This window comes from Streptomyces sp. NPDC006283 (genome assembly GCF_040613325.1).
Taxonomy (GTDB): Bacteria; Actinomycetota; Actinomycetes; order Streptomycetales; family Streptomycetaceae; genus Streptomyces.
Genome location: NZ_JBEXRZ010000048.1, coordinates 1 through 41,196 on the forward strand (window position 1 = coordinate 1; position 41,196 = coordinate 41,196).

Genomic DNA, 41,196 nt, shown 5'->3' on the forward strand with positions numbered 1-41,196 from the left:
GGCTGACAAAGTCAGCCCCGCCGGGGGACACCGCGCGGAGCGCGGTACGGGCCCCGGGGCTTGCCCCGGTATCGGGAAGGGGCGGGGAGGGGGAGCAGCCCCGCAGGGCCACCGCCCCGCCCCCGCCCCCGTCGCGCGTCAGGTGCGGGGCTCGGCGCCCCGCTTGTGCAGCAGGTCGACCATCAGCTCCACCTCCGAAGCCTGCGCGTCGACCATGCCCTGGGCGAGGTCGCGCTCCACACCGACCGCGCACTGCTCGACGCAGCCCTTGGCCATGGCGATGCCGCCGTTGTGGTGGATGATCATCAGCTGCAGATAGAGGATCTCGGCCTGCTTGCCGCTCAGCCTGCCCAGCCGCTCCAGGTCGGGCTTGGTTGCCATGCCGGGCATCAGCGCCCCGCCGTCGGTGCCGTCGCCCGCCCCGGGCCCGGCGGAATGCCCGCCGTGCCCGGACGCACCGGCCTCGGGCCCCGCGGTCATCCACTCCATTGGCTCGGCGTCCGCGGAGATCTTCGGCAGACCCCACAGGTCCAGCCACCCCAGCATCATGCCGCGCTGGTTGGCCTGGGTGTTGGCGATGTCGTACGCGAGCCTGCGCACCTCTTCGTCCTGCGTGCGGTCGCGGACGATGAACGACATCTCCACCGCCTGCTGGTGATGGACCGACATGTCACGGGCGAAGCCGGCGTCCGCGGACGCCGTCGTCGGCGTACCGCCGCCGGACCCGGACCCGGACCCCGGCCCGTTCCCCGCGGAGGCCACCGTGGCGGCCCCCGCGAACAGCAGCGCGAGCACGACCGCCGTGACGGCGGCCCAGTGCGTTCGCGTCATACCCCTCACTTGCCGCTCAGTCCGCCCGTGCACGCCGCACCCGGCTCGGGCGTCTGCGCGCCCTGCACGTACTTGGTGAAGAACTGGCTGACCCGCGGGTCGTCGGCCGAGTCGACGGTGACCTGCTTGCCCCAGGCGCTCAGCATGATCGCGCCCTGCTGGTCCTTGTAGGGGCTCATCAGCGAGTAGGGCGTCTTCTTGACCATCTTCGTGAGCTCGTCCACGTCGGCCTTGGCGGCCTTGTCGGTGTACGTCACCCACACCGCGCCGTGCTCCAGGGAATGGACGGCGTTGACGTCCGGGATCGGCTCCTTGTAGACGTCGCCGTTGCAGTTCATCCACACCTGGTGGTGGTCGCCGCCCACCGGCGGCTTCATCTCGTAGGTGACGGCCGTCTCGACGTGGTTGCGGCCCAGCTTCTTCGCGTCCCAGGACTTCTCTTCCTTGACCGGGGCCTTGGCCTCGGCGACGCGCTGCTCCTTCTCCTCGGACTCCTTGTTGAGCACGAAGACTCCGAAGCCGACGAGGCCGGCGACGACGACGCCGCTGATGCCGATGGTGAGGATGCGGTTGCGGCGCTCGCGGGACTGCTCGGCGCGGCGCATCTGCTCTATCCGGGCCCGGCGGTCGTTGGTGGTGTTACGGGAAGCCATGGTGGCGTCGTCCTTCGTGAGGTCTGCGGAATGGGTTCAGCGATGCGTGCAAGGCGTGCGGCTGTGTCACGTCCGCAGCACTTGAAGGACGTGCAGGTCCGGGGCGCGTGCGAGCACTCCGGAACGGTCCGGCCCGCCGGCGCTCGCCGGCAGGTCCGGATACGGGGGCCGGGTGCCCGCCGCCACCGGGGCGTCCAGCGGCGGCGCGGTGAGCACCGCCGGGCTCAGCACCGGCAGCATTCCGCAGCCGCCGTCGTCGTACGGGCAGCTGTAGACGGAAGGCGACCCGGGCTGGTGCGCCTGGAATGCCGTCTCGCCGCTGTGGTGCGGACCCGCCGGGCCGAGGCAGATGAAGAGCGCGCCGAGGAGCGTCGCCACGGCGCTCAGCAGAGCCGTGGGACGCGCGGTGCGCGAGAGGCGGTCGGTCCGCGAACCCCCCATGGCCGCAGATCGTAGTAGGCGCGCGCCTCCGTTGCCCCGAACGGGCGGCAAACAGCGACAGCGCAGGGCCCCGCCGCGACGCGACGGGGCCCTGCGGGATCTGTTTCCTCAGACGTGCTCGGGCGCGCGGCCGGCCGGCGACGGAGGGTTCACCACGTCCGCGGCAAGACCTTTCGGGCCTGCCCGGAACAGCCGCCCCGGCCACCAGAACCAGCGGCCCAGGTCGAGGGCGAGCGCCGGCACCAGCACCGTGCGGACCAGGAAGGTGTCGAGCAGGACGCCGATGCCGACGATGACGCCCATCTGCGCCATGGTCACCAGCGGCAGCCCCGCGAAGACCGCGAACGTCGCGGCGAGCACGACGCCCGCACTGGTGATGACGCCGCCGGTGGTCGTCAGCCCCTCCAGCACACCGCGGAGGTGGCCGAACCGCTCCGACTCCTCCCGGACCCGGTGCATCAGGAAGATGTTGTAGTCGATGCCGAGGGCGACCAGGAAGACGAAGCCCATGAGCGGGATCGACCAGTCGACGCCGGCGAAGCCGAGGACGTGCTCGAAGAGGAGGTTCGAGGCGCCGAGCGCCGCGAAGTACGAGAGGACGACCGTGGCGAGCAGCAGGACCGGCGCGACGATCGCCCGCAGCAGCCACACGAGGACGAGCAGCACCACCAGCAGCACGACCGGCACGACGGTCCGCAGATCGCGGTCGGCGGCCCGCTGGGTGTCCAGCGTCTGCGCGGTCGTACCGCCGACCAGGGCGTCGGCCCCCTCGACCCGGTCCACCGCGGAGCGCAGCGCGTCGACGGTGTCCTTCGCGGCGTCGCTGTCCGGGGCGTCCTCCAGAACGACGGACAGGGTCGCCAGCCGGCCGTCGGGGGTGCGCTCGCCGTCGTCGACCCGGGCGACCCCGTCCACGCGGGAGACGGCGGCCTCGACGGCGTCGGTGTGCCCGGCGTTCACGACGACCGTCGCGGGGTCGGAGGCGCCCGACGGGTAGTGCGCGGAGATCCGCTCCTGGGCGACGACCGACTCGGGTTTGTCCTGGAACATCTCGGACTGGGTGAGGCCCATGCTGATGCCGAAGGCACTGATCGCGAGCACGCCCGTGACGGCGACGGACATCAGCCACGACCAGCGCGGCCGGCGAGCGACCATGGCACCGATACGCGACCAGACGGTGACGGATTTGCGTGCGGGAGTGCCGTGCCGGGGCACGAACGGCCAGAACACCCAGCGGCCCGCGATCACCAGCAGCGCCGGCAGCACCGTGACCATCGCCAGGAAGCCGCACACCACGCCGACCGCGCCGACCAGCCCCAGGGACCGCGAGGAGTTGATGTCGGCGAGGGACAGACAGGCGAGGCCGACCGCGATGGTGCCCGCGGAGGCGAGGATCGCCGGGCCCGAGCGGTGCAGCGCGAGCTTCATCGCCGTGTGCCGGTCCTCTTGGCGGTGCAGCTCCTCGCGGTAGCGGGCGATGAGCAGCAGGGCGTAGTCGGTGCCCACACCGAAGACGAGCACCATCAGGATGCCGGCGCTCTGCGGGTCGACCGGCAGGCCCGCGTACTTGGCCAGCAGATAGGTGCTGACCTGGGTGAGGACGGCGGCGAAGCCGACGGACAGCAGCGGGAACAGCCACAGGACCGGGCTGCGGTAGGTGACCAGCAGCAGAAACGCCACCACCAGACCGGTGGCGATCATCAATGTGGCGTCGAGGGTGTCGAAGACCGCGACCTGGTCCATCAGCGAACCGGCCGGCCCGCCGACCTCCACATCGAGGCCGGGTGGCGCGTTGGCGCCGGCGATCTTGCGGATCTCCTCGACCTTGTCGCCGAGTCCGTCCTCCGACGAGAGCGGTACGACGACCATCAGGGCCCTGCCGTCCTCGGACGGCAGCACGGGCGGGACCCGCTCGCCCTTGGCGGCGAACGCGGAGAAGGCGGCCCGGTCCGCCTCCGCCTTGGCGCGGGCCGGCACGCCGACCGTCCGCTCACTGCTGTAGACGGTGACGACGGGCATCAGCGCGTCTGTCCGGAACTTCTCCAACTCCGTGTTGACCTGCGCGGATTCGGCGCCGTGGGGGAGGAAGGCGTTCGGTCCCGACTCCTCGACCTCGCCGAGCTTGCCGGCGAGCGGGCCGAGTGCGACGGCGAGGATCACCCAGCCGACGAGGACGAGCCACTTGGTGCGACTGCCGCCCGGCGCACCGGCCAGGCGCTTCAGCAGCGCTCTCATGAGTAATCTCCTGTGTGTGGAGTTCTGGGCGCACGGGACCCGCACCGCGGCGTGAGGCTTCGCAGACCTGTCGCGGAGTGGGTGGAAGTGCGTGGGTTGTGTGCTCCATGGATACGGCCGGGAGTTGCAGCTCCCGGCCGTATCAACCGGCCGGTACGGCCCTGTTCGGCCGGTCCGTTCAACGGGCCGGGACGCCTATTCGATCTCGCGCATCATCTTCTCCATCGAGGCGAGCGAGATGCGGGTCTGCGTCAGCTCCTCGAGGTTGCGCCGGTGCAGCTCCGTGCTGTCCTCCAGCAACTGCGCGTATTTGACGGCCAGTTCGCGGTACGCCGCGTCACGGGCGGCCAGTGAGCGGGCCCGCCATGTCACGGCGATCTGCCAGACGATGACGATGCAGAGGAGGAAGAAGCCGGCGGATCCGACCGCTCCGACCATGTTCGCGTTCACTTCGCCGTCTCCTTCGTCTTCATCGGGTCCTTCTCCTCCTTCTGTGGGTCCTTCTCCGCGTCCTGCTCCTCGTCGGGCAGAGTCCTCGCCGCCGCGGCCACGACGTCGGGCGTCAGCGTCAGACAGAAGGGCGTCAGCTCGAAGTACTTCATCGCCTTGCCGCCGTCGGACAGCTCCAGCTCGCCCACGACCAGCCCGGCGGCCTCCAGACGCTGCAGGTGCATGTGCAGCAGAGGTCGTCCGATGCCGAGCTCCCGCGCCAGCCGGCTCACGTAGTCCCGCCCGTCGAGGAGGGCTGCCACGATCCGCATCCGATGCGGGTTGCCGAGGGCGGAGAGGATCTTGAGCAGTTGGTCGCCGGTGGGCCCGGGGCCTTCACGCGGGGCCGGGTTCTCGCTCATCGCCGTCCCCCTCGTCCGTACCTGTCAGTTCAGACTGACGCACCCGGGAGGGGGTGTCAAAGAAACCTGACACATGTCCGGGGGGAGTGAGGGGGGCCTCAGGGTCGTCTCGGGGTGGGCCCTGACCCACAATGGGCACAGCCGCGTGCGCAACGTCCCCGAAACCCGCGGATGGGATGCTCGACACAGCAGGTACGCGCCGTGACCGGCAAGGATGGGTGGAAATGGACAAGCAGCAGGAATTCGTGCTCCGTACGCTCGAGGAGCGCGACATTCGCTTCGTACGCCTGTGGTTCACCGATGTGCTCGGCTTCCTCAAGTCGGTCGCCGTGGCACCCGCCGAGCTGGAACAGGCCTTCGACGAGGGCATCGGCTTCGACGGGTCCGCCATCGAGGGCTTCGCCCGCGTCTACGAGTCCGACATGATCGCCAAGCCGGACCCGGGCACCTTCCAGATCCTGCCCTGGCGCGCGGAAGCCCCCGGCACGGCCCGGATGTTCTGCGACATCCTCATGCCGGACGGATCCCCGTCCTTCGCGGACCCGCGCTTCGTGCTGAAGCGCATCCTCGCCAAGACCTCGGACCTGGGCTTCACCTTCTACACCCACCCCGAGATCGAGTTCTTCCTGCTCAAGGACAAGCCCGTCGACGGCAGCCGGCCCACTCCCGCGGACAGCTCCGGCTACTTCGACCACACCCCGCAGAACGTGGGTATGGACTTCCGCCGGCAGGCCATCACGATGCTCGAGTCCATGGGCATCTCGGTCGAGTTCAGCCACCACGAGGGGGCGCCCGGCCAGCAGGAGATCGACCTGCGGTACGCGGACGCGCTCTCCACCGCCGACAACATCATGACGTTCCGCCTGGTCATGAAGCAGGTCGCGCTGGAGCAGGGGGTGCAGGCCACCTTCATGCCGAAGCCGTTCTCGGAGTACCCCGGCTCCGGCATGCACACCCACCTCTCCCTCTTCGAAGGCGACCGCAACGCCTTCTACGAGTCCGGCGCCGAGTACCAGCTCTCCAAGGTGGGCCGCTCCTTCATCGCCGGCCTGCTGGTGCACGCCGCCGAGATCTCGGCCGTCACCAACCAGTGGGTCAACTCCTACAAGCGGATCTGGGGCGGCTCGGCCCGCAGCGCCGGAGCGGGCGGCGAGGCCCCCTCGTACATCTGCTGGGGCCACAACAACCGGTCGGCCCTGATCCGCGTCCCGATGTACAAGCCCGGCAAGACCGGCTCCGCCCGCATCGAGGTCCGCTCCCTGGACTCCGGATGCAACCCGTACCTGGCCTACGCGGTCCTGCTGGCGGCCGGCCTGAAGGGTATCGAGGAGGGCTACGAGCTCCCCGCGGGCGCGGACGACGACGTCTGGGCGCTCTCCGACGCGGAACGCCGCGCGATGGGCATCGCCCCGCTGCCGCAGAACCTGGGCGAGGCGATCGACCTCATGGAGCGCAGCGAGCTGGTCGCCGAGACACTGGGCGAGCACGTCTTCGACTTCTTCCTGCGCAACAAGAAGCAGGAGTGGGAGGAGTACCGCTCCGAGGTCACCGCCTTCGAGCTGCGCAAGTCCCTGCCGGTGCTGTAGGCGCAGGTCAGCGGCGTTCCGGCAGCGGACGTGTGCTCAGGGCCGACGGTCGGAAACCGTCGGCCCTGAGCTGTCTCACCGGCCCTGGGCCGTCTCTGGGCCGTCCGGAGTCGAACCCGCGGCCTCGTACATGGCGTCCACGGCCAGGCGGGTCCGTCCCTCGCTGCTCGGCATCAGGTGGGTGTACACCCGGAGCGTGAACCCCGGGTCGCTGTGACCGAGGTATGTGCTGAGCGCCTTGATGTTCTCGCCGGCATCCAGGAGGACGGAGGCGTAAAAGTGCCGCAGCGCATGCATCCCGTGCTCACGGGCGGTCTGGTGCCGCTCGCCATCCCTGGGCTGCGGGATGATGCCGGCCTGAGCGAGGGCGACCTTCCACACTCGAGTGTTGAAGTCGGTACGCCGGACGGCGCCGCCACCTTTGAGCGAGAAGAACAAGCGCTTCGTGACGAGCGGTCCTTCGGGCTTCAACCAGGGCAGAGCGACGTCGACAGCCGGGAATTCCTCTGCGTGCTCCTGGAGGACTTGCCCGACGTGCCGGGGGAGCGGTACATCGCGCTCCTTACCGCGCTTCGGGGGGCCGAACACGAGGTGACCGTTGACCACCTTCACTTGGTTGGCGACGTGCAGCCACCCGGTGTCGAATCTGACGTGTTCCACTGCCAGACCGAAGATCTCACCCTGCCGAAGCCCGCACCCGCCGCCGATGTCGGCCATCGCCTGGTACCGCGCGGGCAGTGCGGCGCGCACGGCGAGCAGCTGCCCCGGAGTCCACGGTCTTACCCTGGGCGGTACCGGCGCCGGCGGACGGACCGACCGAGACCTGCAGGGGTTCTTGGCGAGCAGCCCGTCATCGACGGCCGCGGCGAGCACGGACGACACACTGGCGAAGATGACGCGCCGATACGAGGACACGGGCAGCACGGGCTCCAGCTCCTTGAGCCAGTCGCGGATGTGCTCCGGCCGGAACGAATCGAGTGGTCGCGTCCCGAGGTAGGGGAATGCGTGGCGCCGGAGTTGCACGGCCACGGATGTGCGCGTCGTCGGATCCGTCGACTGGGACTCCAGCCACCTGTCTCCGTACTGGCGGAACGTGGTTCGGCCTGCGGTGGGGTCGATGTACTGGCCGCGGGACATGTCGCTTTCGGTGTGGGCGAGCCACTTTTCGGCGAGGCGCTTTTGCTTGTCGGGGAAGCTCTTGGACTTCTCGGTGCCGTCGGGGCCGATGTAGCGGGCGCGGTAGCGGAGCCCGAGGCCGTAGCGGTCGGTCCGGACTCGGACGGGTTTGCCGTCGGGGCCGGTGTCGGCTTTGAACCAGCGGTCTTGGATGTGGCCGGCCATGCGGCTGTGGTCCTCTCGGTGCATGGGAAAGCCCGGGACGCTCTGGTGGGAGCGTCCCGGGCTGAAGGGGCAGGCGTTGTCAGGCGGCGGCGTTGGCGTCGCTCTGTTGGGCCACCCAGTCGCGGACGGCGGCGGGGTCGTAGCGGACGTGGCGGCCGACGCGGAAGCCGGGCGGGCCGGTGCGCTGCTTGCGCCAGTGGTAGACGGTTTCGATCGGGACGGAGAACTTCGCGGCGATGTCCTCGGGGGTGAGGTAGCGGTCGGGGAGGTTGGCCCGGAGCGTGGCTCGAGGGTCGGAGTCGGTCACTGGATGTCCTCCGGAAGAGCTTTGCGAGGCTGGGGGCGGCGCCTTTCAGGCGGTCGCGTGTGTCCGAGGTGCCGATTTCTGCGTCATTGCGTCACCTGCGTCACGGCGCGCGTCTGACCTGTGGTTTCTTGTGACGTGGCGCATCGTGGGTGCGTCATCGGTGACGCAGGGCCTGTGTCACCGATGACGCAGATGACGCGGAATGACGCAGCCGCCGCCTTCTGCGTCACTCCCGTTGTGGCAGGTCGGGGGCCGTTTTGTGCCCCTAGGTGACGCAGGTGACGCAGCGTCTCTTCCCTTAAGACAAAGGGAGGGGTGTCTGTTGTGGTGTGGCGCGGCTTAAGGGCGTGATTGGGAACCGCTTCGCGGCGCGACCATCAAGCGGCGGCGAGCCGCCGAACTACAAGAGGAGCACGCCTCGGCGCGGGGCCGGGTGCTCTTCTTGCTTGTCCGCACCAGGCACCGTCGTGCTGCTGCAGGTCAATGCAGCGCATGCTGCTGGTGTGCGGCCGGCTCGGGCGGGCGGGTCATCTCGATGTAGCGAGCGGTGCCGGTGCGGCCCCAGTCGATGAGCATGCCCCGGGCTGCGAGGGTCGGTTGAAGGCGCTTGAGGCGGTCGGAGAGGACTTTGCCGGTCGCGGGCCAGCCTTTGGGCAGGGGACGGCACTCCTCGCCGCTGTAGAGGCCGGTGAGGGCGTGCAGCAACTCCGAGGACGTCATCCGCGTCTCCTCGCCGGGCACCATGCCGGCCGCGTGCTTGAGTACGGTCTGCGCCAGGAGGTCGCCTTCGATGACGTCGTCGTTGAGGTCGTCCAAGCTGGCCCGGTAGGCGTTGAGCGAGCCGAAGCCGGTCGCCGCGTCGAGCTGCGCGCACAGGTGCGCGAAGTCGGCCATCCGCAGGTCGGTCGGGATGTCCGCCTCGGCGGCCCGCACCTTCACGGTCAGGTCCAGGAGCGAGCCGAGAATGACGGGCAGAACCTCCGCGTACTCCGCCCACAGTTCCGCCTCGGTGCGCCGCACGCGCGGACGTTCCAGACGCAGCGGCAGGAGGCGTTCGGCGAGGTCGGGCCGGATGACGCCGACGTCGATGCCGGTCAGCAGCATCGGGCGGCGGTAGCGGGCGCGGAAGACGTCCCCGTCGGTGAACAGGGCGCGCTTGACGTTTTCGGCCCCGGTGACGATGCAGCACATGGCGTCGGACAGGTCCGGGGTCATGTGGGAGAGGTTGTCCAGGGCGGTGACCCACCCGGCGGCGACGGCCGCCGTCAGGTTCTCCTCGTCCTTCGGCGCGCGGCGCAGGTCGCCGCTCATGCCCTCGATGATGCGCACGAGCATCCGCCCGGCGGTGGACTTGCCCGCGCCTTGGGGGCCGGTGAGGAACGGGGCCGGGACGGGGACGGAGGGTTCAAGGCAGCCGATGAGCCAAGCGATGGCCAGGCACTCGGTCTCCGCGTTGGCGAAGTTGCACAGCCGTAGGAGGAGGTCGATTCCCTTGCCGTCGGTGTCCTTGGCCGGCAGGGGCAGTTCCCCGGTGAGCTGGGTGCGCCGCCAGCACACTTCGCGCGGGTCCGGGATAGCGATGTCCCAGCCGGTGGGGTGGATACGGACCGACTGCCCGTCGGCGCGGCCGAGGTCGAGCCATGTGGCGCCGTCGAACCCTGGCGCCACGCGGATATGGACGGGCTGGGTGTCCTCGGTCAGCGCCAGTGCCTCAATGAGGTCCAGTGCTTCCTTGAGGGCGGTGCCGTTGAACACGCCGATGCCGTCCTTGAACAGGCCGACCATGAGTTCCTGCCGGTGGCTGCCCGTCGTGCCCTGCGAGCGGATCGGCCGCGCCACAGGGTGGCCGTTCTTCTGCGCGTAGACGGTCCCGTCTGCGGTGCGGAAGTACCGGAAGTGGGCCTGCGCGTAGTCGGTGATGACCTCGCGGGCCGGGGTCTTCTCTTCGTCGGACATGGCTCACATCCCCAGTGCGGTGCGGGCATTGGCCCACGCGTCGGTGCAGTGCCGGGCACTTTCGCCCTTGGCCTGCGCGGCGGTGAACAGCCGCCCGATGTGGATGTCGGTCAGGCAGCCGCACCGGCCGTGCACGGACAGCACGGCGAGAAACGTGCGGTACACGGTGGCGTGAACTGCGGTGCGGGCCTCGGTGATGCGCTGCTCCGCCATCGCGATGCCACGCTCGAGGTAGACCGGCGTGAGGTGACGGCACTCCCCACCCCCGGCGAGCGCGGGCATGGTGCCAGCCGTGTGTGTGGGCCGGGCCGGGCCGGACTTCTTCACGGCCAGGGCGCGGACAGCGTCAGGCAGGCTGGCCATGGTGCCCGTACCAGGGCCGAGCCATCGGGCGTAGGCCATCGTGGACTTGATGTCCACGCCCGCCCGGACGGCGTTCACCGACCGCATCGTGCCGAGATAGATCCAGTGCTCGCCGCGCGTGGTGGCGACGATGCGCGTCGGCGGGAGCGTGGTGCGGGCCCAGGCGACGGCAGGCGCGTCGTCAAGGTCTACGACGGTGAGCCCGGCCCCGGCGGGGTGGTAGGCGATGGCGGCGGCCGTGCGCCACATCGGCGCCCACGCGGGTGATGTGATGACGGTGGGGTCGGTGGCGGCGGCGGCCCAGCCGTGGCACGCGCGTGGGCACCGGCAGCGCCCGGCGGTCTTCATGTTCGGCCGCCCGCCGCACGCGCCGCCCGTGCAGTCGGGGCAGTTCCCGAACGGGACCTTGCCCGCCCGCAGGGGCAACACCGGAATGCCGACCTGGGCGAGCGTGAGCGCAGTGGTCAGAGCGCGCGGCCTGCGGTCGGGTGCTCGCCGGATGGCAGTGGGTTGGGTCATGCTGGATGTCTCCAGTTCCGTAGAGAGTGCTGGCAGACGAGAGCGGCCCCGGTTCATTGGCGTGAGTGGGGCCGCTCTCGGCGTGTCAGAAGGGCGGTTGGTTGCTGTAGCCGTCGGGTCCCCTGGGGCGGGTACTCGCGGCGGGGCTGGCGCGGAGCGGCAGCAGTCAGCTACCGGGCCAGGGTGAGCTGGCCGGGTTCGGACGCAGTCGTAACCGTCGGCCTGCGTCGTGGGTTGGTCGGGCATGGATCTCGACGAGCAGCTCTACGCACCTGGCCACCGGGAATTGCTGCTCACGATCGGGAGGGGCATGCGGTGCTTCGCTTGCTCCAGCCCGTCGCCGACAAGGACGGCGGCGGGGCGGCTGCGGCCGACGAGCTGATCATGAGACTCGCACGGCGCCTGCCGGAGCCCCCGGCATAGAATCGAATATGTGTCCGATTCTGTTCCGCGTCTTGAGCTGCTGCGCTTCCTGCGTCGTGTCCAGCAGCAGCAGCTCCAGCAGACCGACCGATGGATCGCGCAGGAGGAGCAGCGCGCCGCCACGGCCGGCCGCGCCGAACGGACACGCCCGCCCAAGGATCCGGGGTTCGTCGTCTCTCACGGCATCGGAGAGGACCGCCGCCCGTTCGAGGTCCATGTGGGCGACTGCCGTATGGCGAAGCGGACGAAGCCCGTGCCGCCGATCGAGGCGCGCCGGCTGCTCACGGAGAACGTGGAGGCGTGCCAGTTCTGCCGCCCCGACAGCGAGCTCGGGATGCTGGAATGAACGACTGTTATTCCGTCTGAGGGTTGTCGTCGTGGTGCGCGGGGGTTCTACAGGGCGGGGATGGCGTTGATGACGGCGTTGGCGAGTTGGTTGATGGGCGTCGCGGCGCCGGTGGAGGCGAGGAAGAAGCCGAACCCGGCGGCGGTGAATGCGGCTCCGGCGCTGAGGCTGTGGGAGCGGAGCAGGAAGAACAGGACGAGTCCGAAGAGCAGGACGAGCGAGACGGTCACGGCCATGCCGGTGGTCTCCCTTCCGGGTCAGGGGCGGATGGTGGGTCGGTGGGGTCGGGTGCCGACGCGCTGGATGCTGCGGCCGGTGTTGAGCAGGCGGCGGCCGATGCGCAGCCGCAGGCGTTGTCCTCGGCAGCGGCGGCAGACCTTGACGGCCCGGCGGACCTGTCGAATGCCGGTTCCTCGGCACTTGCGGCAGGGCCCGAACGGGCTGACCGCGCACAACGCTGCGTAACTGGCGAGGATCAGTAGGACGGCGAGGCTAGCGAGAGCCACGGGGGCTCACATCCCTTCACGGGGCGGGGTTCGGGGGTTTTCGCAGGTGGGCCGCTAGACGCTAGTGCGCTGATCAGCGGCCCTACCGGTTGCTAGCGGGGCTGCTAGACCTAGCAGGCGCGGGTGCTAGGTCTAGCAGCGCTGCTTGAGCTAGGCGGCGGACCGATCGGCGTTACGGCGAGTGATGGCGGCGGCGACGTCGGCGCGCTTGATGCCGCGCCGGTTGGCCCCCTCGCCGGTGTCGGTCTGGCCCCAGATTTGGCCGGGCTTGATGCCCCAGGGCTTGAGCGCGGCGGTGACGTTCTCGCCCTCCCACCCCGCATAGGTCTCGGGGGTGTGGGCGGTTAGCCGGGCGGCGATGCGCTCGCACCAGACGGCCTTTTCGCCGTCCGCGATCACGTCGAGGACGTCGGCGAGGATGTCCGACCCATTGCTCTTCTCCGGGCCGTTGCCGATGGCGTGGCCGGTGACGTTGCCGTACTCCTCGCGGGCCTGGCGGGCGCGGGCGACGATGCGTTCGGCGGCGACGGCGTCCACGAACGCGGAGGCGACGATGCGCGGGTCGTCGCCCTCGCCGGCCATCCAGCAGATACCGCGGTCGGATCGGGAGAACATGGTGGCGCGGTAGCCCGACTTGTACATCGAGGTGCCGAGGACCATGTCGTTGGCGGGCTGGCCCATGACCTTGAGGCAGAACCGCAGCACCGCGTTCGCGCTGATGCCGGTGGGCAGGGACTTGGCGTCGGGCCGCTGGGTGCCGAACATGGCCACGATCCCCAGGGCGGGGCCGCGCTTGACCAGGTCGGTGCAGATGGCTTCGATTTCCTTGCCGTGCTCCTGGTGCTCGAATGGAACCTGGCACTCGTCGAACCCGACCACAATCGGGTGCAGCCCCAGCGACCGATCGGCGGCCAGCTCCGGGGTCACCTTGGACTCCGGGCAGCGCGAGCGCGGCAGGGACTTGATGACCTTTGCCCGGCGCCGCAGCTCTTCCTTGAGCTCCCGCAGGGACTCGACGACGTAGGCGATGTCCTCGTCCTCCTCGCCTGCCCGGTACCGGTGGCAGACCGGTTCGAGGGCGCCGAAGTCGCCGGTGCCCTTGAAGTCGAACGCGTGCACCTCGGCCCGCGGGTCAAGGGCGGCGATGAGCAGGAACAGCCGCATCAGGAACGTCTTGCCCATCCGCGGAATCGACCCGACGACGACGGAGGCGAACATGAGGGTGACGGCCACGTCGCGCATGCGCTGGTCGTTGCCGAACACCACCGGCCGAAACAGGTCCACCGTGCCAGTCTTCGCGAGCGGCCAGGCCGGTTTGGTGGTCTCGTTCATCGGCTTGTCCCCAACCCACAGAACGAGCCGTCCCTCGTGCTGCTCCGGGTCAGGGGAGGGCCAGACGCAGCCGGTCTTGCGACGCAGGCCGGAGGCGAGGGGCTTGCGGGCCTCCATGATGTCCTCGGGAGTGACGCCGTAGGGGAGATCGAGGTCGGCACGGTAGCCGGGCCCGTCGCGGACGATCTCCGAGACGAACCGCAGCCCGTTCATGTCCCCGCCCTTCTTGATGGCGGCGGTGATCTTCGCGTTCCCGATCGAGTCCAGGCCCCGGAGCACGATGGAGCCGGTGAGCTTCTGCACCTCCGTCTTCAGCACCGCCGGGCCGACGACCGGCGCGTCCGGCTGCTGGCCACCGAGACCGAGCAGCAGTACGCCGCCGGCGGTGAACGCGTACAGGAACGCGGGTGCCAGGACGTAGAGCCAGAGGGCGAACCCGACTCCGAATACGGCCGCGACCAGCGTGACGAGCCCACGTAGCCGCACCCGTCCGGCCCTCAGCCGGGCCAGGCGCATGTACTCCTCCACGTCCTCCGTCTGCACAGCGAAGGCGCGCAGCGGGGCAGCCTCGCGGTCCCACACCCACCGGTTGGTGGACGCGATGAACCGGCACGCGCCCCGCGGCGACATCAGCGCGAGGCGGCCCGCGTAGACGGGAAGGCGGACGCCATGGAACAGGGTCGCGTAGCCAAGGTTCGGGCCGGCGTGGCGGGCGGTGGCCAGGAAGTCGCGCCGGTTGGTGAGCCATCCGGCGAGCACGGGCTTGCGCTTCTCGATGCTCACCTTCGGGTCCGGAAGGTTGGGGTTGTCGACCGGCAGCGGCGCGGCCGGCGCATCGTCGTCGCGGTCTATGTCGGGGACGGGCCGCAGGTGCGCGGCCGAAGGGGTGTCGGTCATGCTGGGGTCTCTCCTGCTGCTCGAAAAGGGTGGTGGGAAGGGGCCCGGGGCGGCCGGGATGCTTGGCGGCTGTCGACCGCCCCGGGGCACAGCTACTTGGCGCCGTTCTTCTTGGCGTCGCGCTCTTCGCGCTTGCGGGCCTGCTCCAGGACGCGGTCGAACTTGCGCTGCAGGTCGCCCTGGTGGACACGGCCACCGTTCACGCGGTCGTCGGCGATGCCGCGCTTGGCCATCCGGGCGGTGAGCCATACGAGCTTGGCCTTCTCGCCTGTGGTGAGCTTGGGTTCACGCGGCATCGCGCACCGCCTGGCCCTGCTCCTCGATGGCGGCGGCGGTGGCGAGCTGCGCCCACACGGCCGCCTGCTCGACGACGCCGCGCGGCATGTCCGCCGGGTGCCAACTCGTGAGCAGGTTCTCGGCCTTGTCGCGAAATTCCTTGCTGGTCACGGTCACTTCTCCCGTCCGGGCCGGACTATCCGACTCCCCACCCGCCCCGGTGATGTCCGGGGCGGACAGGCAACCGTCAGCGACGGCGGCGGGCCCTGCTGATGTTCTTCGCCGCGTTCTTGCCGTCCTGGCCGCCGACCGACTTGACGACGGTGACGACGCCCCAGGCGCAGACGGCGGCGATCAAGGCGAGCAGCGCCAGGTTCGCGGCCATTGCGGTCAGGACACCGACCAGGAGGGGGCCGAAGTAGACGCCAGCCGCGACGGCACCGGCGCCGACACCGGAGCCGAGCGCGATGCGCTGCACCGTGCGATCGGGCGGCGCATGGTGCACGTGTTGGTGCACGACCTGCGGACCGCTGTACTGCGGCGGCTGTACGGCAGGCAACTGGTCGGGCTGGAGGTAGACGTGGGTGCCGTCCGGGAGCTGCACCACACGGGCGATGTCAGGCAGCGATTCCATCGGTGGTCCCTTCGGGGTAGGCGCAGGGCACGCAGGTGCCGAGCGAAGCGGGGATGACGTATCCGGCATCGCGCCCGCAGCCGGGGCACATGCGGCGAGCGGTGTTCGCCTTGGCGAGCGCCGCCCATCGGGCCGGTGTCATGGGGCGGATGGGCTTGGCGCGGTCGATGCGGTAGAGGTAGGCGACCAGCGGTCCGCGACGGCGGCGCGGTCGTAGGCACTGCGCGGCGACGCCCTGGCCACCCGGCCGGAGCCCGGCGGCCCTGAGTTGGCGGTAGGTGGCGTAGCCGTCCGGAGCCAAGCGCCAGGGAAAGGTGGGGATGCCGTGGCGCTCGCCGGTGGGGTCGTACAGGTCCCGGCGGCGGCCCATCAGGCGGCCCTCGCGCAGTGGTTCGGGTGGGTTGCGGCGCGGGCGAGTTGGCGGAGCCGGACTGCGCCGGAGGGTTCGAAGGCTGCGGCCCAGTCGCCGCTGATGTACTGCTCTGCGATGTAGCGGGTGTAGGCGGGCGGGATCGCTTCGGTGAGTTCGTGATGGTCGACGGTCCATGTGATGTCCATGGCCTGCTGCATCTCCGCGACGTTTCCCTTGCCGCCGCCTTTGCCGTAGGCGGCGATGTACGGGCCGTCCCGCCAGACGCCGTGTCGCCAGCCGCGGACCGGGCCGCGGTGCGGGCGGTGCGGCGGCTGGGAGGCCTCGTCGAGCCAGCCGAGTTCGAAGTGCCGGTGCCGGATCACGCCCAGTCCGAACATCTCGCCGCACAGGGTGAGGTCCTTGCGGATGCCCGCGCCGTTGACGTTCTCGATGACCCACGGCACGCCGAACCACTGGCCCAGCTCCCGCATCTGCGGGATCAGGTCGACGTACTGGCGGCCCTTGTTGGTGCCCTTGGTCAGCGTGCACTGCGACTGGCACGGCGGTGAGGAGTGCACCAGGTGGAAGTCCTGGCACATCTCCCGCATGGCATCGAGCGCGTCGCCCTCGAGGAACGTGAACGGGTACGAGGGCCGGGGCACGATGTCCACCCCGACGACCTCGAACCCCGCCCGCCAGTACCCCATCCCCGCACCACCGGCACCGCAGAACAAGTCCAGCACCCGCGGCCGGCGCCTCATCACGCGGCCACGCGCTTCCACGCGGCCCACAGGCGGACCTCGGAGGCGGAGTGACCGGCCGCCCGGAACCGGGTGGCCATATCCCGATACGACAGGGCGGGGGATTCGCTGTGACGGATCTCGTCGACCAGACGGTCAAGCTCCGCGTCCGCGAGCGCCGGGGCCGCGTTCAGAGCGAGTACCGGAACGGGCTCGCTGGGGCCCCAGACCGGCAGCTCCCACGCGGGTGTGACGCCGGGCGGGACGCGCGTCGTCACGCTGGTCAGCGCCCTACTCGTGTCCTCACCGTCCCGCGCGGATTCGAGCGTCGACCACGCCCGGGACAGCGTCTGTGCCGTCCTTGCTTGGACGCGTGCGACGCGGGCCCCGGCCTGCGTCACGGCCGTCAACCGCGTCTCCTCGGTCGCGGCATCGGCCCGCAGCCTGGCCCGGGACACGGCCGCTTCATCGCGGGCCTCCTGCTGGATACCCCGGATCGCTCCGAGCGCGCCCGGAGTGAGCGCGGTGCGCTCCCACAGGCTGTGGACCAGCCACAGGGCCTTTGCCGCGAGCGGCAGCCAGGCCACGGCGAGCCAGGCGCCGGCGGACTCCTCGGTGAGGGCGTGAGCTACCAGGACCCCGGTCGCGACCAGACCGAAGAACCAGCCGACGGCCGTGACCGGGGTGGAGTGATCGCCCTGCGCGGCCAGGCGGCGTTCGTAGGCAAGGGTGGCGAGCCATCCGCCGTCGATCCCGAGACCGACGACCAGGGCGACCGGCCACGGCATCGCCTCGCCCAGCCACATCACCACCACGGCGAGGGTGAGCACCATGGACACGGCCGTCATCGCGACGGCGGGCAGTACGGTCTTGGCCTTCATGCCGCACCCCCCACCACGTCGGTGGCGCGGTTGGCCAGGTCCCTGCGAGCGGCCATCACCCGGTTGCGGGCCCGGCGCACACGGCGGGTGTCCAGCTCGCTGGCCGGACGGTCAATCGTCATGATCTGCGCGTCCAGCAGGTCGACCTCCGCCAGGATCAGCGGCATCTCCCGCTCGATCGCGTCCAGCTCCGCGGCCGTGGGCCCGCGGTCGAAGTAGGTGGCGGTAACAAGCGCCTGAACAGCACCGATGTGCTTCATGAGTCGTGTTCCTCTCGCGTAGGAACGGCTCGAACAGCGGCCCCGGTGGTAGGACACCGGGGCCGCACGCCGTTGAAGTCGGTGAATCCGGCTCCCCTCAGCGCTGCTCGTACGAGACGAGCAGCGGAGGCAACCGGCCGCAGCGAGTGCTTGCGCGGTTGTTCAGATCTCCGATTCGCGTGGTGCCGCTGACCCCGGGGAGGTCTGGTTCCCGGGGCGCATCGCGGCGTCAATGTCGGCCACGCGGTTCTTTAGAGCCAATGGCGTGTCCCCCTGCGCGGGGTGTGGGGCCCGGTTGTGACGCGGGCCCGTTCTCGGTCGGCTGGTCTCCACTCGCCTCGGCCGGCGTCCTCACGGCCGTGGTGCTGCGGTGGATCACGCTGTCCAGTTGTTGAGCACCGCTTCCGAGCAGCCCCAAAAGGGCCCCCCTGATACGGCAGAGAACCGCAATCGCCCGACTGAGCTGATGCAGTACCTCCATTACAGGTACTGCATCGGGCTCCGTCAAGCCTGACGCCGAACTCTCCCGTTCTCGCGCTGGAACTTCTTGGCGCACCATCAGAATCTCTGCAGGCAAGGGGCGTTGTTCACCCCGCGCGTAGACACCTAAAGGTCATCTCGCTACGGTCAGGAAGTCCCTAGACGTCCCACCGGGGGTTGAGATGTCCAACGAGCGCTTACGGTCTGCTCTCTTGACGCAAGGCATGACCGTGCAGGACCTGGCTGAAGCGATCGAGGTCAACCCGAAGACGGTTGAGCGCTGGATCACGCAGGGGAAAGTCCCTTATCGGCGGCATCAGTACGCGACGGCGTCCGTGCTCAAAGTCGAGGTGACGACCCTATGGGAAGACTCCCGCACGGTGGACAGCGCGACCGACCTGAGCAGAGCGGAGATCGTGACGGTCTACCCGCATCGGCACATGGTGCCCGCCGGCCTGTGGCGGGAGATCTATGGGCGGGCCCAATCACACATTGACGTGCTGGTCTACTCCGGCCTGTGGCTCTCGGAGGATCCGCAGTTCATCGACTTGCTGAAGGCCAAGGTGCAGGGGAACGCTCAAGTACGCGTCTTGCTTGGCGACCCCGGTTGTGCGGCGGTGAAGCAGCGTGGCATAGACGAGGGCCACGAGATCATGGACGGCAAGATTCGCAACGCACTGATGAACTACCGCCCGCTGTTCAAGAGCCACCCGGACATCGGCTTCCGGCTCCACGACGCGACGCTCTACAACTCACTGTTCCGGGCCGACGACGAGATGCTCGTGAACACCCACGTCTACGGCATCGGCGCATACATGGCGCCCGTCCTGCACCTGCGACGCCTGCCGGGCGGCGGTCTCTTCGACACGTACGCGAATAGCATCGAGCAGACCTGGGGAGGCGCGCGCCAGGTGACGGATCACGACCTCACGGGAGCTTGACCATGGGACGAATTGACTACCTTCACGACCCCGATGCCCCGCCGGCCAACTCGGTGGTGCCGTCCGTCGTGGCGTTCGTGCAGAACGACGCAGGGGAGGTGCTGGTCATTCAGCGGTCCGACAACGGACGTTGGGCACTCCCTGGCGGCGGCCACGACGTGGGAGAGACGATCAGCGACACGGTCGTGCGTGAGGTGTGGGAAGAGACCGGCATCAAGGCCGAAGTCGTCGACATGTCCGGGATCTACACCGACCCGGGGCACGTAATGCTCTATGACGACGGCGAGGCGCGCCAGCAGTTCAGCATCTGTTTCCGCGCCCGGCCCGTCGGCGGGGATGTGCGTACGAGTAGCGAGACGACGCAGGTCCGCTGGGTCGCACCAGCGGACCTGGCAGGACTCGACATCCACCCAACGATGCGGCTCCGTATCGAGCACGCCATGGACCGGACACGGACGGCTCCCTACGTCGGCTGACGCTTCACCACGGCGACCCGTTCGAGTACGCGGGCGGTGCAGGAGAGGATCTCCGGTTCAGCGCGCCGGATGAACGTGCCGATAAGGCTGTCGGGCCCGTACCGCCCCGCGATCTCGGTCACGCGGTCAACGGGATTCGTCGGGGCCCCGTCCGGCGTCGTATTCATGTCGCAGAAGCAGAGCGCGTCGGAGAGCTCCGCGCGCTCGCGGGGGAACTCGGATTCCAGTTCCTCGCGCAGTCCGCGGGCCTCCGCCTCCATCCAGGCGCAGGAGTGGTGGGCCACGAGACGGATCACGCGAACGTCGGCATTGGCGACGTCCCTCAGGTACCGGGCGCCGTCGAGTGGGTGGAATCCGGTCTTGGCGAGGTCGGGTGAGTAGCCGATGTCGTGAAGTACCGCCGCGGCCTCCAGCAGCTCGGCATCTTCGCCCAGGATCGGGGCGATGATTCGAGCGCGCTCGGCGACCCCGAGCGAGTGCGCCCACCGCCGCGGTAGCGGCTCGGCGAGCAATGACTCCGCGAACGGGTAGGCCCAGTCGGTCAGTCCCGTGCTGCTCACGCTACGAACGCTCCTCTCGGCCCGGCAGGGCCAGTACGGTTCGCTGCTTTCCTTGTTGGCTCGTTGACAGCAGGCCGGCTGCCTCCAGCTTGTCGAGCGCTTTGGCCACCGTGGGCCGTGAGACACCGAAGCGCTCGGCCAGCACACTCGTGCTGGGGAAATGTGCCCCCACTTTGAGATCGTCGGTGCGGATCACCTCTGCGATCTGCTCGGTCAGCGGCCGCCGGTCACGCTCCTGCCCCGGCCGGACGACGCGCCACCGTCCCCCGGGCACCCGCTCGGCTCGCCCCTCCTTCTCCAGGACACCGAAGACGCGCAGCGCGACCCCGCGTGAGACCCCGTGGTTCCGCATGAGCTCCGCCGCCGACGGCAGCTCGGCCATTTCCGGCTTGGCATCAATCTCTGCCTTCACCACATCGGCAATCCTCAGGAAGGTTCCCCGAGGGCTAGCCTCCTGCGACACCTGGTCTCCCTTCTCGTGCTCGTGTTCGTGGACAAGCGTCCCACGGCATCGTTTCGGCTCCGGAGTCGAGCGGGTCGGGTTTCATGAGCTCGTACTTTCCCTACGTGGTTTAAGGCGGCTCGCTCCGCTCGCCGCGCGCGCTCCCCGGCGTCACCGCCGGGGACGACGCTCCTGTCTCTGCCCCGCTCCGTCCCCGGCTACGTCGGTCGCGCGGCTAGAGCGAAGCGTCTTGCCCGAGTTGAGGGCGGCCGGCACGAGGTTTGGGCGGTCGGCTCCGCGGCTTTAGGTAGCCACCATGGGGCGAGCCTCGAAGATCATGGCCCCAACGTCGTGCTTTAGCGGGCAGGTCCACAGACTGCCCGACTCGCCGGAAGCTTGCGGGGCCATGATCTCTCGCCCCATGGCAGCTCCCGACCAAAGCCGCTCCGCCGCCCGTTCGGGCAGCCTGACGCTCGACAGGCTACCGGCTAGTACAGATCACTCTCGTTCCTTAGCCGTCGAACTATTTGCCCAGGAAGTGACTCCCATGCCTCGACCGGCTTTTCGCTTTCTCCTACGATGTGATCGATTCTGTCGAAGTTGATGCCCCATCGTTCTGAGGCTGCCTCGATTGTGGCGAGCAGGCGGCCCGTAGCCATTTCGGGAACCTCGGTCAGAAGAGGGCCGGCCAAGTGCAATGATGCGCGGGAACGTTCGATTGCGCTCGGTGCATAGCGCATATCCAGCAGACGTAGAATCTGTAGTGTTTCATCGCCCACCCGGTTGCCGGAGGAGTGCTGCTTCCAGAGCTCGCTGCAGAGGTCTAGGAAGACGCGACCTTTCGGCGTTGCCCGTGTAAGCGTCGTACCACCCCCAAACTGTGCCAGAAAGCCGCAGCCAAGAAGACGTACAAGACGGTCGCGGATTGCTCCCTGAGACACGTTCAGTGCTTCGGCCAGCTCCCTTGGCCTGGAGTACTGCTTCTGCTGGGTGGAAATGGCGTGAAGAACAGTCAAATGCAATCCCGGGAGTCCACCTGTTCGTATGAAGAAGCGCGCATCCTCTCGAGTTAGGTTACCGAATACCACGTTCATGAGGATGTCGCGGCTGATGCTTTCGTGCAGCATCTCTTGCACGACCATGCGCTGGTCCTCAATATCTGCATCGAAGTCCTGGGGCACCCAAAAGACTCGAAGGCGGTGTGGCGCGACAGGGGAAGCGCCGGATCGGAAATCTTTTATGGCTTCGGAGAGTAGTCTGCGAGCCTTTACCGTGTCTCTGGCGACGTAGGCACAGACCTCGGCGTCGGGATCGAGCAACATGGTGCGAAGGTCTTTATCGACGCCAGCGGTGTGATTCCACAGGGTTTGTCCGACCAGGGGGCGTGACCAGTCGCGCAGGAGCTCGCATGCGAAGTCGAACTTACGTCGCTCTGCCTCCACGTAGGCGTAGAGGTTAGTGGCCGAAAGGCGACTCAGGGTTGTCGTAACACACTGAGATAAGAACTGATGCTCGGCGGATTCAGTCATGGTTACTGTGTTGTGCCTTTCCATCTCGGAAGGTAGCGTGCTTAACCTTAAGCCCTGAGCGTACCTTTGCCTGGAACTCCGCTTTCGAGAATCTCTGTGATCACCGAAGCTTTCCAGACCACGCCGAGATCTGAATTCTCGTTAATGCGTCCTGAGTAAACCCCTAGAAGATTCACCAGAGGTCCGGACATCATCGCGAGGGATCCATCATGCATAGCGGTCGGGCCGCCGGGAGAATAGGCGATTACCGGGGACCCTGACTGCCCCTCACGAGTCCTTGCGTCGATCAGGAAGCAAGGAACATCGTCAAAATCAACTTCCGGTTCAGAAGCGATGGCGCCCTTGGTCCAGATTGCGAATACACCCCCTGCGGTTCGCCCGAAGGGAAATCCGATGATGTTGACGAAGTCTGACACTTGTGCCCGTAGTTGGAATTTGCTCGCCGCAACTTGATAGGGGTGTAGATCTATGGCATCCAGGTTGGACATCGGAAGCGCTACTACGTCGACACGACGCCCGAAGCGTGGATGCTCCAGCCAAGCCGCATCTCCGTCCTCGGTCAACAAGGGTTGGGGGATGGGTTGCCACTCGATCCGGTCATTCTTCTGAGGCAAAAGCATGGGAATGTGTAGCGTATCTGGAGTCGCTCCGGTTCTGCTGCGGGGTTGGCCGGTGCCGGGGTGGCGGCCGCTTGCGACGTGCCAATTGGTTATCAAATACGGAGCACCGTCTTTTAGGACTACGAAGCCAGTGGCGCTACCGATTTGTTGACCGTTGGTCGTGGCCACCAAGAATAGCGACTGGACAGACGGCTCGGAAATGAGCATGTATTAATCCCTCCGTCAGCAGGAAAGCCGGTGATCCGTAATGGCTTCCTGGGCGCCTGTTGAGGGGCAAAGATATACGTACTGGTGCCTAACCGGCAGGGCTTTGCTGGCACTCGTCGTGCGTTGTCGGTCCTCAGCCGTAGCCTTCAGCCATGCGCAAGGAGCGATCGCACGGGGTCCGTGCTCCAGGCAATGGCTGAGCACGACGAGGCAGGACGCGAGGCGTTCCTAGCGAGCTACGGCTTCGGCGAGGCTCGTTCATACGTTCTCGTACATGACGGGCAGGCTTACGACTCGAAGGCGATCGCCGGAGTGGCCCACAAGTGGGACCAGGGGCGCGCTGCGCGAACTGTCACCGCATGATCCACCGGCGCGCACCGTGACCGACTCCCGCGGACCTGCGAGCGACCATCGAACGTTGACGATCATCGCGAAGCCGCCCGAACGTCATTCAGCAGCGCACGGCGACGGTAGCTGAGAAGCTCTGACATGGACGTCATCGCACCAGGGAGGGGCAATGTTCGAGATGGCAGGGCACAGACTGCAGCAAGGTTTCGGCGAGTTGGGCGATCTGACGGGTCGCACGCTGGACGAGATCGTCACTGCTGTGGGCGGGCCAATCAGTCGGAGCATGGTGGGGCCGGGCCAAACTCTGGTCCAGTGGCAAGACGGTAGCTACCACATCGGAATCCTCTTTGAGGCAAACGAGTTCGCGGGCATCATGAGCGAAGACTCGGGATTGTTGCCCGGCGGGCGGAGGCTGGCACAGGGCTTTGCAAGCCTCGGTGACTTGGCGGGCCGCAGCAAGGACGACATCAGTGCCGTGGTTGGGCCTCACTCCAGCTTCAGCGTGGCGGGGCCCGGGCAGGTACTCCTGCAATGGCAGAGCGACGTGTACCACATAGCGCTGCTCTTCGAGGGGGACGTCTGCGTCGGGATCACTCACGAGTTCGCGATCTGACTTCGTTCCTCCGAGACCGTGCGTGCCAGATCTGTGCCAGAAGTTGCGGTCGACCACGGTCGGTCAAGGGGGGCGAGGGGGCAAGCGCCGGGCAGTAGGTGCAGCACCGCCATAGGCAGGTGACCCGGAAGAACCGGTTAGAGTCTGCGCCAGGCTTACAAAGCAGATGTCGGGGACAGTGCGCGCCCAAAGAGACCAGTCAGCCGCGGTTATGCGGGGCGCGCAGCGTGGGTCTCTCTGCGGTCGGCGCGAGACGAACAGCTCGCTACGACCGTCCAGATGTGGATAAATCGTCATGCAGGTTGAAGGAGGGCCGCATATCAGATCATCCTTGCCACCATGAGCCTTGTCTCCACCTCCTTGGACGTGCCCTTCATGGGCGACTACGCCTACGACTGGGCCCTGGTCGATGTGGAGACCTCGGGGCTCATAGCTCGGCGAGACCGCGTCCTGTCCGTAGCAGTGATCACGATCGGTCCGGACGGCGAGCAGACCGGGGAGTTCTCGACGCTGCTCAATCCGGGGTGCGATCCGGGGCCGGTGAACGTGCACGGGCTGACCGTCGAGCGACTGCATGGGGCGCCGACCTTCGACCAGGTCGCCGGGCGGATCGGAGCGATGCTCCAGGACCGGGTTCTGGTCGCCCACAACGCCCAGTTCGATTACGACTTCCTGGCCTACGAGTTCGCCCGTGCGCGGATGTGGCTGCCGGTGTCGCAGCGGCTGTGCACCCTGGCTCTGAATCGCCAGGTGGATCCTCCGACGGACGACATGAAGCTCGGCACCCTCGCCGCCCATTACGGCGTCCCCCAGCAGCGTGCTCACGATGCGCTGGACGACACCCGTGTGCTGGCCGGGATCCTGTGGGCATCACTGCGCGAGGCAGCGCGGCTCGATCTGCCCCTACCGCTGGTGACCTGCCCGCCCCGGGCAGAGTCCCAGTTCACGCCGAAGCCGCCGAAGTCTCCCTGCGCGTACCGCAATCCGGGACGGCTGGCTCCCGGCGGGCCTCTCCAGCAGGGGATGAAGGTCGCGATCACCGGTGAGACCGCCCATGCCCGAGCGGAGCTGGTCGGGCGGGCGGTTGCCACGGGGCTGAACATGATGACCTCCGTAAGCCGGCACACCAGCGTGCTGGTCACCAATGAACCGGCGTCCGATTCAGCGAAGGCCCGACGCGCGCTCGCCGAAGGCGTTCCGGTCATCGATGAGCACACCTTCCTACGGCTGTTGGCCGACGTACGGCCGGGGGCAGCGCATCAGGCGGCTGTCGCTGTCGTCCCAGTGGCTGAGCCGGAAGCAGAACCAGTCGTCGGACCCGTGGAGCCGGTGCCGACCACAACAACTGCCGCACCCGTTCCGGAAGCAGCAGCCCTCCCCACGACCGCCCCCGATGTCTCAGTACCGGCTCCGCGCCAACCGGAGCCCGCCGTCGGCACCTTGGACAGGCCTCTGGCGGGGCGCCGCGTGCTGGTGCTCGGTGGTGCCCATGCCGATGCCGCGGCGACTCGCACCCGCATCGTCGGGCTGGGCGGGTCCGCCGCGGTCAACCTGTCCGCCAGCGTCACCGACGTCGTGCTCCTGCCGGGAGGGGAAGGCGACCGGCGCATGAGCCGCATCACCGCCCTCGGGCTCCCCGTGCACGACCTGCACTGGCTCACCGCTCCAACCGCCGCTTCCCCGGCCGAGGCGGCTCTCCGGCTTCAGCAGCCGCACGTGATGCCGAGAGGCGGGGTCATCGACCTGCCCATGCCGCACGGCAGACCCGCGCCAGAGTGGTACGTCACCGCCAGCTGGGCCCCGCAGTCCGGCTACGAAGTCGACGTCGTCGCCTTCCTCCTCGACGAGGACGAACAGGTCACCTGCGACGGAGACTTCATCTTCTACGGAGCTCCGGAGAGTCCGGCCGGGACTGTGCGGCTGCTGACCGGCGGCCCGGCCGAACAGACCATCGCCCTCGACCTGGCTTCCCTGCCGCCCGCGACGCACAAGGTCGTCGTCGCTGCGGCCATCGACGGCGCCGCCACCTTCGGGACGGTCGGTGCGATCCAGATCGGCGCGGCTCCCGGCAGCAGCGGGGCCCCGCTTGCCCGGGCCACCCTGGATGCCGCCACCACCGAGCGCACCATGCTGCTCGCGGAGATCTACCGCAGGGGTCCGGTCTGGCGCCTACGCGCCGTCGGCCAGGGCTACGACCACGGCCTCGAAGTGCTGGTACGCGGATACGGGGTCGACATCGCCGACTGAACGATGGTGCCGGAGGCGGAGGTCTGCGCGTCAGCTGAGTCTGGATCAAGCCCAGGCGACGTGGTGCTGCCCCGACCTATGTGCTGTACGAGGCAGGGAGCCGCCGACCCTTAGCTGCCAGCTGCTGCACGAAGGGCCAGCGGCGGTCGGTGGACCCGCGGACAGGGTGGAGCAGGTCGCCGCTTTAGGATTCTTTGACCAGCGCGAACGCCACAAAGTGGAGCCGTCCTCCGAAGACGTGTGCACGTGACCATTGACCTCTACGCGAGAGATGCCCGGGCCGTCTCCGGGCCGTCGGAGGGCGGCCGCAGGCCACCACTGCCCACCAGCGCTCACCATTCAACGGGCTTCCTTACCTGCGGCGTTATGGATCCCGGCAGCGCGGTTCAGCCAAGCGTCACTTCCTGCGCAACAAGAAGCAGGAGTGGGAGGAGTACCGCAGCGAGGTCACCGCCTTCGAGCTGCGCAAGTCCCTGCCGGTGCTGTAGGCGCGGATCAGGCGTCGAGGGGCCCGCACGACCCCTCGGCGGGTCCTGAAGGGCCCACTGATGTCGGATCACCTCGCCGTGCGAGCCCCGCCGCCTCCTTACTCGGGCGGCCGGGCTCGCGGTGGGCGTGCGTCGTCAGTCGTCGAGCACCGCGAGATCGAGGTCGCGCAGGCGGTCCGCGTCCGCGATCACGTCGATCTCGGTGATCCTGCCGTTGGCGAAGCCGAAAGCCAGTGCCAGGAACAGCCGGCCGCGCGGCGCCATCACCAGCCCGACCGCTCCGTTCACCAGCGCCGGCTGGGAGAACCTGGCCCGCTGCGCGGCGGCGCCCGCGCCCTTGGCCACCTTCTCGGCGCCCCGGACGACAAGAGGTTCGGGAGTGGGGCCCGCCGCCCGGTCGGCCCGGAGCACCACGTCCGGGTGGAGCAGGGAGACCAGCGCCTCGAAGTCCCCGCCTCGCGAGGCGGCGAGGAACGCGTCGACGACTCGGCGCTGACGGCTCAGATCGGACTCCGGAACCGCCGCGCCTCCCTTCACCCGTCGGCGGGCGCGGCTCGCGAGCTGCCTGGCCGCGGTCGGCGAGCGCTCGATCATCGGCCCGATCTCGTCGAACGGCACGGCGAACATGTCGTGCAGCACGAAGGCGAGACGCTCCGCCGGAGTGAGGGTGTCCAGCACCACCAGCAGGGCCAGCCCCACCGAGTCGGCCAGCACGGCCTCCTGCTCGGGGTCGGGCGCGTCCTCGAGGCCGGCCACAGGGTCGGCGGGCCGTACGTCGAGGGGCTCCTCGCGTCGGGAGCGGCGTGCGCGCAGCATGTTCAGACACACGCGGGCCACCACCGTCGTCAACCACCCGCCAGGGTTCTCGACGCTGCGGGCGTCGGCCCGGTCGATGCGCAGCCAGGCTTCCTGGAGCGCGTCCTCGGCCTCGGTCGCCGAGCCCAGCATCCGGTACGCCACCGCGCGCAGCCGCAGCCGGTCCTCCTCGAAACGCCGGGTCAGCCATGCCTGCTCGTCGCTCACGTCGCATCCCTCACGTCATCACGTCATCTGCCCCGTTGCGGAGTCTCGTAGAAGTAGACCCCCCGTGCCCTCCTGATGTGACAGGAACGGCGGGGACGACGGTGTGGCCGGTGACGGGGCCGCGACCGGGCATCGAGGACAGGAACCGTCCTAGATATCCGCCGCTGGGATGCGAACCCCACCGCGTACGCCGACCCTGGAGTCGGGGGAACCCTGCGTCGAGGAGGAAAACCCCATGTCCATGATGGACAAGCTCAAGAACATGCTCAAAGGCCACCCCGAGCAGACGGACCAGGGCATCGAGAAGGCCGGCGACTACGTGGACGGCAGGACCCAGGGCAAGTACAGCCGCCACGTGGACACGGGCCAGGAAAAGATGCGGGAGCAGTTCGGTGGCGGCGGTACCGGTGCTGCGGGCGGTACTCCTGGACAGGAGCGTCGCGACGAGCCGCCGGCCCCGTAACAGCACTCGAACCGCACGCGTGTGAAACGGCCCGGTCCGGGTCGGCGAGCGTGGCCGCCGACCCGGACCGACGTGCGTCTACACCCGGCCCCGCTTGCGGGCCAGCAGGTATGCCTGCGGCGTCTTCTCGTCCGGCTCCGCCTCGCGCACCAGACGGGCCCGTACCTCGAACCCGGCCTCGCCGAGCAGGGCTTCCACCGTGTCCGGCTGCATCCGCTGGAAGTCGAGCGCGATGGAACGGCCGAATGCCTCGGTGTGCCGTGAGATGTCCGACCCGACCTGAAAGGCGAGCGCCAGGTGCCCGCCCGGCCCGAGCAACCGGTGGAAATCAGCCAGCACGGCCGGGACCCGAGCCGGTGGCAGGTGGATCAGCGAATACCAGCCGACGATCCCGCTCAACGAGCCGTCCGCGAAGCCGCCGAGCTCCGTCATCGAGCCCTCGTCGAACCGCAGTTGCGGGTACGTCTGCCGGGCCAGCGCGACCATGACGGGGGACAGGTCGACGCCTCTGACGTCCACCCCGAGACTGTGGAGATACGCCGTCACCCGCCCCGGCCCGGACCCGAACTCCACCACGGGGCCGCCCCCGTCGGCCGCGACGGTTTCCGCGAAGGCCGAGAGCATGGCACGGGCAAGGGGTTTCGCCTCCGGCTCGGCCTTGAAGAGCTCCGCGTACCCCTCGGCGATGGCGTCGTACGACGCACGGATGTCGGTGAGGAAGGCGTCTTGCGGCGAGCGTGCCCTCATGGCGGGCGAGTGATGGGATTCCATGCGGCAGGGATACCAGCCGCCTCTGACAGTGCGCCCTCCGGCAGTGAAAGCCGGCTCGGCGAAGGACGGACGCCTCGGTCCCTGCGCGCCGGGCGGCGATGCAGCGGCTGCAGCCGCTTCCCATGACTCCGGTTCCGCCGCCGACTCCGGTTCCGTCGCGCACGGTTCGTGGGGTGCCGTGCAGCCTCCCGCGCAGGCGAGCGGTTCGGGGCCGGGGCTGTGCTGCCGGGCTCCTGGGACGCGCGTCTTCCCGGCGCAGACCGCACCGCCGGGGCCGGCCGCTGCACCGGCCGGCGGGCCGGGCGCCCCCAGTGCCCGGCTCCCGCGCGGCGCGGGCCCTCAGCGCTCCGAGAGCGGTGACGGCGCCTCCTGGACGCACCAGCTGTTGCCGTCGGGGTCCTTGAAGAACATGAACGAGTTCCACTCCTCGCCCGGCCCGTCCTCCCAGCCGGTCGCGCCCACGTGCTGGATCGGTGTCACCGGGACACCGCGCGACATGAACTCGGAGTGAGCCGTCGCGAGGTCCGTGACGCACAGCTGGAGGCCGTGGAGGGTGCCGGGGGACATCACGGGCTGCTCCGGGTGCGCCGGCATGCCGCTCAACAGCGCGATCGAGCAGCGTGAACCGGGCGGGGTCAGCTGGATGATCCGCATGCCGGGGACGACCTCCGAATCGAGATCGACCTTGAAACCGCACGCTTCCGCGTAGAAGGTCTTCGAGCGGTCCAGGTCCGCGACCGGGACGGGGACGACCTCGAGGGTCATTTCCACGGTGGTTCCTTTCGTCGGGTTCGACGCGCGTACCGGGCCGCGTCAGTGGTCGAAACGCCAGCGGGTCTGGCCGTACGGGTCGCCCTTCGCGAAGCCGAAGGCCGTTCGCGGCGCCACCCGGAACACCACGGCCTCGACGCCGTCGCCGACGAACACCCCGTCACCGACCTCGAACGTCCAGTCGGGACCGTACTTCTCCACGTAACGCCCCGCCAGGGCGCGCAGGCTCGGCTCGTCGGTCACCCGGACCGCCTCGCCCTCGACGACCACGTCCACGCCCTCGCTCAGGGAGGGGCGCCCGGTCGTGAGGACGACCTCCCGGTTGTGCCGGAGGTTCTTCGCCTTGCGCTCCTCGGCGCCCGTGCAGAAGTGCAGGGCGCCGTCGTGCCAGACGGCGATCAGCGGTGTGACGTGCGGTCGGCCCTCGGGCCGTACGGTCGTCAGCCAGAAGACCTCGGCGCCGCGCAGCTGGGCGAGCGCCTCGGACCAGTCGGCCGGCGACGCCTTCGGATCGCTGTAGCGGGCGTCCAGTTCCGGCTGGGGCGCCGGCAGGGGCTCGGTCGCGGGCATGGCGCGTCCTCTCACGACGGGTGACGGTTCAGCGCATGTGTAGACCGCCGCGGCGCCCCGTACTCATCTCTCAGCCGACCGGCCCCCACCGGCCGCCCGCCGAGGACCAGTACAGCCGGCCGTCCTGGCCGACGGCACCGACCCCCGCGCCGGCGCCCGCCGGCGCGCCGACGAACAGCGGCCCGGAAGACTGCCAGGGCGCGCGGTCGGCCGGCTGCCACGGCGCCCCGGCCGAACCGGATCGTCCCGCTGCGCCGGTGCCGGTGCCGGTGCCGGTGCCGGGCTTCGGCAGCGAGGTGCCCGGCACACCGGTGCCCGAGCGGACGGCGAGCACCGCGCTGTCCGGGCCCGAGGCGCTCACCGGGCCGAAGCCCGTGGGTCCACCGAGATCGACGACAGGGGAGGCCAGGGGGCCGGAGAAGCGGGCCGTGCGGACGTCGCCGGAGACGGGCTTGCGGAACCAGAGCCGTACGCCGTCGCCGTCCGGCGTCGCGCTCAGCGCCAGGGTCGTCGGCGGCAGCCGGGTCGCCGACGGGCCGCTCAGCGGGGCGCCCGGGGTGGCCTGCGTCCAGGACAGGACCGTCTGCGGCGTGGCGACGAACACATGCTGACGGCCGCTCGCGTCCGAGGCCACCGCCGGGTCGCCGTGCAGGTCGCGGCCGCCGCGTTCCTGCCACGCCGGAGCCCAGGAGCCGTCCGTCCGCTGGGCGCGGGAGCTGAGTGAGTGGTGGCCGTTGCGGAGGTAGACCGTGATCCGGCCGGCCTTGTCGACGGTGGCCGCCGGAGCGCTGATGTCGGACCTGCCGGAGGCGTCGTCGCGTCCCGGGGTGCCCAGCGACTGCCACGGCCCGAACTCGCCGTCGGGCGTGCGCTGGACGGCGGTGACGACGTCCCTGCGGTAGTCGGCCGGAGCCGCCCCCAGGGACGTACGGGTGGCGAAGACCGCGATCCGGCCGTCGGCACGACGAACGGACGTGACGCCACTGTCGATCCCTGTGCCGCCCAGCAGCCGGGGCCCCTCCCACACGCCGTGCGCCGACCGGTGCCACACCGCGAGGCGGGTGTCGAGCACCGAGAACGCCCATGCCCCGCCGTCCGCGCCCGGCTGCACCCATGACGTGGACTCGCCGCGGGTGTAGCGGACGGAGTCGGTCCACCCGTGGCCGCCGGGGCGGGCGGCCACCTTGCGGTCGCCGCACCCGGCCTGCTCGTCGCCGCAGTAGTTCTTGTCGTCCATCCACGCGTACGTCCGCATGGTGCGCAGCTTCGCAGCGGCCGTCTCGGGGTCGAGGGTGCGCGGCAGGCCGCTGGTGAGGTAGCCCAGATAGTTCTGCACGGAGAAGGCGGGGTGGCCGGGCGCCGCCGCGTACTGCGCGAGCGCCGCCTGGGCGAACCGCGCGCCGAACATGTGGTCCTGGTGGTCGGAGTGGTTGCCCGTCGCCGCGATCACGCCGGGCGTCGGGTCCTGCATCCGCACATGCGTCGGCTCGAACCGCTCCAGCAGCCCCGCCACCGTGTCGACGACCTGCCGCTTGCTGTACGCGAAGTCCCGCACGACCGGGCTGCCGGAGGCGAGCTGCGACCGCAGCCGGTCCACCCGGCCGTCCCACAGGCCGTGCAGGCTGCTGGGACGGTCCCCGTGTATCGACCCCGCCTCGCGCAGCTGCACCCACACCAGGCTGATCCGGGGACGGGCCACCAGAACGTCGAGCTCGGCCGAGCCGCCGCCGGCGGTGCGTATCGCGGTGCGTCGCCAGGGGCTGGTGCGGTCACCGGTGGCCATCTCCGCGTACGCCGCACGGATGCCGTTCTGCCGGGCCTCCGCGTAGCGCTCCTTGTCGGCGGCGGGCGGGGCGACGGGAGCCATCGGGCCGGTGCGGGCGGCGTTGACACCGTCGGACTCGCCGGCCGTCAGATAGACGGAGGTGAGGGGGTGGCCGGACACGACGGCCTGGCGGGTGTCCGGGTTCATGAAGAACAGGTCGTCGTCCGGGTGCGCCACGATCTGCATCACCGACGCGGTCCCCGGGCGGGCCGCCGCGGCCGGCTGCTTCCCGTGCCCGCCCGGCTCCGCCGAGGGGCGGGTCCCGGGGGCCGTCCGGGACACGTCGGAGGTGGCGATGTCGGCGCCGACGAAGGCGCCCATGCCGAGGAGCGGGGCGATGACGAGGGCCGCCGCCGGGGCACGGCGGGACAGCAGGGCGAAGCGGCGGCGAAGCCCGGACGAGCGCATTCGGTGGTGCTTTCGGTGTTCAGGTCGGTCAAGGTTCTGACCGGCGAGAACATGGATCACCGCTGGTCGGCCGTGAAGACGGAGATACCGAGGATGCGGTTCACCGGGGCCGATGAGGGCGGAACATGGTGTATCTCACGTGCCGCGTACGTCACTTGTGGAGTGCGTCACCGGCCACCGGCCCGAGCGGCCGGCGCACCGGGACACGACTGCGCGTGGTCCGCCGGGGCCGGTCCGCGGCCCTGCGGCTACGCTCGGGCGCACAGGGCGGCATGGGCGAGACGGCAGGACGGGAGACCGGGATGACGGTTCCGGGGCGCAGGAGCAGCACCTTCACCCGGCTGCTGAGGCATGGTTTCACCGACGCCTCCGCCGCCGGACGGCTCCTCGACCTCCCCGACATGTCGTCGGTGCGCAGCGATCCGGTCCTCCTCGACGCCCTCGGCGCCACGGCCGACCCGGACCTTGCCCTGCGCGCGCTCGTACGCCTCGTCGAGGCGCATGAACCGGGCGAAAGGCGTCGGTTCCTGGACAATCTCGTCACGGCGAAGCCGCTGCGCGACCGGCTGCTCGGCGTCCTCGGCGCGTCCGAGGCACTCGGCGACCACCTGGCCCGCCATCCTCGTGACTGGCACGCCCTCGCCACCTACGAGTCCGCCGATCTGCACCCGGGCGTCGCGGAGTTCGAAAGCTGCCTCGCCGACGCCACCGACCCCGACTCCCTGCGCGTCTCCTACCGCCGCTGCCTGCTGTCCATCGCGGCCCGCGACGTGTGCGGCACCACCGACGTCGCCGAGGCCGCCGCCGAACTCGCCGACCTGGCCACCGCCACCCTGCGCGCGGCCCTCGGCATGGCCTGCGCCGCCGCGCCCGACGACGCCGCAGCATGCCGGCTCTCCGTCATCGCCATGGGCAAGTGCGGCGGCCACGAGCTCAACTACGTCTCCGACGTCGACGTCATCTTCGTCGCCGAACCCACGAACGGCACGGAGGAGGCCAAGGCCCTCCAGGCCGCGACCCGGCTCGCGTCCCACCTGATGCGCGTCTGCTCGGAGACGACCATTGAGGGCACCATCTGGCCCGTCGACGCCAACCTGCGGCCCGAGGGACGCAACGGGCCGCTGGTGCGCACGCTCTCCAGCCACCTCGCCTACTACCAGCGCTGGGCCAAGACCTGGGAGTTCCAGGCCCTTCTCAAGGCCCGGCCCGTCGCAGGCGACCCCGCCCTCGGCGAGGCGTACATCGAAGCCGTCGCCCCGCTCGTCTGGCAGGCCGCCGAGCGCGAGAACTTCGTCGCCGACGTCCAGAAGATGCGCCGCCGCGTCGTCGACAACATCCCCGTCGCCGAGATCGAACGCGAACTGAAACTCGGCCCCGGCGGTCTGCGCGACGTCGAGTTCGCCGTCCAGCTGCTCCAACTCGTCCACGGCCGCAGCGACGCCACCCTGCACAGCGGCACCACCCTCGAAGCCCTTCAGGCCCTCGCCGCCGGCGGATACGTCGGACGTGCCGACGCGGCCCAGCTCGACGAGGCGTACCGCTTCCTGCGCGCCATGGAACACCGCATCCAGCTCCACAAGCTGCGGCGCACCCACCTGGTGCCCGAACAGGAGGCCGACCTGCGCCGCCTCGGGCGCTCCCTCGGCCTGCGCACCGATCCCGTCGCCACACTCAACCGGGAGTGGAAGCGGCATGCCTCCGTGGTACGCCGGCTGCACGAGAAGATCTTCTACCGGCCGCTGCTCGACGCCGTCGCCCAGCTCACCCCCGGCGAGACCCGGCTCAGCCCCAAGGCGGCCGGCCAGCGCCTGGAGGCCCTCGGATACGCCGACCCGACCGCCGCCCTGCGCCATCTCGAGGCCCTCGCCTCAGGGGTGAGCCGCAAGGCAGCCATCCAGCGCACCCTGCTGCCCGTCCTGCTCGGCTGGTTCGCCGACTCCGCAGACCCCGACGCCGGCCTCCTCGGCTTCCGCAAGGTGTCCGACGCGCTCGGCAAAACGCCCTGGTACCTGCGGCTCCTGCGCGACGAGGGCGCGGCCGCGGAGAACCTGGCGCGCGTGCTGTCCGCCGGGCGGCTCGCGCCCGACCTGCTGCTGCGCGCCCCCGAGGCCGTCGCCATCCTCGGAGACCCAGGCGGACTGCGTCCCCGCGGCCGTGACCACCTCGAGCAGGAGATCCTCGCCGCCGTCGGCCGGGCCGACACCGCGGAGGCGGCGGTCGCCGCGGCCCGAGGAGTACGCCGCCGGGAGCTGTTCCGTACCGCCGCGGCCGACCTCATCGGCTCCTACGGCACCGAGGACAACCCCGCGGAGGGCGACCCCGGCACGTTGGTCGACCGCGTCGGCGACGCCGTCACCGAACTCACCGCCGCCACCATCGCCGGGGCGCTGCGCGCCGCCGTACGCGACAAGTGGGGCGACACCCTGCCCACCCGCTTCGCCGTGATCGGCATGGGCCGCTTCGGCGGCCACGAACTGGGCTACGGCTCCGACGCGGACGTCCTCTTCGTGCACGAACCGCGCGACGGCGTCGACGAGCAGGAAGCGGCACAGGCGGCCGCCGCGGTCGTCGCCGAGATGCGCAGGCTGCTGCAGCTGCCCACCGCGGACCCGCCGCTGCTCATCGACGCCGACCTGCGGCCCGAGGGGCGCAACGGGCCGCTCGTGCGCACGCTCGCCTCCTACCGGGCGTACTACCACCGCTGGTCGCTGGTCTGGGAGAGCCAGGCGCTGCTGCGCGCCCTGCCCATGGCGGGCGACATGCCCCTCGCCGAGGCGTTCATCGACCTGATCGACCCGCTCCGCCACCCGCGCGAAGGGCTCGGCGACGAGGCTGTGCGGGAGATCCGTCGGCTCAAGGCGCGCATGGAGTCCGAACGCCTGCCGCGCGGCGCCGATCCGACCCTGCACACCAAACTCGGCAGGGGCGGCCTCAGCGACGTCGAATGGACGGTCCAACTGCTCCAGATGCGCCACGGCGCCACGGAGCCGGGACTGCGCACGACCCGCACCCGCGAGGCCCTCGCGGCGGCCCGCACCGCGGGCCTCATCTCTGCGGACGACGCCCAGACCCTCGACGAGGCCTGGGTCCTGGCGACCCGCGTTCGCAACGGCGTGATGCTGGTCCGCGGCCGCGCCGGCGACACGTTCCCCTCCGAGGCGAGGGAACTCGCGGCGGTGGGGCGGTATCTGGGCTACGGCCCGGGACACGTGGGAGACATGCTGGACGACTACCGCCGGGTGACGCGACGGGCGCGGGCCGTGATGGAGTCGATCTTCTACGACGCGTAGGCGAGCTCCGGCCTCGCCGGGTATCTCTCCCCGGGCCGGGGCAATTCAGGCCCCACTGAGGGCCCCCACGGCCGCCGGGCCGTGGCGGAGTGTGAGGCGCGGGGTTCGGGCGGAGCCCCGACAGGACGGCCCGCCGGGGGCGTCAGGCGCGGGCTGCAGGCAGGAAGCGACGAGGCTCCGCCGACGGGTCGCGCGGCGCCTCGTCCACCCGCCGCGGCAGCCGATGCGGCCACGCCCGGTACCACACGTACGAGACCCCGAAGCCGAACGCGAGGCAGACCATGCCGCCCACCGCGTCCAGCCAGAAGTGGTTCGCCGTGGCCACGATGACGACCAGCGTCAGCGTCGGGTAGAGCAGGCCCAGGATCTTCGCCCACGGCGCCGTCGCCACCGCGAAGACGATGAGGCCGCACCACAGCGACCAGCCGATGTGCATGGACGGCATCGCGGCGTACTGGTTCGACATGTTCTTGAAGTTGCCGGAGGCCATCGAGCCCCAGGTGTCGTGGACCAGAACGGTGTCGATGAAGCTCTGTCCGGTCATCAACCGGGGCGGTGCGAGCGGGTACAGGTAGTAACCGACCAAAGCCACACCAGTGGTGGCGAAAAGGATGAGTCGGGCGGCCGCGTAGCGCCCGGGATGCGCACGGTAGAGCCACACCAGCACGCTGATCGTCACGATGAAGTGCAGAGTCGCGTAGTAGTAATTCATCGACACGATGAGCCATGTCACCGAGTTGATGGCGTGGTTGACGGAGTCCTCCACCGCTATGCCGAGCGTCTTCTCCGCCTGCCAGATCCAGTCCGCGTTGCGCAGGGCCTGGTACTTCTGCTCGGGCACGGCGTTGCGGATCAGCGAGTACGTCCAGTAACTCACCGCGATGAGCAGGATTTCGAACCAGATGCGAGGGCGGCCGGGAGTCCGCGGGACGCGCCAACCGCGCGGCGTCCGGTCGGGGGCATGTGGAGGAGCGGCAGCGGCCTCGTCCTCCACCATGGGTGACGGGGTCGCCGTCCGGCCTTCCACGGTCTTCACGGTCGCTTCACCCATGGGAGAGGAGTCTGCCAGATAAGTGGCACTCTCCGATCATCCCCCCGTCGGGTTCGTACGGCATGATCTCCCCCTTGCGGAGGAGGGGTTTCCCCGGGGGCGGCGAACGGGCCGCGGAAGTCGCTAACGGGCCGCGGAGGCCGTTGAACCCCGAACCACCAGCTCCGGCAGGAAGACGAACTCGCCGTGCACGGGAGCCCTCGGACGGTCCGGCGCGGACGCCGAGTGGCTGTCGCCTATCTCCTCCAGCAGCGCGCGTACGGTCGCCTGCCCCATTGCTGTCACCGGCTTGCGCACGGTGGTCAGCGGCGGGTCCGTGAACGCGATCAGCGGTGAGTCGTCGAAGCCCACGACGGAGATGTCGTCCGGCACTTCGAGGCCCCGGTGCCTGGCCGCCCGTATCGCGCCCAACGCCATCATGTCGCTCGCGCACACAACGGCCGTGCAGCCGCGGTCCATCAGGGTGGAGGCCGCGGCCTGGCCGCCCTCCAGGGTGTAGAGCGAGTGCTGGATCAGCTCCTGCGCGGCCTGCGGTCCGATGCCGAGCTGTTCCCGCAGGGCGAGGTGGAAGCCCTCGATCTTGCGCAGCACGGGGACGAACCGCCTGGGGCCGACGGCGAGGCCGATGCGGGTGTGCCCGAGCGAGACGAGGTGGGTCACGGCGAGCCGCACCGCGCTGCGGTCGTCCGCGGAGATGAACGGCGCGTGCACGCCGGGCGCGAAGCCGTCGACGAGGACGAACGGGACGCCCTTGGCGCGAAGCCGGTCGTAGCGCTGCATGTCGGCCGTGGTGTCGGCGTGCAGCCCGGAGACGAAGATGATGCCCGAGACGCCCCGGTCCACCAGCATTTCGGTGAGTTCGTCCTCGGTGGACCCGCCGGGGGTCTGGGTGGCGAGCACAGGGGTGTAGCCCTGCCGGGTCAGCGCCTGGCCGATGACCTGGGCGAGGGCGGGGAAGATCGGGTTGTCCAGCTCGGGTGTGATCAGCCCGACCAGCCCGGCGCTGCGCAACCGCAGCCGTACGGGCCGTTCGTAGCCGAGTACGTCGAGAGCGGCGAGCACCGTCTGGCGGGTGGTCGCGGCGACTCCGGGCTTCCCGTTGAGGACGCGGCTCACCGTCGCTTCGCTGACCCCCGCCTGGGTCGCGATGTCGGCCAGGCGTGCGGGTGCGGTCACGGATTGGACTGTACCGGTCACAAAGGCGGCTGCCCACCAGGCCGCGCTGCGGCGGCGGTTGCCTCGAGGACCTGACGGCCAAGAGGCTTCTCCAGGAGCAGCACGCCGTAACGGCTGCCGTCGGTCGCCTCCTTGGCGGGCTCTTCGCCGACCACCCGGTAGCCGGCCGCCTCGTAGTAGGCACGCAGCCGCGGATTGCTGCTCAGGCAGTCCAGCCGCGCCAACTGCCGCCCGCCGGCCGCGATCCGCCGCTCGCCGTGGGCGAGCAACGCCCGCCCCGCACCGGTCGGGGCGTGCTCGCGAGCGGTCATGAGGCGGTGCACATAGCCGGCGACAGGAGGCTGAACTCCCCACGCGGGTATGTCCTCCCACCACACCTCGTACGCCCCGACGGCCCGCCCGCCGGACTCCAGCAGCCACACCTCGCCCTCGGCGATCCGGCGTTCGAAGTGGCCGGCGTCCTTGTCACCGGGCTTCCACTGGTCGATGCCGTTGCGCAGCATCCAGTGGGAGGCGCTGTCGTAGAGGGCGACCAGGGTGTTCACGTCGGCGCCGGTCGCGGGACGGAAGTCGGAGTCGGAGTCGGAGTCGGTGATCATAGGGACCATGATGGCGATGGAGCGCCTGCCGCCGCACCGCCGGCCCGCTCGAAAGGGGCACGGCCCCGGGCGTCCTACCGCAAGCGCTGCGCGGGCACCTTCGCCACCGCGGGCGCCAGCGCCATGAGCCGGCCCACGAGATCACCGAACGGGCCCTCCACCGGCTCGTCGGCGAGGATGCGCACCAGAAGCGCGGCCATCTCCTCGTCGTAGGCGGCGCTCACCGCCGCGAGGGCCGCGAAGTCGTGCACCAGCTGCAACTCCAGCTCGGCACGCGGAATCCGCCGTCCGTCGAGCCAGAGCAGCGCCGTCGACTCGGCGAGCGACACCCAGGAACGGACGACCAGCTCCAGGCGCGCGGACGGGCGGTCGATCTCCAGGTGCTTGATGATCTGCTCGTAGGCCGCCTGCCGCACCTCGTCGATCATCGCGTTGGTCGTGGACGAGCCGACGGCGGGCCCGCCCCGCATCAACGCAAAGAAGCCGGGGCCGTGTTCCTCGACGAAGTCGAAGAACCGGCCCATCACCCGCAGCAGCCGGGCCCCCAGCGGTCCCTCCGGCGGCTCCAGGAAGCGCCCCGCGAGCTCGTCGGCCGCCCGCCGCAACGCCGCTTCGTACAGACTCTGCTTGCCGGGGAAGTAGTGGTACACGAGCGGGCGGGAGATCCCCGCGGCCGCCGCGATCTCGTCGATCGAGACGTCGTCGGGGGAGCGGTGGCTGAACAGTTCCAGCGCCACACCGATCAGCTGCTGCCTGCGCTCCTCGACGCCCATTCTGCGCCGCACCCCGGTCGTCATGAGTCCACCCTACCGACCGACCGGAACGTCGAGGCCCTGGACCGAGCGGGTGCCGCCGGCTCAGCGCAAGGAGCTCACCCGACTGCCGTCGTCCAGACGGCCGTTCAGTTCGGGACGGGAGCCCGCACGAGCTCGGACCGCCACCACATGGCCCGCCGCCTCGCCCTCGACCCCGCCGCCGGAGACGGTGACGGAGGTGAGCTGCCGGCTGCCCGCCGCCAGTACGTACCACTGCCCCGCCTGCGACTTCCACAGCACACCCGCGAGCACCCGCGGCTCGCGCACCCCGCACGACGGCGAGTCCTGCGCCCTCGCCGCGACCGCGCCGGGCTCGCCCGGCCTTACGGCGGGTGCGTGGAACTGGGCCATCACCCTGCTCCCCGTACCCCGCCAGGTCTCGGCACGCGTACACACCCAGGCGGCCGTGCCGTTCGCCTCCGGCAGCCGCTGCCGCGCGAACTGCCAGGAGTTGACGCTGCGAACCCCGTGGGCCCGTACGCCCGGCAGCAGGCACGCCGTACGTGCCCAGGACTCGCGCGCGGCGGCGCCCGTGACGTCCTTCGGGGCGTCGGGCGGCCCGTGGGTGAGGTGCGCGGGGATCAGTTCGCCGAGATCCGTCACCAGCCGGGCCGCGCTCCCGTCGTCCAGCTCCAGCGCCTGCCATGTCCGGCACCCCTGTTCGTTCGCGGAGGTCGCCGGCAGGTCGGTGAGGCCGTTCGCGTCACGACGCAGCGGTCGCGGCCGCCCCGCCGGGTCGAGCAGGTCCGACGCCGCGACCCCGCGCACCCAAGGGGCGGTCAGATAACGGACGTTGCCCGGCCCACGCCCCGCCACGAGCGCGCCGGAGACGGCGGCGTCCGCCCCGTCCGCACGCGCGAAGTCGAGCGCCGCACCGCCCGTCGCGCCCCGCCCCCCGGTCGCCTCGGCGTAACGGACCACGCGCAGCCCGTCGTACAGCACGACCACGCGCGCCCGGTCCACCTCGCCGGCGAACAGCAGGTGCGGCGGCCCCATGGGCGGCCCGGACGGCGTGCCGGGCGTCGAGGAGACCCGCACCGCCCCACCGGGCGCGGCCCAGGCGGCGAGCGCCCGCCCCAGCAGAGCGCGGTCCCGGGCGAGCGGTCCGCGAGCCGGCCACACCGAGAAGTCCCTGCGGGTGGACTGCTTCCAGGCGGTGGGGGAGACGCGCACCAGCCTGCCCGGGTCCAGCGCCGCCTCGACGGCCGCATGACCGGCGTACGGCCTGCTTCCGGCGTTCGCGCCACCGTCGCCCGGCAGCAGGAGCAGCGTCCCGCACACCGCGAGGGCCGCGGCCGCCACCACGGCCGCCCTGACGTGCCGGCGGCGGCGCAGCAGATCGGGGGGCCGCACCTGGAGCGAGCACGCGTCGAACTCGGGCGAGCCCAGCAGTTCCGCGCCGCGCCCCCCGTCCTCGCCCCTGGCCTCGCCGGCTTCCGCCACCGCCGCCTCCGGGTCCGCGACCCCGGCCCTGGCCAGTGCTTCGTGCACCTGTCGGTCGGCCGTGTGCTCGAGGCCGCTCAGCACATAGGCGGCTCTGCCGGGACCGGAGAGCGCGGCCAGCCGCTGATCCAGGGCGAGTGCGTCGGCGCCGCCGGACCGGGGGAAGACCCGCAGGCCCCACACATGCGGCAGCAGCGGCGGCAACTGGGCGCGCCGGGGCCACGCACGGCGCCGCAGCGGCAGGGCGGCCTCCAGGGCCTGGCGCAGCACCCGGTCGCGGACGTAGGCGTAGCCGGGGTCGCAGGCGCCC

41 protein-coding genes are annotated in these 41,196 nt (G+C 70.0%); 8 read left to right on the forward strand and 33 right to left on the reverse strand.

Annotated elements, in window-relative coordinates; all coding sequences use genetic code 11:
- Positions 1 to 138 precede the first annotated feature (138 nt).
- The 6 genes from ABZ070_RS13085 to ABZ070_RS13110 form a co-directional block, all read right to left on the reverse strand.
- Positions 139 to 831, reverse strand: a complete 693-nt coding sequence (locus ABZ070_RS13085; RefSeq protein WP_356633027.1) for a DUF305 domain-containing protein — start codon at positions 829 to 831, stop codon at positions 139 to 141.
- Between the two features lie 5 nt (positions 832 to 836).
- The gene (locus ABZ070_RS13090) at positions 837 to 1,484 is read right to left on the reverse strand and encodes a DUF3105 domain-containing protein (protein WP_356633029.1); all 648 of its coding nucleotides are present in this window, start codon (positions 1,482 to 1,484) and stop codon (positions 837 to 839) included.
- A gap of 66 nt (positions 1,485 to 1,550) precedes the next feature.
- Complete coding sequence (locus ABZ070_RS13095; protein ID WP_356633031.1) at positions 1,551 to 1,925, reverse strand: hypothetical protein; 375 nt, start codon at positions 1,923 to 1,925, stop codon at positions 1,551 to 1,553.
- Positions 1,926 to 2,033: 108 nt separating this feature from the next.
- Complete coding sequence (locus ABZ070_RS13100; RefSeq protein ID WP_356633033.1) at positions 2,034 to 4,160, reverse strand: MMPL family transporter; 2,127 nt, start codon at positions 4,158 to 4,160, stop codon at positions 2,034 to 2,036.
- 195 nt (positions 4,161 to 4,355) lie between these two features.
- Positions 4,356 to 4,598, reverse strand: coding sequence for a hypothetical protein (locus ABZ070_RS13105; protein ID WP_356633107.1), 243 nt, complete (start codon positions 4,596 to 4,598; stop codon positions 4,356 to 4,358).
- 8 nt (positions 4,599 to 4,606) lie between these two features.
- Positions 4,607 to 5,011 carry a winged helix-turn-helix domain-containing protein gene (locus tag ABZ070_RS13110; protein WP_356633035.1) on the reverse strand — a complete coding sequence of 135 codons (405 nt, stop codon included), beginning with the start codon at positions 5,009 to 5,011 and terminating at the stop codon, positions 4,607 to 4,609.
- 224 nt (positions 5,012 to 5,235) lie between these two features.
- Between ABZ070_RS13110 and ABZ070_RS13115 the strand changes: the two genes are divergently transcribed.
- Complete coding sequence (locus ABZ070_RS13115; RefSeq protein WP_356633037.1) at positions 5,236 to 6,597, forward strand: glutamine synthetase family protein; 1,362 nt, start codon at positions 5,236 to 5,238, stop codon at positions 6,595 to 6,597.
- Positions 6,598 to 6,672: 75 nt separating this feature from the next.
- Here the strand turns inward: ABZ070_RS13115 and ABZ070_RS13120 are convergent, their stop codons facing one another.
- The 4 genes from ABZ070_RS13120 to ABZ070_RS13135 form a co-directional block, all read right to left on the reverse strand.
- The gene (locus ABZ070_RS13120) at positions 6,673 to 7,938 is read right to left on the reverse strand and encodes a site-specific integrase (RefSeq protein ID WP_356633039.1); all 1,266 of its coding nucleotides are present in this window, start codon (positions 7,936 to 7,938) and stop codon (positions 6,673 to 6,675) included.
- A 79-nt stretch (positions 7,939 to 8,017) separates the two neighbouring features.
- The gene (locus tag ABZ070_RS13125; protein WP_356633041.1) at positions 8,018 to 8,245 is read right to left on the reverse strand and encodes a helix-turn-helix domain-containing protein; all 228 of its coding nucleotides are present in this window, start codon (positions 8,243 to 8,245) and stop codon (positions 8,018 to 8,020) included.
- A 480-nt stretch (positions 8,246 to 8,725) separates the two neighbouring features.
- Complete coding sequence (locus ABZ070_RS13130; protein ID WP_356633043.1) at positions 8,726 to 10,201, reverse strand: ATP-binding protein; 1,476 nt, start codon at positions 10,199 to 10,201, stop codon at positions 8,726 to 8,728.
- A gap of 3 nt (positions 10,202 to 10,204) precedes the next feature.
- A complete protein-coding gene (locus ABZ070_RS13135) occupies positions 10,205 to 11,083 on the reverse strand; it encodes a DNA primase (RefSeq protein WP_356633045.1) in 879 nt (292 codons plus the stop codon).
- A gap of 433 nt (positions 11,084 to 11,516) precedes the next feature.
- Between ABZ070_RS13135 and ABZ070_RS13140 the strand changes: the two genes are divergently transcribed.
- Positions 11,517 to 11,852, forward strand: a complete 336-nt coding sequence (locus ABZ070_RS13140; protein WP_356633047.1) for a DUF6233 domain-containing protein — start codon at positions 11,517 to 11,519, stop codon at positions 11,850 to 11,852.
- Positions 11,853 to 11,899: 47 nt separating this feature from the next.
- On the opposite strand, the gene ABZ070_RS13145 is transcribed toward ABZ070_RS13140, so the two are convergent.
- The 9 genes from ABZ070_RS13145 to ABZ070_RS13185 all read right to left on the reverse strand — a co-directional run bounded on the left by ABZ070_RS13145 (position 11,900) and on the right by ABZ070_RS13185 (position 17,730).
- Complete coding sequence (locus ABZ070_RS13145) at positions 11,900 to 12,088, reverse strand: hypothetical protein (protein ID WP_356633049.1); 189 nt, start codon at positions 12,086 to 12,088, stop codon at positions 11,900 to 11,902.
- Between the two features lie 420 nt (positions 12,089 to 12,508).
- Positions 12,509 to 14,587: a cell division protein FtsK gene (locus ABZ070_RS13150; RefSeq protein WP_356633051.1), complete on the reverse strand. Its 2,079-nt coding sequence runs from the start codon at positions 14,585 to 14,587 to the stop codon at positions 12,509 to 12,511.
- Between the two features lie 92 nt (positions 14,588 to 14,679).
- Complete coding sequence (locus ABZ070_RS13155) at positions 14,680 to 14,883, reverse strand: DUF6257 family protein (RefSeq protein ID WP_356633053.1); 204 nt, start codon at positions 14,881 to 14,883, stop codon at positions 14,680 to 14,682.
- Positions 14,873 to 15,034, reverse strand: a complete 162-nt coding sequence (locus tag ABZ070_RS13160) for a hypothetical protein (RefSeq protein ID WP_356633055.1) — start codon at positions 15,032 to 15,034, stop codon at positions 14,873 to 14,875. Before ABZ070_RS13160 ends, ABZ070_RS13155 begins: the two co-directional genes overlap by 11 nt.
- 76 nt (positions 15,035 to 15,110) lie before the next feature.
- Positions 15,111 to 15,497 carry a DUF6251 family protein gene (locus ABZ070_RS13165; RefSeq protein ID WP_356633057.1) on the reverse strand — a complete coding sequence of 129 codons (387 nt, stop codon included), beginning with the start codon at positions 15,495 to 15,497 and terminating at the stop codon, positions 15,111 to 15,113.
- Positions 15,481 to 15,867, reverse strand: coding sequence for an RRQRL motif-containing zinc-binding protein (locus ABZ070_RS13170; RefSeq protein ID WP_356633059.1), 387 nt, complete (start codon positions 15,865 to 15,867; stop codon positions 15,481 to 15,483). The genes ABZ070_RS13165 and ABZ070_RS13170 overlap by 17 nt, the downstream gene beginning before the upstream one ends.
- Complete coding sequence (locus ABZ070_RS13175) at positions 15,867 to 16,556, reverse strand: DNA methylase (protein ID WP_356633061.1); 690 nt, start codon at positions 16,554 to 16,556, stop codon at positions 15,867 to 15,869. The genes ABZ070_RS13170 and ABZ070_RS13175 overlap by 1 nt, the downstream gene beginning before the upstream one ends.
- Before the next feature lie 53 nt (positions 16,557 to 16,609).
- A complete protein-coding gene (locus ABZ070_RS13180) occupies positions 16,610 to 17,470 on the reverse strand; it encodes a protein spdB (protein ID WP_356633063.1) in 861 nt (286 codons plus the stop codon).
- Complete coding sequence (locus tag ABZ070_RS13185; protein WP_356633065.1) at positions 17,467 to 17,730, reverse strand: DUF6284 family protein; 264 nt, start codon at positions 17,728 to 17,730, stop codon at positions 17,467 to 17,469. The genes ABZ070_RS13180 and ABZ070_RS13185 overlap by 4 nt, the downstream gene beginning before the upstream one ends.
- A gap of 704 nt (positions 17,731 to 18,434) precedes the next feature.
- On the opposite strand from ABZ070_RS13185, the gene ABZ070_RS13190 reads away from it, so the two are divergent.
- Complete coding sequence (locus tag ABZ070_RS13190) at positions 18,435 to 19,151, forward strand: XRE family transcriptional regulator (protein ID WP_356633067.1); 717 nt, start codon at positions 18,435 to 18,437, stop codon at positions 19,149 to 19,151.
- A gap of 2 nt (positions 19,152 to 19,153) precedes the next feature.
- Positions 19,154 to 19,627: an NUDIX domain-containing protein gene (locus ABZ070_RS13195; protein WP_356633069.1), complete on the forward strand. Its 474-nt coding sequence runs from the start codon at positions 19,154 to 19,156 to the stop codon at positions 19,625 to 19,627.
- Here the strand turns inward: ABZ070_RS13195 and ABZ070_RS13200 are convergent.
- The 4 genes from ABZ070_RS13200 to ABZ070_RS13215 all read right to left on the reverse strand — a co-directional run bounded on the left by ABZ070_RS13200 (position 19,615) and on the right by ABZ070_RS13215 (position 22,985).
- A complete protein-coding gene (locus tag ABZ070_RS13200; RefSeq protein WP_356633071.1) occupies positions 19,615 to 20,187 on the reverse strand; it encodes an HD domain-containing protein in 573 nt (190 codons plus the stop codon). The genes ABZ070_RS13195 and ABZ070_RS13200 overlap by 13 nt on opposite strands.
- A 1-nt stretch (position 20,188) precedes the next feature.
- A complete protein-coding gene (locus ABZ070_RS13205; RefSeq protein ID WP_356633073.1) occupies positions 20,189 to 20,650 on the reverse strand; it encodes a GntR family transcriptional regulator in 462 nt (153 codons plus the stop codon).
- A gap of 467 nt (positions 20,651 to 21,117) precedes the next feature.
- Complete coding sequence (locus tag ABZ070_RS13210) at positions 21,118 to 22,158, reverse strand: hypothetical protein (protein WP_356633075.1); 1,041 nt, start codon at positions 22,156 to 22,158, stop codon at positions 21,118 to 21,120.
- 47 nt (positions 22,159 to 22,205) lie between these two features.
- Positions 22,206 to 22,985: a trypsin-like peptidase domain-containing protein gene (locus tag ABZ070_RS13215; protein WP_356633077.1), complete on the reverse strand. Its 780-nt coding sequence runs from the start codon at positions 22,983 to 22,985 to the stop codon at positions 22,206 to 22,208.
- A gap of 517 nt (positions 22,986 to 23,502) precedes the next feature.
- Here ABZ070_RS13215 and ABZ070_RS13220 point away from each other — a divergent pair.
- Together ABZ070_RS13220 and ABZ070_RS13225 are read left to right on the forward strand one after the other, a co-directional pair.
- On the forward strand, positions 23,503 to 23,946 hold the full coding sequence (locus ABZ070_RS13220) for a hypothetical protein (protein ID WP_356633079.1): 444 nt from the start codon (positions 23,503 to 23,505) through the stop codon (positions 23,944 to 23,946).
- A 339-nt stretch (positions 23,947 to 24,285) separates the two neighbouring features.
- Positions 24,286 to 26,193: a TerD family protein gene (locus tag ABZ070_RS13225; RefSeq protein WP_356633081.1), complete on the forward strand. Its 1,908-nt coding sequence runs from the start codon at positions 24,286 to 24,288 to the stop codon at positions 26,191 to 26,193.
- 623 nt (positions 26,194 to 26,816) lie between these two features.
- On the opposite strand, the gene ABZ070_RS13230 is transcribed toward ABZ070_RS13225, so the two are convergent.
- Positions 26,817 to 27,704, reverse strand: a complete 888-nt coding sequence (locus ABZ070_RS13230; RefSeq protein WP_356633083.1) for a sigma-70 family RNA polymerase sigma factor — start codon at positions 27,702 to 27,704, stop codon at positions 26,817 to 26,819.
- A 235-nt stretch (positions 27,705 to 27,939) separates the two neighbouring features.
- Between ABZ070_RS13230 and ABZ070_RS13235 the strand changes: the two genes are divergently transcribed.
- Positions 27,940 to 28,167, forward strand: a complete 228-nt coding sequence (locus ABZ070_RS13235; RefSeq protein ID WP_356633085.1) for an antitoxin — start codon at positions 27,940 to 27,942, stop codon at positions 28,165 to 28,167.
- A 78-nt stretch (positions 28,168 to 28,245) separates the two neighbouring features.
- On the opposite strand, the gene ABZ070_RS13240 is transcribed toward ABZ070_RS13235, so the two are convergent.
- The 4 genes from ABZ070_RS13240 to ABZ070_RS13255 all read right to left on the reverse strand — a co-directional run bounded on the left by ABZ070_RS13240 (position 28,246) and on the right by ABZ070_RS13255 (position 32,512).
- Positions 28,246 to 28,938 (reverse strand): class I SAM-dependent methyltransferase, encoded by a 693-nt coding sequence (locus tag ABZ070_RS13240; protein WP_356633087.1) that lies wholly within the window; start codon positions 28,936 to 28,938, stop codon positions 28,246 to 28,248.
- Positions 28,939 to 29,277: 339 nt separating this feature from the next.
- The gene (locus ABZ070_RS13245; RefSeq protein WP_356633089.1) at positions 29,278 to 29,709 is read right to left on the reverse strand and encodes a VOC family protein; all 432 of its coding nucleotides are present in this window, start codon (positions 29,707 to 29,709) and stop codon (positions 29,278 to 29,280) included.
- A 42-nt stretch (positions 29,710 to 29,751) separates the two neighbouring features.
- Positions 29,752 to 30,279, reverse strand: coding sequence for a pyridoxamine 5'-phosphate oxidase family protein (locus tag ABZ070_RS13250; protein WP_356633091.1), 528 nt, complete (start codon positions 30,277 to 30,279; stop codon positions 29,752 to 29,754).
- 70 nt (positions 30,280 to 30,349) lie between these two features.
- Positions 30,350 to 32,512, reverse strand: coding sequence for a PIG-L family deacetylase (locus ABZ070_RS13255; RefSeq protein ID WP_356633093.1), 2,163 nt, complete (start codon positions 32,510 to 32,512; stop codon positions 30,350 to 30,352).
- 302 nt (positions 32,513 to 32,814) lie between these two features.
- On the opposite strand from ABZ070_RS13255, the gene ABZ070_RS13260 reads away from it, so the two are divergent.
- Positions 32,815 to 35,802, forward strand: a complete 2,988-nt coding sequence (locus tag ABZ070_RS13260) for a bifunctional [glutamine synthetase] adenylyltransferase/[glutamine synthetase]-adenylyl-L-tyrosine phosphorylase (RefSeq protein WP_356633095.1) — start codon at positions 32,815 to 32,817, stop codon at positions 35,800 to 35,802.
- Between the two features lie 142 nt (positions 35,803 to 35,944).
- Here ABZ070_RS13260 and ABZ070_RS13265 read toward each other — a convergent pair whose 3' ends face one another.
- From ABZ070_RS13265 to ABZ070_RS13285, 5 genes are all read right to left on the reverse strand, one after another.
- On the reverse strand, positions 35,945 to 36,853 hold the full coding sequence (locus tag ABZ070_RS13265) for a phosphatase PAP2 family protein (protein ID WP_356633097.1): 909 nt from the start codon (positions 36,851 to 36,853) through the stop codon (positions 35,945 to 35,947).
- Positions 36,854 to 36,976: 123 nt separating this feature from the next.
- Positions 36,977 to 38,029, reverse strand: a complete 1,053-nt coding sequence (locus ABZ070_RS13270; RefSeq protein ID WP_356633099.1) for a LacI family DNA-binding transcriptional regulator — start codon at positions 38,027 to 38,029, stop codon at positions 36,977 to 36,979.
- Positions 38,030 to 38,046: 17 nt separating this feature from the next.
- On the reverse strand, positions 38,047 to 38,628 hold the full coding sequence (locus ABZ070_RS13275) for a GNAT family N-acetyltransferase (RefSeq protein ID WP_356633101.1): 582 nt from the start codon (positions 38,626 to 38,628) through the stop codon (positions 38,047 to 38,049).
- A gap of 74 nt (positions 38,629 to 38,702) precedes the next feature.
- A complete protein-coding gene (locus tag ABZ070_RS13280) occupies positions 38,703 to 39,425 on the reverse strand; it encodes a TetR/AcrR family transcriptional regulator (protein WP_356633103.1) in 723 nt (240 codons plus the stop codon).
- 60 nt (positions 39,426 to 39,485) lie between these two features.
- Positions 39,486 to 41,196, reverse strand: a 1,711-nt coding sequence (locus ABZ070_RS13285) for a hypothetical protein (RefSeq protein ID WP_356633105.1), incomplete at its 5' end; no start/stop codon positions are given.

What these genes read in the sequence shown, in the direction of transcription:
- ABZ070_RS13085 (WP_356633027.1), bottom strand. Translation starts at nt 831, where the DNA reads ATGACGCGAACGCACTGGGCCGCCGTCACGGCGGTCGTGCTCGCGCTG.
- ABZ070_RS13090 (WP_356633029.1), bottom strand. Translation starts at nt 1,484, where the DNA reads ATGGCTTCCCGTAACACCACCAACGACCGCCGGGCCCGGATAGAGCAG.
- ABZ070_RS13095 (WP_356633031.1), bottom strand. Translation starts at nt 1,925, where the DNA reads ATGGGGGGTTCGCGGACCGACCGCCTCTCGCGCACCGCGCGTCCCACG.
- ABZ070_RS13100 (WP_356633033.1), bottom strand. Translation starts at nt 4,160, where the DNA reads ATGAGAGCGCTGCTGAAGCGCCTGGCCGGTGCGCCGGGCGGCAGTCGC.
- ABZ070_RS13105 (WP_356633107.1), bottom strand. Translation starts at nt 4,598, where the DNA reads ATGGTCGGAGCGGTCGGATCCGCCGGCTTCTTCCTCCTCTGCATCGTC.
- ABZ070_RS13110 (WP_356633035.1), bottom strand. Translation starts at nt 5,011, where the DNA reads ATGAGCGAGAACCCGGCCCCGCGTGAAGGCCCCGGGCCCACCGGCGAC.
- ABZ070_RS13115 (WP_356633037.1), top strand. Translation starts at nt 5,236, where the DNA reads ATGGACAAGCAGCAGGAATTCGTGCTCCGTACGCTCGAGGAGCGCGAC.
- ABZ070_RS13120 (WP_356633039.1), bottom strand. Translation starts at nt 7,938, where the DNA reads ATGGCCGGCCACATCCAAGACCGCTGGTTCAAAGCCGACACCGGCCCC.
- ABZ070_RS13130 (WP_356633043.1), bottom strand. Translation starts at nt 10,201, where the DNA reads ATGTCCGACGAAGAGAAGACCCCGGCCCGCGAGGTCATCACCGACTAC.
- ABZ070_RS13135 (WP_356633045.1), bottom strand. Translation starts at nt 11,083, where the DNA reads ATGACCCAACCCACTGCCATCCGGCGAGCACCCGACCGCAGGCCGCGC.
- ABZ070_RS13145 (WP_356633049.1), bottom strand. Translation starts at nt 12,088, where the DNA reads ATGGCCGTGACCGTCTCGCTCGTCCTGCTCTTCGGACTCGTCCTGTTC.
- ABZ070_RS13150 (WP_356633051.1), bottom strand. Translation starts at nt 14,587, where the DNA reads ATGACCGACACCCCTTCGGCCGCGCACCTGCGGCCCGTCCCCGACATA.
- ABZ070_RS13155 (WP_356633053.1), bottom strand. Translation starts at nt 14,883, where the DNA reads ATGCCGCGTGAACCCAAGCTCACCACAGGCGAGAAGGCCAAGCTCGTA.
- ABZ070_RS13165 (WP_356633057.1), bottom strand. Translation starts at nt 15,497, where the DNA reads ATGGAATCGCTGCCTGACATCGCCCGTGTGGTGCAGCTCCCGGACGGC.
- ABZ070_RS13170 (WP_356633059.1), bottom strand. Translation starts at nt 15,867, where the DNA reads ATGGGCCGCCGCCGGGACCTGTACGACCCCACCGGCGAGCGCCACGGC.
- ABZ070_RS13175 (WP_356633061.1), bottom strand. Translation starts at nt 16,556, where the DNA reads ATGGGGTACTGGCGGGCGGGGTTCGAGGTCGTCGGGGTGGACATCGTG.
- ABZ070_RS13180 (WP_356633063.1), bottom strand. Translation starts at nt 17,470, where the DNA reads ATGAAGGCCAAGACCGTACTGCCCGCCGTCGCGATGACGGCCGTGTCC.
- ABZ070_RS13185 (WP_356633065.1), bottom strand. Translation starts at nt 17,730, where the DNA reads ATGAAGCACATCGGTGCTGTTCAGGCGCTTGTTACCGCCACCTACTTC.
- ABZ070_RS13190 (WP_356633067.1), top strand. Translation starts at nt 18,435, where the DNA reads ATGACCGTGCAGGACCTGGCTGAAGCGATCGAGGTCAACCCGAAGACG.
- ABZ070_RS13195 (WP_356633069.1), top strand. Translation starts at nt 19,154, where the DNA reads ATGGGACGAATTGACTACCTTCACGACCCCGATGCCCCGCCGGCCAAC.
- ABZ070_RS13210 (WP_356633075.1), bottom strand. Translation starts at nt 22,158, where the DNA reads ATGACTGAATCCGCCGAGCATCAGTTCTTATCTCAGTGTGTTACGACA.
- ABZ070_RS13215 (WP_356633077.1), bottom strand. Translation starts at nt 22,985, where the DNA reads ATGCTCATTTCCGAGCCGTCTGTCCAGTCGCTATTCTTGGTGGCCACG.
- ABZ070_RS13220 (WP_356633079.1), top strand. Translation starts at nt 23,503, where the DNA reads ATGTTCGAGATGGCAGGGCACAGACTGCAGCAAGGTTTCGGCGAGTTG.
- ABZ070_RS13225 (WP_356633081.1), top strand. Translation starts at nt 24,286, where the DNA reads ATGAGCCTTGTCTCCACCTCCTTGGACGTGCCCTTCATGGGCGACTAC.
- ABZ070_RS13235 (WP_356633085.1), top strand. Translation starts at nt 27,940, where the DNA reads ATGTCCATGATGGACAAGCTCAAGAACATGCTCAAAGGCCACCCCGAG.
- ABZ070_RS13240 (WP_356633087.1), bottom strand. Translation starts at nt 28,938, where the DNA reads ATGGAATCCCATCACTCGCCCGCCATGAGGGCACGCTCGCCGCAAGAC.
- ABZ070_RS13250 (WP_356633091.1), bottom strand. Translation starts at nt 30,279, where the DNA reads ATGCCCGCGACCGAGCCCCTGCCGGCGCCCCAGCCGGAACTGGACGCC.
- ABZ070_RS13255 (WP_356633093.1), bottom strand. Translation starts at nt 32,512, where the DNA reads ATGCGCTCGTCCGGGCTTCGCCGCCGCTTCGCCCTGCTGTCCCGCCGT.
- ABZ070_RS13260 (WP_356633095.1), top strand. Translation starts at nt 32,815, where the DNA reads ATGACGGTTCCGGGGCGCAGGAGCAGCACCTTCACCCGGCTGCTGAGG.
- ABZ070_RS13265 (WP_356633097.1), bottom strand. Translation starts at nt 36,853, where the DNA reads ATGGGTGAAGCGACCGTGAAGACCGTGGAAGGCCGGACGGCGACCCCG.
- ABZ070_RS13275 (WP_356633101.1), bottom strand. Translation starts at nt 38,628, where the DNA reads ATGATCACCGACTCCGACTCCGACTCCGACTTCCGTCCCGCGACCGGC.
- ABZ070_RS13280 (WP_356633103.1), bottom strand. Translation starts at nt 39,425, where the DNA reads ATGACGACCGGGGTGCGGCGCAGAATGGGCGTCGAGGAGCGCAGGCAG.